The 57,477-nt window shown below is 53.4% G+C and carries 55 protein-coding genes, 1 tRNA gene, 1 pseudogene and 1 other annotated feature (2 of these 58 cut by a window edge); of the genes and pseudogenes, 31 read left to right on the top strand and 26 right to left on the bottom strand.

Going from position 1 to position 57,477, the window contains the following annotated elements:
* From ACO6S1_RS14915 to ACO6S1_RS14895, 5 genes are all read left to right on the top strand, one after another.
* A protein-coding gene (locus ACO6S1_RS14915) for a hypothetical protein (protein ID WP_066740566.1) crosses the window boundary here: on the top strand, positions 1-591 show its 3' portion. It extends 312 nt beyond the left edge of the window; the window shows 591 of its 903 coding nt (coding positions 313-903); the start codon falls outside the window, past its left edge; it ends in the stop codon at positions 589-591.
* 54 nt (positions 592-645) lie between these two features.
* Positions 646-3,702: a hypothetical protein gene (locus ACO6S1_RS14910; protein WP_422343413.1), complete on the top strand. Its 3,057-nt coding sequence runs from the start codon at positions 646-648 to the stop codon at positions 3,700-3,702.
* A gap of 422 nt (positions 3,703-4,124) precedes the next feature.
* Entirely contained in the window at positions 4,125-4,265 is a 141-nt protein-coding gene (locus ACO6S1_RS14905) for a hypothetical protein (protein WP_161486501.1), read from the top strand.
* Positions 4,266-4,268: 3 nt separating this feature from the next.
* Positions 4,269-5,804: a hypothetical protein gene (locus tag ACO6S1_RS14900; protein WP_066740562.1), complete on the top strand. Its 1,536-nt coding sequence runs from the start codon at positions 4,269-4,271 to the stop codon at positions 5,802-5,804.
* Entirely contained in the window at positions 5,797-7,167 is a 1,371-nt protein-coding gene (locus tag ACO6S1_RS14895; protein WP_422343412.1) for a hypothetical protein, read from the top strand. The genes ACO6S1_RS14900 and ACO6S1_RS14895 overlap by 8 nt, the downstream gene beginning before the upstream one ends.
* 329 nt (positions 7,168-7,496) lie before the next feature.
* Here ACO6S1_RS14895 and ACO6S1_RS14890 read toward each other — a convergent pair.
* The 3 genes from ACO6S1_RS14890 to ACO6S1_RS14880 form a co-directional block, all read right to left on the bottom strand.
* Positions 7,497-7,581 (bottom strand) — tRNA-Leu (locus tag ACO6S1_RS14890).
* A gap of 61 nt (positions 7,582-7,642) precedes the next feature.
* A complete protein-coding gene (locus tag ACO6S1_RS14885) occupies positions 7,643-8,929 on the bottom strand; it encodes a tyrosine-type recombinase/integrase (RefSeq protein ID WP_066740558.1) in 1,287 nt (428 codons plus the stop codon).
* A 243-nt stretch (positions 8,930-9,172) separates the two neighbouring features.
* Positions 9,173-9,931 (bottom strand): prepilin peptidase, encoded by a 759-nt coding sequence (locus tag ACO6S1_RS14880; RefSeq protein ID WP_422343411.1) that lies wholly within the window; start codon positions 9,929-9,931, stop codon positions 9,173-9,175.
* A 162-nt stretch (positions 9,932-10,093) separates the two neighbouring features.
* Here ACO6S1_RS14880 and ACO6S1_RS14875 point away from each other — a divergent pair, with 162 nt between their 5' ends.
* Positions 10,094-11,284: an acetyl-CoA C-acyltransferase gene (locus ACO6S1_RS14875; RefSeq protein WP_422343410.1), complete on the top strand. Its 1,191-nt coding sequence runs from the start codon at positions 10,094-10,096 to the stop codon at positions 11,282-11,284.
* 72 nt (positions 11,285-11,356) lie between these two features.
* Here ACO6S1_RS14875 and ACO6S1_RS14870 read toward each other — a convergent pair whose 3' ends face one another.
* Together ACO6S1_RS14870 and ACO6S1_RS14865 are read right to left on the bottom strand one after the other, a co-directional pair.
* Entirely contained in the window at positions 11,357-12,049 is a 693-nt protein-coding gene (locus ACO6S1_RS14870; RefSeq protein ID WP_422343409.1) for a PEPxxWA-CTERM sorting domain-containing protein, read from the bottom strand.
* A gap of 358 nt (positions 12,050-12,407) precedes the next feature.
* Positions 12,408-12,899 carry an SH3 domain-containing protein gene (locus ACO6S1_RS14865; RefSeq protein WP_422343408.1) on the bottom strand — a complete coding sequence of 164 codons (492 nt, stop codon included), beginning with the start codon at positions 12,897-12,899 and terminating at the stop codon, positions 12,408-12,410.
* 113 nt (positions 12,900-13,012) lie between these two features.
* Here ACO6S1_RS14865 and ACO6S1_RS14860 point away from each other — a divergent pair, with 113 nt between their 5' ends.
* Both ACO6S1_RS14860 and ACO6S1_RS14855 read left to right on the top strand, forming a co-directional pair.
* Positions 13,013-14,041: a 2-hydroxyacid dehydrogenase gene (locus ACO6S1_RS14860; RefSeq protein WP_422343407.1), complete on the top strand. Its 1,029-nt coding sequence runs from the start codon at positions 13,013-13,015 to the stop codon at positions 14,039-14,041.
* 125 nt (positions 14,042-14,166) lie between these two features.
* A complete protein-coding gene (locus ACO6S1_RS14855) occupies positions 14,167-15,480 on the top strand; it encodes an ammonium transporter (protein ID WP_422343406.1) in 1,314 nt (437 codons plus the stop codon).
* An 18-nt stretch (positions 15,481-15,498) separates the two neighbouring features.
* On the opposite strand, the gene ACO6S1_RS14850 is transcribed toward ACO6S1_RS14855, so the two are convergent.
* From ACO6S1_RS14850 to ACO6S1_RS14825, 6 genes are all read right to left on the bottom strand, one after another.
* Entirely contained in the window at positions 15,499-16,161 is a 663-nt protein-coding gene (locus ACO6S1_RS14850) for an FkbM family methyltransferase (RefSeq protein ID WP_422343405.1), read from the bottom strand.
* 194 nt (positions 16,162-16,355) lie between these two features.
* Positions 16,356-16,817, bottom strand: coding sequence for a GNAT family N-acetyltransferase (locus tag ACO6S1_RS14845; RefSeq protein ID WP_422343404.1), 462 nt, complete (start codon positions 16,815-16,817; stop codon positions 16,356-16,358).
* Positions 16,818-17,131: 314 nt separating this feature from the next.
* Complete coding sequence (locus ACO6S1_RS14840; protein ID WP_422343403.1) at positions 17,132-17,461, bottom strand: PilZ domain-containing protein; 330 nt, start codon at positions 17,459-17,461, stop codon at positions 17,132-17,134.
* 85 nt (positions 17,462-17,546) lie between these two features.
* Entirely contained in the window at positions 17,547-18,950 is a 1,404-nt protein-coding gene (locus tag ACO6S1_RS14835) for an NAD(P)H-dependent flavin oxidoreductase (RefSeq protein ID WP_422343402.1), read from the bottom strand.
* Positions 18,951-19,048: 98 nt separating this feature from the next.
* The gene (locus tag ACO6S1_RS14830; RefSeq protein WP_422346206.1) at positions 19,049-20,188 is read right to left on the bottom strand and encodes a glycosyltransferase family 4 protein; all 1,140 of its coding nucleotides are present in this window, start codon (positions 20,186-20,188) and stop codon (positions 19,049-19,051) included.
* Positions 20,189-20,219: 31 nt separating this feature from the next.
* Positions 20,220-21,083 (bottom strand): alpha/beta fold hydrolase, encoded by an 864-nt coding sequence (locus ACO6S1_RS14825; RefSeq protein ID WP_422343401.1) that lies wholly within the window; start codon positions 21,081-21,083, stop codon positions 20,220-20,222.
* A 60-nt stretch (positions 21,084-21,143) separates the two neighbouring features.
* Between ACO6S1_RS14825 and ACO6S1_RS14820 the strand changes: the two genes are divergently transcribed.
* The 8 genes from ACO6S1_RS14820 to ACO6S1_RS14785 all read left to right on the top strand — a co-directional run bounded on the left by ACO6S1_RS14820 (position 21,144) and on the right by ACO6S1_RS14785 (position 29,620).
* On the top strand, positions 21,144-22,544 hold the full coding sequence (locus ACO6S1_RS14820) for a protein adenylyltransferase SelO family protein (protein WP_422343400.1): 1,401 nt from the start codon (positions 21,144-21,146) through the stop codon (positions 22,542-22,544).
* Positions 22,545-22,680: 136 nt separating this feature from the next.
* Positions 22,681-24,093 (top strand): succinylglutamate-semialdehyde dehydrogenase, encoded by a 1,413-nt coding sequence (gene astD / locus ACO6S1_RS14815; RefSeq protein ID WP_422346205.1) that lies wholly within the window; start codon positions 22,681-22,683, stop codon positions 24,091-24,093.
* Positions 24,094-24,189: 96 nt separating this feature from the next.
* On the top strand, positions 24,190-24,993 hold the full coding sequence (gene cobA / locus ACO6S1_RS14810; RefSeq protein ID WP_422343399.1) for a uroporphyrinogen-III C-methyltransferase: 804 nt from the start codon (positions 24,190-24,192) through the stop codon (positions 24,991-24,993).
* Positions 24,990-25,286: a DUF2849 domain-containing protein gene (locus tag ACO6S1_RS14805; RefSeq protein ID WP_422343398.1), complete on the top strand. Its 297-nt coding sequence runs from the start codon at positions 24,990-24,992 to the stop codon at positions 25,284-25,286. Before cobA ends, ACO6S1_RS14805 begins: the two co-directional genes overlap by 4 nt.
* Positions 25,287-25,288: 2 nt before the next feature.
* On the top strand, positions 25,289-26,920 hold the full coding sequence (locus ACO6S1_RS14800) for a nitrite/sulfite reductase (protein WP_422343397.1): 1,632 nt from the start codon (positions 25,289-25,291) through the stop codon (positions 26,918-26,920).
* Positions 26,913-27,338: a DUF934 domain-containing protein gene (locus ACO6S1_RS14795; protein WP_422343396.1), complete on the top strand. Its 426-nt coding sequence runs from the start codon at positions 26,913-26,915 to the stop codon at positions 27,336-27,338. Before ACO6S1_RS14800 ends, ACO6S1_RS14795 begins: the two co-directional genes overlap by 8 nt.
* Positions 27,331-28,119, top strand: coding sequence for a phosphoadenylyl-sulfate reductase (locus ACO6S1_RS14790; protein ID WP_422343395.1), 789 nt, complete (start codon positions 27,331-27,333; stop codon positions 28,117-28,119). The genes ACO6S1_RS14795 and ACO6S1_RS14790 overlap by 8 nt, the downstream gene beginning before the upstream one ends.
* 133 nt (positions 28,120-28,252) lie before the next feature.
* Entirely contained in the window at positions 28,253-29,620 is a 1,368-nt protein-coding gene (locus ACO6S1_RS14785) for a flavin monoamine oxidase family protein (RefSeq protein WP_422343394.1), read from the top strand.
* Between the two features lie 40 nt (positions 29,621-29,660).
* Here ACO6S1_RS14785 and ACO6S1_RS14780 read toward each other — a convergent pair whose 3' ends face one another.
* Positions 29,661-31,160: a replicative DNA helicase gene (locus ACO6S1_RS14780; protein WP_422343393.1), complete on the bottom strand. Its 1,500-nt coding sequence runs from the start codon at positions 31,158-31,160 to the stop codon at positions 29,661-29,663.
* Between the two features lie 153 nt (positions 31,161-31,313).
* Between ACO6S1_RS14780 and ACO6S1_RS14775 the strand changes: the two genes are divergently transcribed.
* From ACO6S1_RS14775 to ACO6S1_RS14755, 5 genes are all read left to right on the top strand, one after another.
* On the top strand, positions 31,314-31,796 hold the full coding sequence (locus ACO6S1_RS14775) for a UPF0262 family protein (RefSeq protein ID WP_422343392.1): 483 nt from the start codon (positions 31,314-31,316) through the stop codon (positions 31,794-31,796).
* Between the two features lie 48 nt (positions 31,797-31,844).
* The gene (locus ACO6S1_RS14770; RefSeq protein WP_422343391.1) at positions 31,845-32,537 is read left to right on the top strand and encodes a glycoside hydrolase family 25 protein; all 693 of its coding nucleotides are present in this window, start codon (positions 31,845-31,847) and stop codon (positions 32,535-32,537) included.
* A gap of 70 nt (positions 32,538-32,607) precedes the next feature.
* Positions 32,608-33,162, top strand: coding sequence for a dCTP deaminase (dcd, locus tag ACO6S1_RS14765; protein ID WP_422343390.1), 555 nt, complete (start codon positions 32,608-32,610; stop codon positions 33,160-33,162).
* A 50-nt stretch (positions 33,163-33,212) separates the two neighbouring features.
* Positions 33,213-34,394 carry a saccharopine dehydrogenase family protein gene (locus tag ACO6S1_RS14760; RefSeq protein ID WP_422343389.1) on the top strand — a complete coding sequence of 394 codons (1,182 nt, stop codon included), beginning with the start codon at positions 33,213-33,215 and terminating at the stop codon, positions 34,392-34,394.
* A 109-nt stretch (positions 34,395-34,503) separates the two neighbouring features.
* A complete protein-coding gene (locus tag ACO6S1_RS14755; protein WP_422343388.1) occupies positions 34,504-35,277 on the top strand; it encodes a metallophosphoesterase family protein in 774 nt (257 codons plus the stop codon).
* A gap of 63 nt (positions 35,278-35,340) precedes the next feature.
* Here the strand turns inward: ACO6S1_RS14755 and ctrA are convergent, their stop codons facing one another.
* Positions 35,341-35,997: a response regulator transcription factor CtrA gene (gene ctrA / locus ACO6S1_RS14750; RefSeq protein ID WP_422343387.1), complete on the bottom strand. Its 657-nt coding sequence runs from the start codon at positions 35,995-35,997 to the stop codon at positions 35,341-35,343.
* Between ctrA and ACO6S1_RS14745 the strand changes: the two genes are divergently transcribed.
* A protein-coding gene (locus ACO6S1_RS14745; protein WP_422343068.1) for an IS3 family transposase occupies positions 35,984-37,212 on the top strand; the annotation gives its coding sequence in 2 pieces (ribosomal slippage) (positions 35,984-36,272 and positions 36,272-37,212; 1,230 coding nt in all). The genes ctrA and ACO6S1_RS14745 overlap by 14 nt on opposite strands.
* Positions 36,265-36,381: a sequence feature (AL1L pseudoknot), on the top strand. It overlaps the preceding gene by 117 nt.
* Positions 37,213-37,252: 40 nt before the next feature.
* Here the strand turns inward: ACO6S1_RS14745 and ACO6S1_RS14740 are convergent.
* Positions 37,253-37,372, bottom strand: a pseudogene (locus ACO6S1_RS14740) (DNA-binding response regulator); the annotation flags it as partial.
* A 364-nt stretch (positions 37,373-37,736) separates the two neighbouring features.
* On the opposite strand from ACO6S1_RS14740, the gene arfB reads away from it, so the two are divergent.
* From arfB to ACO6S1_RS14710, 6 genes are all read left to right on the top strand, one after another.
* A complete protein-coding gene (arfB, locus tag ACO6S1_RS14735; protein ID WP_422343386.1) occupies positions 37,737-38,138 on the top strand; it encodes an alternative ribosome rescue aminoacyl-tRNA hydrolase ArfB in 402 nt (133 codons plus the stop codon).
* A 152-nt stretch (positions 38,139-38,290) separates the two neighbouring features.
* Complete coding sequence (locus ACO6S1_RS14730; RefSeq protein WP_422343385.1) at positions 38,291-39,562, top strand: DUF1996 domain-containing protein; 1,272 nt, start codon at positions 38,291-38,293, stop codon at positions 39,560-39,562.
* Between the two features lie 120 nt (positions 39,563-39,682).
* Positions 39,683-40,396 (top strand): alpha/beta fold hydrolase, encoded by a 714-nt coding sequence (locus ACO6S1_RS14725; RefSeq protein WP_422343384.1) that lies wholly within the window; start codon positions 39,683-39,685, stop codon positions 40,394-40,396.
* Positions 40,393-41,166 (top strand): alpha/beta fold hydrolase, encoded by a 774-nt coding sequence (locus tag ACO6S1_RS14720; RefSeq protein WP_422343383.1) that lies wholly within the window; start codon positions 40,393-40,395, stop codon positions 41,164-41,166. The genes ACO6S1_RS14725 and ACO6S1_RS14720 overlap by 4 nt, the downstream gene beginning before the upstream one ends.
* Before the next feature lie 280 nt (positions 41,167-41,446).
* On the top strand, positions 41,447-41,932 hold the full coding sequence (locus ACO6S1_RS14715) for a GAF domain-containing protein (protein WP_422343382.1): 486 nt from the start codon (positions 41,447-41,449) through the stop codon (positions 41,930-41,932).
* Between the two features lie 161 nt (positions 41,933-42,093).
* A complete protein-coding gene (locus tag ACO6S1_RS14710; RefSeq protein WP_422343381.1) occupies positions 42,094-43,542 on the top strand; it encodes an RcnB family protein in 1,449 nt (482 codons plus the stop codon).
* 108 nt (positions 43,543-43,650) lie between these two features.
* Here the strand turns inward: ACO6S1_RS14710 and ACO6S1_RS14705 are convergent, their stop codons facing one another.
* From ACO6S1_RS14705 to ACO6S1_RS14690, 4 genes are all read right to left on the bottom strand, one after another.
* Positions 43,651-44,403 (bottom strand): arginyltransferase, encoded by a 753-nt coding sequence (locus ACO6S1_RS14705; RefSeq protein WP_422343380.1) that lies wholly within the window; start codon positions 44,401-44,403, stop codon positions 43,651-43,653.
* 182 nt (positions 44,404-44,585) lie between these two features.
* Positions 44,586-44,825 (bottom strand): hypothetical protein, encoded by a 240-nt coding sequence (locus tag ACO6S1_RS14700; protein WP_422343379.1) that lies wholly within the window; start codon positions 44,823-44,825, stop codon positions 44,586-44,588.
* Between the two features lie 201 nt (positions 44,826-45,026).
* Positions 45,027-46,697, bottom strand: a complete 1,671-nt coding sequence (locus tag ACO6S1_RS14695; protein ID WP_422343378.1) for an amidohydrolase — start codon at positions 46,695-46,697, stop codon at positions 45,027-45,029.
* A gap of 39 nt (positions 46,698-46,736) precedes the next feature.
* Positions 46,737-47,612, bottom strand: coding sequence for an NAD(P)-dependent oxidoreductase (locus ACO6S1_RS14690; protein WP_422343377.1), 876 nt, complete (start codon positions 47,610-47,612; stop codon positions 46,737-46,739).
* A gap of 72 nt (positions 47,613-47,684) precedes the next feature.
* On the opposite strand from ACO6S1_RS14690, the gene ACO6S1_RS14685 reads away from it, so the two are divergent.
* The gene (locus tag ACO6S1_RS14685) at positions 47,685-48,926 is read left to right on the top strand and encodes a threonine ammonia-lyase (RefSeq protein ID WP_422343376.1); all 1,242 of its coding nucleotides are present in this window, start codon (positions 47,685-47,687) and stop codon (positions 48,924-48,926) included.
* A 37-nt stretch (positions 48,927-48,963) separates the two neighbouring features.
* On the opposite strand, the gene ACO6S1_RS14680 is transcribed toward ACO6S1_RS14685, so the two are convergent.
* The 3 genes from ACO6S1_RS14680 to ACO6S1_RS14670 all read right to left on the bottom strand — a co-directional run bounded on the left by ACO6S1_RS14680 (position 48,964) and on the right by ACO6S1_RS14670 (position 52,255).
* Positions 48,964-49,911, bottom strand: a complete 948-nt coding sequence (locus ACO6S1_RS14680) for a hypothetical protein (RefSeq protein ID WP_422343375.1) — start codon at positions 49,909-49,911, stop codon at positions 48,964-48,966.
* A 69-nt stretch (positions 49,912-49,980) separates the two neighbouring features.
* Positions 49,981-51,096 (bottom strand): dihydropteroate synthase, encoded by a 1,116-nt coding sequence (gene folP, locus ACO6S1_RS14675; RefSeq protein ID WP_422343374.1) that lies wholly within the window; start codon positions 51,094-51,096, stop codon positions 49,981-49,983.
* Positions 51,097-51,106: 10 nt separating this feature from the next.
* Positions 51,107-52,255, bottom strand: coding sequence for a site-specific DNA-methyltransferase (locus ACO6S1_RS14670; protein ID WP_422343373.1), 1,149 nt, complete (start codon positions 52,253-52,255; stop codon positions 51,107-51,109).
* 364 nt (positions 52,256-52,619) lie between these two features.
* On the opposite strand from ACO6S1_RS14670, the gene ACO6S1_RS14665 reads away from it, so the two are divergent.
* On the top strand, positions 52,620-53,699 hold the full coding sequence (locus ACO6S1_RS14665; protein WP_422343372.1) for an acyl-CoA desaturase: 1,080 nt from the start codon (positions 52,620-52,622) through the stop codon (positions 53,697-53,699).
* 11 nt (positions 53,700-53,710) lie between these two features.
* Here the strand turns inward: ACO6S1_RS14665 and ACO6S1_RS14660 are convergent, their stop codons facing one another.
* The 5 genes from ACO6S1_RS14660 to glmM are packed head-to-tail and all read right to left on the bottom strand — an operon-like array spanning position 53,711 to position 56,785.
* Positions 53,711-54,280: a ribonuclease HII gene (locus tag ACO6S1_RS14660; protein WP_422343371.1), complete on the bottom strand. Its 570-nt coding sequence runs from the start codon at positions 54,278-54,280 to the stop codon at positions 53,711-53,713.
* Entirely contained in the window at positions 54,277-55,026 is a 750-nt protein-coding gene (thiD, locus tag ACO6S1_RS14655; protein WP_422343370.1) for a bifunctional hydroxymethylpyrimidine kinase/phosphomethylpyrimidine kinase, read from the bottom strand. The genes ACO6S1_RS14660 and thiD overlap by 4 nt, the downstream gene beginning before the upstream one ends.
* Entirely contained in the window at positions 55,026-55,214 is a 189-nt protein-coding gene (locus ACO6S1_RS14650) for a hypothetical protein (RefSeq protein ID WP_422343369.1), read from the bottom strand. The genes thiD and ACO6S1_RS14650 overlap by 1 nt, the downstream gene beginning before the upstream one ends.
* Before the next feature lie 3 nt (positions 55,215-55,217).
* Entirely contained in the window at positions 55,218-55,445 is a 228-nt protein-coding gene (locus tag ACO6S1_RS14645) for a DUF1272 domain-containing protein (RefSeq protein ID WP_422343368.1), read from the bottom strand.
* Positions 55,445-56,785 carry a phosphoglucosamine mutase gene (glmM, locus tag ACO6S1_RS14640; RefSeq protein ID WP_422343367.1) on the bottom strand — a complete coding sequence of 447 codons (1,341 nt, stop codon included), beginning with the start codon at positions 56,783-56,785 and terminating at the stop codon, positions 55,445-55,447. The genes ACO6S1_RS14645 and glmM overlap by 1 nt, the downstream gene beginning before the upstream one ends.
* 104 nt (positions 56,786-56,889) lie before the next feature.
* Here glmM and ACO6S1_RS14635 point away from each other — a divergent pair, with 104 nt between their 5' ends.
* Positions 56,890-57,477 carry the beginning of an alanine/glycine:cation symporter family protein gene (locus ACO6S1_RS14635; RefSeq protein WP_422343366.1) on the top strand. The gene runs 840 nt beyond the window's last position, so only the first 588 of its 1,428 coding nucleotides appear in the window; the start codon lies at positions 56,890-56,892; the stop codon falls past the right edge of the window.

Below are 57,477 nucleotides of genomic sequence, written 5' to 3'. Positions count from 1 at the left end.
ATCATCGCCAGCCGATCAAGTGAGTGGGATTCCGCTCGCTACGATCGGATGCTCGCCGAGCTGTTGGGATCGGAACCGATCACTGTGCGGCTAAGAGCTTTCGAGGACGACGAACAGCAGCAACTCTTTGAAAACCTCTATCCCGTCGAAGACTTCGAAACGTTCAAGCGTGCGGCGACCGAATTCGGTGTCCATGTGTTGTTTGGCAATCCGCAGATGCTCCAAATCGTTGGACTAGCCTACATTGCCAATGATCGGGTGTTCCGAAGCAGGGCGCAGATTTTTAGCGACGCAGTCGAGCAAATGTGCCGTGAGCACAATCTCGACATTCCTGCCAAAGAACGGCTAAGCAGCAAGCGTATCGCCGCCATCGGCGGCGAGATTTTCGCTAAGCTTCTTTTGTCTGGCGCGACGGGCATTGCAGCTTCGGAGCATGCCGCCGATCGTGATTTTCCATTTCAGGGTGGTTTGACCGACCATGCTTCTGCAACTTTGCGCCAAGTCGTCGATACAAAACTATTCAAACCATCCGACGAGACCGGAACCCATGAGCCGGTCCACCGCATAATCGCCGAATTTGGCGCCGCCTAACATCTCGCCGAGCGCATCAACGACCGAACAGATCAGGTCACGCTATCGAGGATTTTGGCAATTATCGCGCCAAGCGGAGCACTAAGAGATGATCTGCGGGGTTTGCTTGCCTGGCTAACGACCGAGCTGGATCGAGATGCTCAACGCGCTTGCATCGATATAAACCCATATGCGGTCCTATCCAACGGCGATCCATCGCAGCTGGCTGGCGAATCCAAGATTCACCTTATCGGCCAGTTGGCTGACCTTTCGGCATCCGATCCCTACTTCCGGCGAGCAGACCGCTGGCGCAAATTCAACACGAAAGGCTTTTTCACGACGGAAGTTGTTGAGGCTGTGCGCCAGCTTCTTCGCACCGCTGACGGAAAGACCGACCTGCGCGATCTTCTGCTCGAAATTGTCGCACATTCTGGCGAGGAGCCCGCTCTCGAAGCTGAACTACGTGACATTCTATTTTCCAACGAAGCAGACTTCAACACGCGCTTGCTTGCGATGAAGGCATTGGCCGGGGTCGAAGGGCGAAATCGCTCCGATGACGTTTCAGCTTTAATCGATGAAGGCTCTCATAACGCGCTTCGTTTGGCAGCAGAACTCGTGATGGACGAGGCAGTTTCCCTCCCAGATGAGCGCCTGTTGCAACTAATGAGAGCCTTCATCCCTCTGTTCAAGGATGATGACCTAGCGCTGGAGGAACCCGCAGGGTCGACCTACTTTATTTCACTATTGGTGTCCGGTTTGCCGGCAGTGCAGGCCACATACCTTCTGAGCGAACTGAGTAGCGGGCTCAAATGTACCTGTGGCAAAGAGCGCAGCTATGAATGCCATTGCAGGGTCGGCATTAGCAAACTCATCGGCACGCTGCTCGATCGGTATTTTGAAGTTGCACACGGTCCATATTGTCCGGCGCAACTTTGGAGCTGGATGAAGGCGCTGAACTTCAGAAACGACAAATCAACCCGTGACAGTTTGTCTGTCAAAGCGCTGCAAGCCGATCACCTATTACGACGTGCGATACAACTACTCGCTTTTGAGAGCCTGAGCGACGAGCAGGAAATTTGGGATGCATTTATCAAATTTAGGCACGGAGCGATGCATTCCAGCCTCTTTCTGACCTCTGATGATGACACATGGATGCTGCAACACGCAGCGAAAACCAAGCGGATCGGGATGTTTTCGGCGTTCTATCGCACGCATAACTGGTACTCGGAATCCAAAGGACCTAGCGAGCATCGCGCTTTGCAACGAACATATGCCCAGTCAGACTCGGATTTTCTTCGGATCGCGGCTTCGAAGGAACGCGCGTCTCGGGCTGCAAAACTCGATGTAAGGCAGCGGCGCTTCAGGTTCCAGTCGAGGCGGCGCAAGCGTCAGGAACAGATCGAACGATCCAACGCAAAAAATTTCACCCAGCACCAAAGTGTGATCGCCAAAGGTGAGCATTGGAGTTGGTTAAGAGACTTCGCACGGGAATACCTCCAGGAAGACTTCCACGAGGATGGAGTGTTAAAGTACGTCCGCGATCCTGATTTCATAGAGAACGCCTTGCGATCAAGCGTAGGATTTTTATCAAAAAATGTACCAACGCTTGAGGAGATCGGGAAATCTAGAGCAGAAGGCAGATACTATGTCATTCCGGAAGTGGCCTATGCGGCCGTTCTTGCCGTATTTCGTGACCAAGGTTCGCTCGATGACATTGACCGATCCGTTGTCATAGCAGCAAAGACCGACATAAACGTTCACCATTCGGGCCTGAGCGACGAGGAGCGCGCAGCATTCCATGCGGAAATCGATCGGTGTCTTTTTACTACTGAGAATGACCTGCTCGACTTCCTAGGCGCCTATGTGGAGCCTCAGCTCGCATCGAGCTCAATAATACACTCATCTGCGTCACTGCTCTCATACGATAAGGCATTCGCTGACGTCGCCAAAGAAACGGCATTGCGTTGGCTTCGTGAGTTCCCACAAATGCCGCTATCGAGTGCTGAAACGCTCTTTGACATCGGCTCGAAATACGAGCGATATGACGAACTCCGCGAGATTCTCTCACAGCGCTGTCAGGAGATTCGTGAGAGTTGGCCATATGGCCCGCCCGAGAAAAAGCTTAAGGAAGCTCAAGACTTTTGGTTCCTGAGGTCATTTGCATTTGGAAGCGCTAAGTTTGAGTGGGAGGTCCTAAGCCACTTCCCTGAGAATATCTTCGCTTTGTCCCACCGCTATGACAGTTTGAGGGGGTCCAGAGACGGCGAATGGCCTACACTCAATGCCAGCCAAATTTATCTAATCTTGGACGCCTTCGTTGATAAATGGCCTGTCGTGCCTCTTCCCTCGTCGTGGGGAACTGGTTCTCCAAAAGGCGAGACAGCTTATCGCTTCCTCAACGGCCTCATTTGGAGAATTCCAGACGATGAGCCTTCGATGCAAGTCGAGGTTCTAAAGAAATTGCTTTCTAACGACCGCTTCGAAAAATGGCACGATGGATGCCGTCATTTAATCGCAGAAGGCAGACGGAAAAACCTGCTGCGGCAATTTGCTGCACCTAATTCGGACGTGGTTTGCCAGCTCCTGGATTCGAACCGAGTGGCAACGGTCGAAGATTTAAGGGCATTGGTCGTTGAAGAGCTACGGGCTGCAGAGAGATGGTTTCGGGACGGCGAGACCGACCCGATTGATGCATTTTACGTCGACGGTGAACATGTCGATGAGAACACAGCACGGAACCGGATTGTTGACCGCCTTGACCTGCGACTGCGACCGCTAGACGTGGTTCTCTCGATTGAGAGCGCGATGGCTCGCAGCAATCGCTGTGATTTCACTGCCGTGTCATCAATCGGTGGGCGGCGGACCTGCTTGGTGGTTGAAGTTAAGGGCCAATGGCATCGTGAACTGTTTGAGGCTGCCGCTACTCAACTGCACAAGCGATATTCTCATCATCCAGATGCAGCTGAACAAGGAATTTATCTGGTCCTTTGGTTTGGTCCGGAAGTTCATGTGGCTGGTAGAACGACCTCAGGCATCCAGACCGCCTCGGAACTCGAAGACGCTATTAGTCGTCGCCTTCCAGACTCGCTTGCCGGAGCCGTTGACGTAATTGTTCTCGACGTTTCGCGTTAAGCGAATGACCGCTTTTGGTTGGCCCCGCTAATGCTCTAAATATCCGAGATTGGGGCGCATTCCGGACCGGCTACAATTGGGCCGATTGCCGAATGGCGGCTTTCAGCTTCGCAGTTGCAAATAGCTGCCATTCGCGGCATCAGCGCCGAGATACCCTTCCGCCGACATCGCCGTCATTCACGATGTATTCTAAGGCTGTCAAAATTGCCCTACGTACATGGCGGCAAACTGGCTTTGAGGGGACCAGCAGGTTCTTAAAGTCCGTCGAACAAAGCAGTGTTCGCCATCCCCACCACGGTGCTCAGACTGTACTACCTGTTTGTCTTTCCGTCTGCTAAGTATGCGCACCAACCTAGCGCACTAATGCTGAGAGAATATATGACTGTTTTGTTTTGTGCGGCCGAGAAAAATAAGATGGTCTCATGAAACTGACCGGACTTCTTCAGCGGGTCGAACGCTATTTTCGGCGTGACCGCCGCTTGAAGAATCTCGCCGCAAGCTCGAGGGAGTGGCCGGGCATGATCGAGATCTATCTCTCCAACCGCCGCGCCGCCTCAGCCTGAGCGATGGCAAGGCTCGGGCGAGACATCTATCGTAAGAAGCTTGAGCGATACCTTTCGCACAGCGACGACGAGCAGATCATTTCGCTGGTCTCCGCCGTCGTTGCCGCCCAGTCAGGTAACCAGAAGGCTTTGACGGTGATGCGGGATCTTCCGCCAGAGGCCGTAGGTGCGGAACTAGGATCGCCCTACCACATTCCGCTGTGGTCGCTGGAAACGCTGATAAATGAGCTTTTGGCCACCCCGAAGGCCAAACGCTTTGGAATCGGGCGCACGCGCGTCCTCAATGCCGAGATGTTTCAAACCCTGCGCGCCCTGCATGGCATCCTTATCAAGCTGGAGAACGCCGAGGACGGAATCTTCCTTGAAAAGCATGATGTCTTCAACGAAATGGCGCGGATCGTTCAGCGCCAGTTCCCATGGCAGCGCGGCTTCATGAACGCGCCGCACCTCTACCGCTCCATGCTCCTCTATGGCACCGGTTCGGCGCGCGAGTATTTCGAGGCGAGCGCCGGCATCTCCCTTTCCGACTTCGTGAAGACCGGCGCATGCATGTCGGGTGCTCTGAAGAATAACGACTGGGTCCACCGCCAGCGGAATCTGAGCGAGATCGGCATATCGCCTGAGGTCCGGGAGGCAACTCTTCTCAAGCTCGCGATACCCCATGCCGAGGCACGACACCTTGCGGCGCGGATGCGGAAAGCCCATCGGCACACCGCCTATCGTCCCAGCATTCTGCGCGACTTCCCGATCATGGCGTTCGGCGAGCGGGGCGAGCGCCTTCGCGCCCCGATCCCAGAACTGATAATGTATCGATACACATCGGGCCTCTACCTCGACGTCGTGCAGGGCGGCTCTGCTGTCTGGACCGGCATCGGCACGCGGTTCGAGGGCTACGTGCTGGAGTATCTCCAAGCCATGATGTCCCCCTACGAGGTCATCGGCGAGCAAGTCTCCGGGCCGAAGAAAGCGCGGCACCGCACACCCGACGTGCTCGTCTCTGGAACGGATGGCATCGTCGCGGCGATCGAGTGCAAGGCGAAGAGGATGAGCTTCGACGCCAGATACGCTGACGATCCTATCGCCTCCGCATCTATCGGCTTCGACGAACTCGCCAAAGGCATGTTCCAGATCTGGCGCTTCTTCTCGCATGCCCGGCGCGGCCTGACGGGCGACGTCACGGTCGCTCCGTCCTGCCGGGGTGTGATCGTGACGGCCGACAGCTGGCTGACCATGGCGAGCAGGCAGGCAGAACAGGTGATCGCCATCGCCATGGCGATGGCAGACGCCGAGGGGGACATCGACGAAGGCGATCGCCGCGAGATCGCATTCTGCCCGATCAATGACGTCGAGTACGCCCTACAGCATGGTACGGCAGACAGCTTCCTCGATGCCTGCTGTGAAGTCTCCTCCGGCGAGAAGAAGGGCTTCATGCTTTCGGTCGCTCACGCTGCAACCCGCGACCAGCAACGCGACTATCCGTTCAAGGATCGGATAGCTGACGTTCTTCCTTGGATGAGGAGCGCATTCGAACATGACTAACAAGGCTTCACTTATCTCCGAGATTTTGGCGGAGCTGCGGAAGGCGCAGACCGAGAAATGGAAGCGGCCCCCAGCCGCTCCGGTGAAGAAGATCAGCTTTCCGCCCGCATTGTGGCTGGGCGATGGTCGCTCCATTCGGGTAACCGAAGCACTATTGGACGCAGTCTATGCCTACACACGGATATGCTGGAATAACGACCCGGCCTTGAAGCCCCGATTCAAGATCGATGAATTGAACAAGCTTACGGCGCAGTCCTTCGGCCTAGCGCTTGCCGAGATAGATCTTGATGACAGCGATGCGCAGTTGCACCCCGTCGTCAGCGAACACGTCGAAGAATTGCTCGACAAACAGATCGCCGGGCATAACCGACCTATAGACCTGACATTGGGATGCCACCTTATCGAAGGCGATGAGCCTTATCCGCTCCAAGTTGGACCGGTGGTATTTGAGACCCGCGAAGCATGGCGGCTACGCATGCTCGCCGCAGGCAAGTTATCGCCGACGACGGCACGCCGCCTTTATGCGCGCTGGAGCGGCACGTCACCACGGAAGCGCAAGCGCTCGTTCGATTCCTTTGTAGAAGAATCCATTGTTGACGCGATCGGTGAATGCCCAGTGGTGTGCAGCGTCGCGACGGATGGGCTCTCCGGCAAATACATCCAGGAGAAAGGCCTACTGGCAGCACGTCTCGCCATGACCGCCATTTCACTCACTTGGTATCGACCCTCGGAAGGCTTGCGGTGGATGAACCTGCTCTATGACCGGCGGCGTAGCCATCGTCATACCGTGCTGTTCGGCAGCGGCACCAATGTCGGCTCGAACTCTGCATCCGCGGAACTGCCTCTCGGTCGCTATTCGGAACCCGAGCTGCTCGAAAGCCTACGTTCTTATCGATGGCTGTTCGAGCAGATCGGGGAAGCGATTTATGGCTACATTCAGCCCAATCGGTCCATGAAGCGCCCGAAGGTTTTGAACGCGTTGTTCCTAAGCCTGTGTTGGTATCACGAGGCCTGTCGTGAATCGCTGGATCAGATAGCTACCACGAAGTTCGCTGCCAGCATGGACGCGTTGACAGGCGGAAAGGGCGTGCCCGGAATCCTTTCGCTTATCAGCGCGCGTCTTGGCCCCAAGCCCGATGACCCACTGATGAAGGACGGCCGCAAAACCAAGAAGGTGATTGCGCAAATTTACAACGATGGGCGTAGCAAGCTTATTCACGGGGCAAGTGCTGATTTCGCTCACGACTGGACGCAAGTCCGGGTAAGCGCAGAGGTGATTGGTAGATGGTTGCTTGTTTCGTCGTGTGATTGGTTGTCAAAAAACTCCGCCGTAGATGATCTGAACAAACTTAGTGAGAAGTAATCAACCTCCATCAGATATAGAAGACTAGCTGATCAATGGTAAATAGCACGCTCAATCAACGTCCGCTTGCAGGCAATCGGTGGCAGGCCTTAAAGGACCGAAATTCGGGCGCTTTACAGAAATAGATTCGCAGGCGTTGATAGCCGAAATTGAGTCTAGCAGATAGCAGCGATGGCTAAATCCCGTCCGGGATTTCTGAGGCCAGCATGACAATACCCTTCGATTGTCATTTCGCGAAAGCGGAGCGCGGGACGTGCGTCCCCAAGCGATCCGCTAATGCAGGCTCCTACCCACCGTCCGGTGGGCTTATCGGAGCCTGCTAATTTAGATGGTGCGGGCGGTGGGAATCGAACCCACACTCCTTGCGGAACGGGATTTTGAATCCCGCGCGTCTACCAATTCCACCACGCCCGCGTTGTGAGAGGCATATAACGCCGCCGTCGTGAGACGCAACGAAAAATATTAAGAACGCAAATTATGCCTTTGGCTTCATAGACTTCTTTGAGGCAGCAACTGCCTTAGGCCGGGCTTTGCGAACATTGACTGCCGAAGCATCTATGTTGTTCTTCAAATGCCGTCCATAATATTTCTCAATCATTTCGACGCTGGTGCGGCAGTTTTTGGCGACCTGATAAATATCTGCTCCTTCGAGCAATCGAAGGCAGATATAGGTATGCCGCAAACTGTAACAGGTGCGGACATGCCCATCACGGTCAAATTTCATATTGAGCTCGTCAAGCACCGTATTCATCATTTCGCGCGGCGTTTTCCCAAATATCGGGTCGGTGGGTTTAAGTTCCTTGCGATCACGGACGCGTTCGAAGGGCAGAATTGCACCGGGCATCGATTTGCAAAAACCGACACCCCGTTTACCGCGTACCTCGATCTCCAATATGCGCTCGCCGGTCGATTCATCATCGACGATCTTGACGTCGCGTAGCTGAATCCGCGCCGACTCATCGGGACGAAGCCCGGTGTTTCCCATGAACAAAACATAGTCGTGAAAAGTCTCGCAAACTTCACGCCAGCGCGGCTTGGGAGGATTCTTGGCCCGCTCGCGTGTGGCTTCGTAAAGCAATTTATATTCCTCGGGCGAAAACCAAGCGCGATGTTCCAACTTGCCCGATGTCTTATATGGCGCTGACATATCGGGGATTGCGGAAATCCAGCCCTTACGATTGGCGGTTTTCAATACCTGACGGAGCGTGACTATCTCGCCGTGCAAGGTCGCGCGGGCCGGTTTCTTCGGCTTGCCGGTTTTAGCGTCGAGGCGGGATGTCTGGCGGTGAACGCGATAGTCCTGCACCTTGCCCGCGTTAATGTCTTCAAGCGCTGTGTCGCCAAAGAATGGCAAAAGGTGAACGCGAACATGGATAGACTTTGATTCTACATACCCCTCATTGCGTTCGCCCTGGGTAATTACCTCGAACTCATCGAGAAAAGCTTTGGTGGCATCCTCGAAAGTAGGACCCTTTGACTTTTGGCGTAATCGACCATCGGCCACTGGTATAGGTTCGGCGATGTGTGGCTGGACAGGATTGGCCAGCAAGGTAAGCCCGCCGCGTCTGCGCTGGCGATCCTCTACGCATTTTTCCATATACCAGTCGCGCGCGAAATCCTTGGCCGCAGCGAGGCTCATCTCTTTAGTTGTCTGCCGGTGATTGCGACTGCCCAGATAGGTTGAGCATTGCCAGAAGCGACTATTCTCACGTCGATAAACGTGAAGCGCGCCATCCATCAGAGCGTAGCTTTCAGCTGTCATAACGAAACTCCAAAATGTGTAAGACATGTGTAAGTCTTTTTGGAAGTCTCGTCCTTGCTCAAGTTGCTGGTATTAAAGGGTTTTTGGCTAATTTTTTAAGGTAGAATGCAATTTTGAGTGCAGCGCGTCTACCAATTCCACCACAGGGGCTGATATGCGTTGCCGCAGACTGGCATTTGCAAAATCGACGCCCTGTTAGCGGAGTGGATTTGTGCTGGCAACCCTCTGTGTGTGCCTTTCCAGCTAAAGAATATATCCGCCGGTCATGGTCTGTATAATCCACAGCGGAAAGGCAGTGATCGCCATAAAGCTTCCCAAGGGCAAAGAGGTGTCTGATGCTATTGCGCCGCCCCGAAGCCGCGTCACCCCTGCGGACGTCAGGCCGACGAGAGCGGCCAGCAAAATCACCAGAGGAATTGCCGGCCATCCGAGCCAAAGACCGATTGCGCCCAATAGCTTTGGATCACCACCGCCCAGCCCCTCACGTCCACGCAGGCGCCGGTAACTCCAACCGACCAGAAAAAGGGACAGGAAGCCGACACCGCCGCCGATCAAGCGATCCATAATATTGGGTTCGAGACCAAAATAGGAAGCAGCCAGCCCCGTTGCTGCCAATAGAAAAGTCAAACGGTCTGGCAACCAGTGATGCTGGGCATCAAGCGCCGCCAGTGTCAGAAGCAGCCAACCGAATATGGCGCCGAGCAAACCGCCTGCGCCAGGCTCAGCGAACAAGGCCACGCCGCCGATCAGGCCAGCACATAATTCAATCTTCAGATGATCGGAATCAATCGCTTTGCCGCAATGAGCACATTTGCCTCTGCGCAGAAAATAGCTGATCACCGGAACAAGATCCAGGGCGCCCAGGGTCTGTTTGCAATGATCGCATCGTGACCGGCCTTTCAGCACCGATTCTCCAACCGGCCAACGGACGACAATGGTCGCCAGAAAACTGCCGATAATCAGTCCAAGCACGACGCCGGCGATGGGATAATATGCGTCCACGTGCCGCACCCTGAACGGATTTCAGTTTCTACTCAAGCGTTCGATCACTAGCTGACATAAACCCGACGCGATGATTGAAAAACCGGTTTTCCACGCTTATGTGCAACAGCAACAGTGCGCGCGGCTTTGCAGTCGTCCATATCCTTACGAAAGGCTTTCTCTATGTCTCAATCCGATCCTGTCGTCATTCTCTCTTATGCCCGCACACCCATGGGCGGCATGCAAGGCGCATTGGGAGATGTCAGTGCACCCGATCTTGGTGCGGTCGCTGTTCGCGCTGCAGTTGAAAGGGCCGGCATTAACGGCGCCGATGTAGAGCGTATTTATATGGGCAACGTCCTGTCCGCTGGTCAAGGCCAGGCCCCTGCCCGACAGGCAGCGATATTGGGCGGCCTGCCGGAATCGGTTGAAGCCACCACCGTGAACAAAATGTGCGGCTCCGGCATGCAGACCGCAATCATGGGCGCTGAAGCTCTGGCCGCCGGGTCGGTGGACATGATTGTCACTGGCGGTATGGAAAGCATGACCAACGCGCCCTATTTGCTACCCAAAATGCGTGGCGGCGCCCGCCTGGGACATGCCCAGGCAATGGATCACATGTTCCTCGACGGGCTGGAAGATGCCTATGACAAAGGCCGCGCAATGGGCAGCTTTGCGGAAGAAACCGCTGGTGAATATCAGCTTACCCGCGAAGCGCAGGACGAATATGCCATAGAATCGCTGGCCCGTGCAAAAGCCGCCGTCGAAGGTGATGCCTTTGATGACGAAGTTGTGGCCGTCGAAGTCAAGACACGCAAAGGCAGTGTCACCGTCGACAAGGACGAACAACCGCTAAAGGGTAATCCTGATAAAATTCCGCAACTGCGTCCGGCATTCGCAAAGGACGGCACGATTACCGCAGCGAACGCCTCTTCGATATCGGACGGTGCTGCGGCTATGGTACTAACCCGCGCGAGTGTGGCCGAAGCAAAAGGATTGAAGCCAGTTGCACATGTCGTGGCACATGCGGCCCATGCCCACGCGCCGGCGAAATTCACCACAGCACCGGTAGCCGCGATCCAGAAGGTTCTCGACAAAGCGGGATGGTCTGTTGCTGACGTCGATCTCTGGGAAGTGAACGAGGCTTTTGCCTGCGTCGCGATGTTTGCGATGCAGGATATCGGGATCGCGCGTGAAAAGCTGAACGTGAATGGCGGCGCAACCGCCCTGGGTCACCCGATTGGTGCCAGCGGTGCCCGTATAATGGTGACGCTGATCGCCGCTTTGAAAAAGCATGGCCTCAAAAAAGGCGTAGCTGCATTATGTATTGGCGGCGGCGAAGCGACTGCGGTGGCCATTGAGCTGGCCGACTAACATTTTTCAAGACCAATTAAAAAGGGGCGGAAAAGCAATGCTCCCCGCCTCTTTTTTAATTCAATCAGGTTATCAGGCGAAGCTGACCGTCTGACGGCTTTTCTTGCGGCGCAATGCTCCGCCAACAGCACCAAAGCCAAAGATCATGAATGCCCAGGTTGCAGGCTCTGGCACGGCGGTCAGATTGAAATTCAAATCCCAATGCGCTGGCCGCTCGCCGTTCGCGCCTTCAACCAGCAACCATGAAGACCCGCCGAAAGCGCCATTTTTCGCATTGGCACCCAAACCATATTGGAAAGCGTGACCACCCGCGAAAGGATTGGCGCGCAGCATATATTCATAGCTGTCAATCGTGATCGAACCGGTTGCTGTGGTGAAGAAATCCACGTCCTGCGTGTCCGTCACCGGATCATAAGCAAGGCCGCCTTCCTGTTTATAGGTAAAGGCTGAACCGAAGGTGGTTTCGAGGAACCCACCAAAACTCAAATTGATCTCGGCGACATTGTTCGAACCGTTAATCGCTGTCCCTGTCAACGTGCCTGTCCCGGCGACAGTATCGACCGTAAAAATCGTTCCGGATTGAAAAGCATAGAAACGGTCTGAACCAATATTGGTGTTATTTGTCCAAAGTCCGTGCTTGTTGCTGCCCGCTGTATAGTTGCTGGCGTTAAAAATCAGCACTTCTGCCGAAGCGGCGGTCGCGGAAAGCGTCGTTGCTGCCAAAGCGGTAGCGGCCAACGCCAAAGTCTTCTTTGTCTTCATCATATTATCTGCCCCAAATCATCCAAATCACACAGCTCGAAACAGCCCCCACTGCATCTCGCCATTAAACATTCAAAAGCGATAAGTTCAGACCGGTCCAAGGCCGACTTGCGTTCTGTTGTTTCACCAACCGAATCTCGCTTTCCGTCTATAGATTAGAATAAATTCAGTCAGTTGGGCAAATCCGTTACCTTTTTTTAAGGAACTATTTACCAGAATTGACACGAATTCAGTGTGATAATGGCTGGCCTGACGGCGAAACGCGATACCATGTCCCAATATGTGACAATGACGGTTAACCATCCTGCTGCAAAACCGCCGGCATTCTGTTTCATTTTGGGTCACTTATGACGGGGCACCGCTATTTTAGCGGCTCATCTCCCCAGATCGCGTCCTGCGCGATATAGCCACGACGACCGGTCACATCGAGAAGGCACCAGCCATTTTCACATTGGGTGATTTTGCCCACAACACCTGGTTGCGCGCGCCAGATAACCTTCGCATCCGCTGCCGGCTTTGATCGCAATACCTGCACCTGCCCCTTGTCTCCGACTACAACAGCGGTTTGGGTTGCGCTCAAAAGGCGGGCATGCATCCAGCCTTGCGCGCCATCGGGATCCTCGACTTTGCGCCAGGCTTTGTAACGCGCGAGTATTTTTACCGGCAACCGTTCCCTTTTATATATCCACATCGTCGGATATTCTGTGCTGGGTCCGGTTCGCATTCGTGCTTCGGGTTCATCAATCGACGCCCAATATGGCGGCTCTTGCTGCGCCATCGCAGGCGTCGCCGTAGCCGCCATCAATATGGGCAGTCCCAATGACAAAAGATGTTTCGAATTAGATTTACCCATCGTCCAAATACTAATCATGCCCCCGGATGCCCATAGCCATAAACTGAAAGACGAGGCCACGACAAGCGCCACCTGCTTGACCTGATGTAAAATTCAGGCATAGCAACGCCGTTATGGCTGAAACAAGATCATCAGATAATATGGAACCCGAAAAATCCAGACCGGCCAAACCGCGCGTCATCGTTACACGCGAACTGGCCGACAGCATTCATGACCGGATGGCGGAGTTGTTTGATGTCGTGCCCAATCTCACTGATCGGGCCTTTACCCGCGATGATCTGATCGCGGCGATGGCCGATTGCGATGTTCTGGTGCCCACTGTGACAGACCATATCGATGCCGAAATGATCGCAGCCGCGCCTGAACGCCTTAAGCTCATTGCCAGCTTCGGTGCCGGTGTTGACCATATTGATCTTGCTGCCGCCCGTGCGCGCAAAATATTGGTTACGAACACGCCCGGCGTGTTCACCGAAGACACGGCCGACATGACGATGGCGCTGATCCTGTCCGTTCCGCGGCGTTTGGCCGAGGGTGAGAAACTGATGCGGTCCGGCCAATGGGAAGGCTGGAAACCCTCTGGCATGCTCGGCCATTGTATCGGCGGCAAGAAACTGGGCATAATCGGCATGGGCCGCATTGGTCAGGCGGTCGCACGCCGTGCATCCGGCTTTGGACTATCGATTGTCTATCACAACCGCCGACAGTTGCCGCCAGCAGTCGAAGAGTCGCTAAACGCCAGCTATGTCGAAGAGTTGGACGACCTCATTCGGACCTGCGACATTATCACCATCCACTGCCCCCACACTCCGGAAACGCACGAGCTGATCGATGCGAACCGGATCGCGATAATGAAACCCTCTACCTATCTGATCAACACGGCGCGCGGCGATCTTATCGACGAGAACGCCCTGATCGAAGCCCTGCAGGACGAAAAAATCAGCGGCGCCGGCCTCGACGTCTATACCCGCGAACCAGCCGTCGACGAGCGACTGCTCAAATTGAAAAACGTCGTACTGTTGCCTCACATGGGCAGCGCTACTTTTGAAGGACGCGAGGCTTCCGGTGAGCGCGTTATCGCCAATATCCGTGTCTGGGCCGACGGTCATCGTCCGCCGGATCAGGTCCTGGAGGGTTGGGTCTGAAGCTGGTTTGAGACAAATGCAGTTTGTTGCCGGTTGTGCAGCAAGCGGCTCTCGACTAGTAAATCGCCAAAATATGATTCGCCAGAGCGAACATGCGTAATAAAATTATGTCCTTGGGGGATCCAATGAAATATCTGAGTAAGTTTCTTGCCACGATCAGCGTTGCGATATTGGCGTCGGCACCCGTTTTTGCGCAAGATGTCATTGATCCCAACACCGATGTTGCCAATACCGGTGACACCGCCTGGATCTTGACTTCCACCGCCTTGGTGCTGTTGATGACCCTGCCAGGACTGGCGCTATTCTATGGCGGTCTTGTCCGCTCCAAGAATTTCCTTTCGGTATTGGTGCAATGCATGGCCATTGCGGGCATCGTCTCTGTTTTGTGGGTTGTCGTGGGATATACGCTCGCTTTCGGAACCGTAACCAACGGCATATTGGGCAATGGTATCAACTGGATGTTTGGCAATCTTGGCAATGTCCGTGAAGGCACTACCATTCCGGAATCGGCATTTGCGATGTTCCAGATGACCTTTGCGGTGATCACCCCTGCCCTGATGGTCGGCGCCTGGGTCGATCGCGCCCGCTTCGGCTGGGTCGTGGCTTTTTGTTCGCTCTGGTTGCTCGTTGTTTATGCTCCTGTAACCCATTGGGTCTGGGGCGGCGGCTGGCTCGCAGGCCTGGGTGTTCTCGATTTTGCTGGCGGCATTGTTGTTCACACCACTGCGGGAGTTTCTGCGCTGGTCGTCGCGATCATGATGGGCAAGCGCATTGGCTGGCCCAAAACGCTTATGCTGCCTCATAGCCCTGCCCTGACCGTTGCCGGTGCTGGCTTGCTTTGGGTTGGTTGGTTCGGCTTTAACGGCGGCTCAGCATTGACGGCGACCGATGACGCCTCCTCTGCAATCATCAACACCCATGTTGCCGCCTCTATGGCCGCATTGGTCTGGATTTTGATTGAACGTATCAAGGTCGGGAAATCGACCGCGGTCGGCGTTGCAACCGGCGCCATTGCCGGTCTTGCAACGATCACACCAGCGGCAGGTTTTGTCGGCCCGGGTGCGGCCATCATCATCGGCGCGGCCGCCGGTCTGGTCTGCTTCTTCGCAGTCGGGCTGGTGAAGAATGGCTTCCAGATTGACGATAGCCTCGATGTTTTTGCAGTTCACGGTGTCGGCGGCATGCTCGGTTCGCTTCTGCTCGCGCTGTTCATCAGCGAAGGTCTGGGCGGCACAGGCTATGGCGAAGACATGGCCTTTGGCAGCCAGTTTGTTGCACAGCTAATCGGTGTCGGCGCGGTAGCCATCTGGTCCGCTGTAGCGACCGCGATTCTGGGCTTTGGTATCAGCTTCATCCTGCCGATGCGGGTCAATGAAGACGACGAACGCGATGGGCTGGACATTGCCAGCCATGGCGAGCGGGCGTGGGATCTGGACTAAGCGATCTGAATCGAACGTTTAAAAGTTGAAGAATTCCGGCCGGAGCACAGATCCGGCGCGGGCAAATAGCAGGTCAATCTGCACCAGATGATTGCGCGGGCGGCTGAATCCAGACACTTCCGTCGGATAAAATCCGCGCTCGGCCATGAACGATACGACCTCGGGCAGAAGCGGCGCGCCTTCATTATATTGCAGCATCGCGGTTTCCAGCTGCACCAGACCAGCGCGTTCGAGCGTTTTATCGGCTCCCTGCAACACCTGAAGCTCGGCGCCCTGAACGTCTATTTTCAGGAAGATATCATCCACGGGATCAAGATGCTCGTCGACCACATCATCCAGCGTCCGGGTTTGCAGTTTCAGTTCCTTGCGCGGCGCATCGCTGGCCTCGGGCATGAAGGATGATCCGGTTCCCATTTCGTAGAAGGTGACCTCCTGCCCCGCTGTTGCGCCGAGAACCGCCGTTTCACATTTCACATGCGGCAATTCTTGAGTCAGCGCATCGAGGCCCGCGCGCAGCGATGGCTGCGCTTCCACCATGAGCATCGGCATCGGGCCGAAAATCCTGCCTGCCAGCCGCGTCCAGTCGCCCTTGAAAGCGCCCACATCGATAATGGCCTTGGGCTTGAAGCCATTTTCAACCAGGCGGTGATAGACAATTTCTTCCGAGGACCGCGCAACCATATCGGCCACATGTCTTTGAAGGGACGGCGTTCCTGTCCGAAACAGACGGCCGATTATGCGCTGGGATAGTGATGGCGATGACATATTCGGCCTATTGCGAGAAATGCAGCGGCTGTCAAACAAACCGGAATCCCGTAACCATCTTCGTTAGTAGTCAGGCACATATGACACGAACCAAACGGCTTTATCTTGCTCTACAGGTCCAGATGCAGAAACTGGTTAAAGTCGCTCGCTTCATAACCACCGAATGCCGCACCGTTCTCAAAGCCATATTTACGGTAGAGGTTGAGGGCCGCATCAAACTCGGCGCCGGAACCGGTCTCCAGACTGAGCCGGTTATAGCCGCGGAGTTTCGCGACGGAAATGATATGGTCCAGAATCCGGGCCCCGACACCTTTGCGCAAATAGGCCGCGTCAGTGCGCATGGATTTGATCTCACCCGCCGTATCAGACAGTTCCTTCAGGGCGCCAACACCCATCAGACGCTCGCCATCCCAGCCCGTCCAGACGGAGACATCGGGTGCTTTCAACCCGGTGAGATCCAGCGCGTATACGCTGCCCGGCGGGGAGTTTTCCTGCATGCCAGAAAGATGCGCGGCCAATAGCGCCTGGACCGGCTTTCCGGTGAGGTCATCCAATCGAATATCCATCGGCATTGCTCTTTCCTACAACCCTTTCGAAATGCTATATGTAGCCTTGGCTTTTTGACAATTTAAATCTTTTCTTTCTGGCTGTTATGCCGGGCTCACCAAGCTCACAACTTTTGTGTCACAAGTTACGAAAAGTACGTGTGAATTGTGTGAACTTTGAAAACCGGGGTGAGAGCAGGCCTCTTCTTTTGATCAACAAAAGACGGGTGTGATTTGTGTGAACTTTGAGCGCGCAGCGCTATCGTCTTCATGGTCACATGACTAGCAGAGACCATGTGTGAATCGTGTGAACTTTGAAAGCCGGACAATGCCCGTCGATCTTAGGAAGCCAGTGTCAGATTCCGTAAAATCTCGGTATCAAGTGCGTCGGCAAAACGGCATCCGGCTTGCTTTGTTTTCTGCCAGACCAATGTGGCTTTCATTGGAGCCTGCTGGTTTACGGTGACGGTTACATTTTCGCCTTCTTGGAAGACGGCGTCTGCTTCAATCCGGCATCCGTAGATCGAAATGTCCAGCAATGTCGCGACAATGGATTTACTGCCTTTGCGTTTTAACGATGCACTGGAAACGGTGACTTCATGACGCGGAACGGCCCGCCGATTCAATGCTGCTGGCTCCACTTTACGGTATCTTGTTGACTTCAACGCCACGTCTACCTCCTGCCTAATCTCAACCCACCTGTAACGACAGGTAAATGGGAAAAGGTATCAAAAGGTTAACGGCACGAAAGCATGTCTATTCGCCGGTCAGGATGCGATCGACCAATTGTTTGACCGTTGGGACGAACCCGTTGGAATAAAAAGGATCCTTGCCAAAATTATAGGCCCCGTGTCCGGCGAACATTAAATGTTCCTCGATCGGAGAACCATGGACAATTTCCTGCAATGACTTTTGGATACAAAAGCTGCGAGGGTCCGCGAGTCGCCCGGTGCTGAAATTATCATGGTCTTTCCAGGCAGAGAATCCGCAATGTGACAGACAGCCCATGCAGTCCGCCTGATCCTTGCGGATCATCTTGGCTTCGTCCGGTGTGGTGAAAACAATCGTGTTGTCTGGAGTCTTGAGCGCCATGGTAAAACCGAGGCCGTCCCATTCGCGCGCACGCAACAGATCGTTCCGCGTCACCCAGAAATTCTTGCCCTTTACGCCGACATCCAGTTGATGCGTATGCTCACCTGCCTTTTCGGTCGAATAGGGTATCTGACGTTCGGAACGCGCTTCAAGGCTACGCAGGAATGCGTTGCGGACGGCAGATGAATAGAAGCCGGTCGGCGAGAATTTGTGTAGCAGCACATCGCCTTCCTTGATCTTGGTCAGTTCATTTTTCCAGCTATCCGGGATCGGGCTTTCTTTCGTCAGCAACGGCCGCGTACCAAACTGAAAGGCGATCTGGCCAAGTTCGTCATTGTCGATCCAGTTGTCCCAGTCCTTCAGGGCCCAGACACCGCCAGCCATGATGATTGGCACGCTGTCGTCTATGCCTTCGCCGCGCATGGTTTCCCGCAAGGTTTTGACGCGGGGATAGGGATCTTCCGGCTTGCGCGGATCTTCCGCGTTACTGAGACCGTTATGGCCGCCGGCCAGCCAGGGGTCTTCATAAACAACCGCTGCCATAAGGTCGGAAACCTTGTGATAGGCGCGCTTCCACAAGGCGCGAAAGGCGCGGGCCGAGCTGATGATCGGCAGATAGTTCACGCCATATTGTTGGGCTATTTCAGAGAGCTTGTAAGGCATGCCGGCGCCGCATGTGACGCCCGCTACCATACCCTTGGTCTGTTCAAGCACGCCGTGCAGGACCTGCTGGGCACCGCCCATTTCCCAAAGGACGTTGATATTGATCGCGCCCTTGCCATTGGACATTTCGAACGCGCGGGTGACCTGCGCTACGGCGCCATCTATCGCATATTTGACAAGCTCTTCATGCCGGGCACCACGGGTTTTGCCATGATAGATTTGCGGGATCACATTGCCATCGGCATCATAGCTGTCTGCATTAACCGCCGAGACAGTTCCGATTCCGCCAGCCGCCGCCCATGCTCCGGAACTGGCATGATTGGTCGCAGCAACACCTTTGCCACCCTCGATCAACGGCCAGACTTCTCGACCGTTATACTGGATTGGCTTGACCCCTTTAAACACTATACTCTCCTCATATGCCCCATAACTGCCTTATAGACAGCGCATGGCAAAATTGTGCGAAAAAATCTGCAAATGCCCAAACTAATTGTAATCTCTAACTATGAACCAAATTTTGGCCGTCCCAGCGCGTGCCCATATAATAACGCATAGCGCGCCAACATCTTGCTTTCATTATATTCTGCCTGCGCTTTCATCCGGTTTTGCGCGCCAATATCGCCGCGCAACTGTTCATGCTGGACGAGTGTTGTGAGCGCTTCAACAAACTGGGCTTCATCATCAGCAGGTTTTATGAATCCCTGATTGGCCTGACATACCATGGATTTGATGTCACCAACATCGGTTGCTGCCACAGGAAGGCCGGCTGCCATCGCTTCGATCAACGATATCGGAAACTGCTCGCTGTCAGATGAGAGGGCAAATATATCGAAAAGCCCAACATATCGGGAAGGATCAGGCAAAAAGCCGGGCATGAGCAGGCGATCTTCCATCCCGCACCGCTGTGCTTCTGCCAATATCGTTTCTTTTTCCGGGCCTTCACCAACGATGACCAGTTTGACGTTGTCCCCTGCCGCCGCGCAAGCACGGACGAGCCGCGGCAAATTCTTGATCGCGCGGAGACCCGCAAGTGTTCCGACGACCACTTCTTGCTTCGTTCTTTTAAAGCCCGGCAGCGCCCCGCGCTGCGGCTTTTTGTCAAAACGCTTCACGTCTATGCCGTTCGGAATGCGGTGAACCTTTTCTTCGGGCTGTTTCCAGACCGACTGTGCGATGGTTTGCAACCGTTCAGATGGCACCACCAGTGCCTGACTGCCGCCCAGGGCGAACGTCCGGAACATGTTGCGTTTCCAATTGAGCTTCTTGCGCTCATCCTCGTTGAAGCCGTCTTCATGATGGATCAATGGCGGCAGGCCCTGGACGCGCGAGAATAATGTCCTTGCCATCACCCCGTCCATCGATCCCCAGTTATAGGACAGGATCAAATCAAAGTTCAGAAAATAGGCGACCAGTTCGCGGTAACGCTTTAATGACGGCTTCCCGGCCAGTGAAGGCGCATCTTTCGGAAAATTTACCTTTATCTTCGCGTCAATCGCGTCCCGGGCAGAAAGGCTGTCAGGCTCTGCTGACAATATCGTATGCTCTGCCTGCCCGCCAAAATGGTTCATCAGTCGCACCGCACGCGCTTCCTTGCCGCCAAGATTGAACGTGCTGTGCATATGCAAGATTTTGGAAGACTTCATCGGCTGTGCTGGTTTTTCAAATGTTGGAAAATTATTCGATGCGTTGAAGCAATGCGGCAATCGCGTCAAGCGATGTTGGCTCCTCCAAGCTGGGCGCATGCCCGACCCGCGGGATCGTCACCAGCTCGCCTTGCTCTAATATTCCCAGCATTTTTCGGGCTGTTGCATCGCTGAACAAATCTGATAGCTCGCCGCGCAAAATTAGCGTTGGCACTGCTTTGAGAGCTTCGAGCATTTGCCACATGGCGTCGCTGCCGCCGCCCTTGCTTTCAAACGGTTCCGATATTTTCATATCATAGTCCAGCTTGATCCGACCCGAACTGTTCATGCGATATACCTTCTTGGCGAACGCGATCCATTCTTTGAGGGTGTAATCTGGATATATATCACCCCCGGATTCTGCCAAATCACGGGCCGCATGAGCCCATGTATCAAAACTGCGCCCCTGCCCGACATATTCCCCGATCCGATCCAATCCCCGTTGATCTATCTCTGGGCCAATATCGTTTAACAAAGTGCCTGCAACACGCCCCTGATGCTTAGAGGCCATGACCATGGTGACAATACCACCAAGTGATGTTCCGAAGAATATCGCTTTGGGTACATGGATTTCGTCCATCAGCCGGATTATATCGTTCACGTAGGTTTTCGGATTATAGGTCCCACTGTCATTTGCATATTCACTGGCACCGCGACCACGCAGGTTCACCATGATAACGCGGCGCTCGGCCATCAAATGCGTTCCCAGATGTTCGAAATCCCGAACATTCCGCGTCAACCCGGGGATGCATATGATCGGTATCTTCTTACTATCCGACGGATAGTCACGATAATGCAGTTTCAAACCGTCTCCGGATTGCCAATATTGATCCTGATAGAATTTCTCTTTGGTCATATTTGTAGTTCCCCCCGGTTCTGACTTGCCGCAACCCCGATTAGTCCCCACTATCAGGAAATGCCATATAAACCACAAGCAGAACCCTCCCCTTCACCCTATCGCGCGGATGTCAAGATTACCGGTCTGGGTGAAAAAATCGGCGACCCGGTAAAACCGGCGCAATTTCCCAAGCACATTCTGCGCTTTCGTAATGATCGATGGGGTCAGACAATCGGCCTGGCAGATCTTGGCGAAGAAGACTGGCTCGATCATTTCGGTGGATTTGCGCCCTTGCCCGGCAATTTGAATCCGCCGCTTGCGTTGCGCTATCACGGCCATCAATTTCGCAACTATAATCCCGAGATAGGCGATGGTCGCGGATTTCTGTTTGCGCAGATGCGTGACCATGAAAACCGGCTAATGGATTTGGCCACCAAAGGGTCCGGAACTACGCCGTGGAGCCGATCGGGCGATGGACGCTTGACCCTGAAAGGCGGTGTGCGCGAAATCCTTGCCACTGAAATGCTCGAAGCGCTTGGCGTTGATACATCAAAAACCTTTGCACTCGTCGAAACGGGTGAGGCACTGGAACGAAATGACGAGCCCTCGCCTACCCGTTCCGCTGTCATGACGCGGCTCAGTCACAGCCATATCCGTTTTGGCACTTTTCAACGCATCGCCGCGGAACAGAATGAAGATTTGATGCACGCGCTGATCGATTATTGTCTCACCCATTTCTTTGGTGGCGCGAAAACCGATAATCCCGCCACGGAAATGTTCCAACATGTTGCCAACAAAGCAGCGCAATTGGCCGCCAGCTATATGACCGCCGGGTTTGTTCATGGCGTGCTCAACACAGATAACATCAACATCACTGGCGAAAGTTTCGATTATGGCCCGTGGCGCTTCACACCCTATTGGGAACCCGGTTTTACCGCAGCCTATTTTGATCATGAGGGATTATATTGTTTTGCGAGGCAACCAGAAGCCTTGCATTGGAATCTCGCACAATTGGCCAGCGCGCTGAGACTGGTTTGCGACAGTGATCCTTTGGTTGCCACGTTAGAGGGCTTTCCGCGATCCTATGGCGAAGCGTTTACGGAGCATTTCTGCTGGCGGCTTGGTCTGGAAAGCGAAGGTTTCGATAAAGACAAACCGCTGGTGGTTGCGGCTGAACAGGCGTTGAGTCAAAAAACGGTAACGATTGACCAGTTCTTTTTTGACTGGGGCCATGGCACCATCGCCGACCGAAAAGGTTACGAAACCGAAGAATTCAAATCCTTCACCATGGAAATGAGTCAACGAAAACGTGCAAGAAAATCAAAACACGTCTATTGGCAAGCAGATACTCCCTGCTCTCTGCATATCGAAGAGGTTGAATCAATCTGGGATGCCATCGCGCAAGATGATAACTGGCAACCGTTAACCAGCAAAATTGAGGCAATTAGAACCATGGGCCAGGCACTTAGAGATTTGTAACGAAAAGTAACTCTTTGTATGAACGCATGCGAAAGAAATTAGCGTTTTAGTTGCTGGATTTTTATGCTGTATCAGCTAGTTAGAGTTCGACATAAACGTAATGATTGTTTGATTTGAATATCACTGTAACGGATTGATTTTGACACAACTTATTTCAACAGAACCGGCTACTGGCGCAATCCTATGGAAGGGCGAAGCAGGCGATGCCGACAGCGCCGTTGCGATGGCCCGGAAATCTTGGCCGGCTTGGGCCGCGCTTCCGCTAACCAAGCGGATTGAAGCGGTACGCCGCTATGCCAATCGCATTAGAAACCAGTCGGAAGAACTGGCCGAGTTGATCGCTCGTGAAACCGGGAAACCAATCTGGGAATCGCGGACGGAAGCAGAAGCGGTTGTCAAAAAAATAGATATTTCCGTGAAGGCCTATGCCGACCGTACACCGCAACGACAATTACCAAGCCAGCCCAATATGCGCGCGGCTTTAAGGCACAAGCCGCATGGTGTTCTCGCGGTTTTAGGCCCATATAATTTCCCTGCCCACCTGCCAAATGGGCACATCGTTCCAGCACTGATTGCCGGCAATACTGTCGTTTTCAAGCCATCTGAAAAAACACCGGCTGTCGGCCAATTCCTGGTTGACGCCTTCACCAAATCCGGTTTGCCCGATGGTGTCGTAAACATTCTGCATGGCGGTCCAGACGTGGGCAAGCAGCTAACGGCAAATCAAGATATTGATGGTGTGCTGTTTACCGGGTCGGCGCAAACGGGGATTGCCCTTAATCGCCAATTTGCGACGCGACCTGATAAAATTCTGGCTTTGGAAATGGGTGGCAATAACCCGATAATCGTCTGGGATACTGACGATATCTATAGTGCCGCTGTACTGGTCATCCAATCTGCATTTTTGTCGGCTGGACAACGCTGTTCTGCAGCAAGCCGGATGATCGTGAAAGATGAGCTCTATGATCGCATCGTAAAGGAAGTAAAGCGGATCGCGGATCGCCTTATTATCGATGAACCTTTCAGTAAGCCTGCACCCTTTATGGGCCCGGTTATTGACAATGAGGTTGCAGACGGTCTGACCGAGAGTTTTCTGGCACTGATGAGCCACGGTGGTCGCCCGATCAAACATATGGCGCGGCCAATTGACGATCGCCCTTTTCTTACGCCGGGCATTATTGATGTCACTGACATGGAAGAGCGACCCGATATTGAATTGTTTGGCCCGATATTACAGATCATTCGCGTGGCTGACTTTGAAACCGCCATCGCAGAAGCCAATAACACCCGATACGGCTTGTCCGCAGCCTTGATCGGCGGCACAGCCAAGCAATATGATCAGTTTTGGTCCCACAGCCGGGCGGGTATCGTCAACTGGAACAAGATGACAGTCGGAGCTTCTTCTGAAGCACCTTTTGGCGGAATAGGGCTCTCCGGAAACCATCGCCCAAGCGCTTATTATGCCGCTGACTACTGCGCTTATCCGGTTGTTTCGATGGAAGCAGAGCAAACCCGGGCATCAATAGGTGTCGGCCTTAAAGACGAATGACAGTTTTTGACGTCCAAAAACGGCGAATAGTATATCTTAGGTCGCTGAAAAAACTTCTGCTTTGATCGCGGCGGCTTAACGGCGCATATCGGCTCAATGGAAAAAGCTAATCTCTCCACCGCTCGTCAATTGCAAAAAAGCGGCATTGTCTATCTGGTCGGTGCCGGCCCCGGTGATCCGGAGCTTTTGACACTTCGCGCGGCTCGCTTGCTTTCAGAGGCTGACATTATCGTACATGATGGTCTGGTAAGCGCAGATATCCTGGCTATGGCGCCTGATACAACGACGCGAATTTCAGTGGCCAAACAACGATCACGCCATAGCATGCCGCAAGACGCGATTAACGCCTTGCTGATTGCTGAAGCCCAAAAAGGTCATAAGGTTGTGCGCCTGAAAGGCGGTGACCCTTTTATTTTTGGTCGCGGCGGCGAAGAGGCGAGTGACTGCATTAAAGCGGGCGTGCAGGTGGAAGTGGTACCGGGCATCAGCGCTGCTCTCGGCTGTGCCGCTCAGGCAAAAATGCCCCTGACCCATCGTGATGCATCGAGCGCCGTCTCATTTGTTGCGGGCCAATGCAAAGGGCTTTCTGACCAGAATTGGTCTGGACTCGCGGGCAAAGGTCGTACGCTGGTCATCTATATGGGCGTCGCAAACGCCGAAGCGATTGTTGAAAAACTCATCGCTGACGGTGCCTCACCCGACTTGCCAGTTGCGGTGCTTGAAAACGGAACACGGGATAATTTTCGGGCGCTCCAGACACTGCTGACCGATCTCGGCGATCTTGTGCGGCGTGAAAAAGTAAAAAGCCCGGCGCTTTTGGTCGTCGGTGAAGTCGCTCGCTATGGTGACGCAACCGATAAATTTCTTGAATATGCCCAAATGGCGGGAGTGGAATTTTGAAAATACTAACCGGAAATGATCTCAAAACAGGCGATGTGACCTGGTGGACCGGAAGCGACTGGTCGCGCCATGTCGAAGATGCTGTAGATGTCGGCGAGAATTTCGAAGCCATCTTGCGCGAAGAAGAAGCCGCGCGCCGGGTCAATGTTCCCTACGCGATTGAAGCAGAGATGACCGACGACGGCCCTCGCCCTGCGCATATCAAAGACCGCGTGCGGGCGCTGGGACCAACAGTAAGACCGGATTTAACATTAAAGCCAGCCGACCCTGAGGCTGGAAACTGGGTGATTTAGCCATGTATCAATATGACAAATATGACCAGCAGATGGTCGACACACGGGTTGCGGAATTTCGTGACCAGGTCGAACGCCGCCTTGCGGGTGAGCTGACAGAAGACCAGTTTAAACCGCTGCGCTTAATGAACGGACTCTATTTGCAGCTGCACGCCTATATGCTGCGTGTCGCCATCCCCTATGGCACGCTTAACAGCAAACAGATGCGGATGCTCGGTCACATTGCGCGCAAATATGACCGCGATTACGGGCATTTTACCACGCGTCAGAATATTCAGTATAACTGGATCAAGCTGGAAGATGCGCCAGATATCCTCGCCGATCTCGCATCAGTCGAAATGCACGCGATCCAGACGAGCGGCAACTGCATTCGCAATATCTCATCCGACCAATATGCCGGGGCAGCAGCCGACGAGATCGCTGATCCGCGGCCTTGGGCAGAAATCCTGCGCCAATGGTCGAGCTTTCACCCTGAATTCTCATATCTGCCACGCAAGTTCAAAATTGCCGTGATTGCGAGTGATGAAGATCGTGCAGCAATGCGCCTTCACGACATTGGGATTCAGCTCGTTCACAAGGACGGCGAACTGGGCGCGAAATTCTTCGTTGGCGGCGGCATGGGCCGGACACCGATGATCGGCCCCGAAATCCGGGATTTTGTGCCTGCAGACGAGCTGATCAGCTATGCCGAGGCCTGCCTGCGCGTCTACAACCGCTACGGGCGGCGCGACAATAAATATAAAGCGCGGATCAAAATCCTCGTCCATGAATTGGGTAAGGAAGAATATACCCGCCAGGTCGAAGAAGAATTCGCCCATATGAGAACGCTGGGCCTTAATCCTCCAGTGGAAGAGCTAGCGCGCATTTCAGAATATTTTGTCGATCCGCCTTTTGATCCCGATGCGCGTGATGACCTTGATCTGTCAGATCCGGATTTCAACCTTTGGGTGGATCAGAATACTGTCGAGCACAAGCAATCGGGCTATGCGATTGCAGTCATCAGCCTGAAACCGCAAGGCGGCATTCCCGGTGATGCCTCATCAGCGCAGATTGATCTCATGGCCGACCTCGCTGAGCAATATAGCTTTGACGAACTGCGCGTGACCCACAGCCAGAACATCGTCCTACCCCATGTCAAAAAGAGCGATCTCTATGCGCTCTGGCAGAAACTGGATGAAGCGGGTCTCGCACCGGCCAATCTTGACCTGATCACCGACAGCATCGCCTGCCCTGGCCTGGACTATTGCAGCCTCGCCAATGCACGCTCTATTCCGCTGGCACAGAAGATCAGCGAACGTTTCGCTGATCTCGGCCGTCAGCGCGAATTGGGCGAGTTAAAGCTGAAAATTTCCGGCTGCATCAATGCCTGTGGGCACCATCATGCCGGCCATATCGGTATATTGGGTGTCGATCGGAAAGGCACCGAAAATTACCAGTTGCTGCTTGGCGGTTCTGCTGCCGAAGACACCAGTCTCGCCAAAATCACCGGCCCCGGCTTTAGCGAAGATGGGGTGATCGATGCGATTGAAACCGTGACCAATGTCTATCTCGAAGAACGGCAGGAGGACGAGCGTTTCATCGACACCTATCGCCGCGTTGGCATGGAACGGTTCAAGGAGGCTATTTATGGTTGAGGCAATCCGTTTTCGCGATGACGACGTCCATGAAGAGCCAGCCGTGTCGCTGGATGCCTTTCTGGATCAGTCCAATGCCACTGCCGTGCGGATCGAGGCGGGTGAAGATGCTCGGCTGCTAATTCCGTTACTGGAGCGCCTGGCCTTGATTGAGATTGATTTCCCTGTCTTCGGCGATGGCCGTGGCTATTCCGCTGCACAAATCCTGCGCGAGGCCGGCTATAAGGGGGAATTGCGTGCCAGCGGTGACGTGCTAGTCGATCAGATCGCCTATATGCGCCGCTGCGGTTTCGATGCCTTCGCACCTGATGCGCCCATTGATCCGAAAGTCATGGACAAAGCGCTGGAACTTTATGACGCTGTTTATCAGGGAACTACAGATAACCGCGCGCCCATTTGGAAATTACGTCATGGGTGAGCCAGCTCGCAAAATCGATATAATCGATGCACGCCCTAACTTCACGCAGGCGGATGCCGACGCGCTGAACGCGCGTTTTGAAGGCGTCCATGCGTCAGCGATGCTTAAAGCCCTGTTCGAGGAAGGCAATCTTGGTGAGGTGGCAGTTGTTTCCTCATTCGGAACCGAAAGCGCAGTGCTGCTACATCTGGTCGCTGAAGCTGATCCCTCGATTCCCGTGACCTTCGTCGACACACTGAAAATGTTCCCCGAGACGCTGGAATATCGCGAAACGCTGATTGAAACACTGGGCATTCAAAATGCCAATATTGTGCGTCCTGACCCGGTCGTCCTTGCCGCAAAGGACGGGAACGAGCTGCGCTGGTCCTTTGATCCCGATGGTTGCTGTGAAATCCGCAAGGTCGAACCTTTGGCGCGTGCCAAATCCGGTCTCAACAGCTGGATTTCCGGTCGCAAGGCCTTTCAGTCGGTCACCCGCCAGAACCTGCCACGCTTTGAGGTTGAAGACGGCCGCCTGAAAATCAATCCGCTCGGCGATTGGGTCAAGGATGATCTAGAAGCCTATTTCGCAGAACATGACTTGCCCCGCCATCCGCTGGAAGCACAAGGCTATCTCTCGGTTGGCTGCGCGCCTTGCACGTCCAAAGTCAAACCAGGCGAAGACCCAAGAGCTGGTCGCTGGCGCGGATGGGACAAGACCGAATGCGGTATCCATGAGGACGTCACGCCGTTGCCGACTGCAGATGATGATGAAAATGGTGCAAACGACCCGATTTTTTAACCATATCTACCATCGGATTATCCGTTACCAAGAACATTGTAACGCAATGTAACAATAACTCGCAGTGGACCATTGTTGCGAATGGACGAGATACCTATTTTGGAAGCTCCCCCTGTCCAAAATAGGTAGAATAATGCACCGAACTCTTCCTGACAAAGTTGATGTTGTAATCATTGGAGCTGGCATGTCGGGGCTTTCGGCCGCGGCTCAGTTGGATCAAGCGAACATCGACTTTTGCCTGATCGAAGCACAAAACCGCGTCGGAGGTCGTATCGAAACCGAATATACCGCCGATGGTGAAATTATCGAACATGGCGCACAAGCGCTGAACACCGATATGCAAAAGCTGTTTTCAGCAGTAACCCGGTCTGGGCTCCATCCCGTTCCCCTGCCAAATATTGGCCGCTATATATGCGATGGAGCGGACGGCGAAACTGCAATTGCGGCCTTTCGTAAAATGGAAACGCTTTTCGAAAAACCAACCCGCAGCCAAACCAAACTGGTCGAGCTATACAATAATCCCGAAAAAACAGCTGCGGATGCGATTTCTCAACTGTCTATAGCTACTGAATTCCAGAGCCTGATTGCATCCCAGGTTGAGGAACTGTTCGGCATGCCATTGCACCAGCTCCAGTTTTCGCATGCCGTTGACGTCTTTGAGCGATATGACTCACATCGTGAGGATTGGGAGTTTCATATCCAAGAGGGACTTGGCGCGTTGGTGGCTTCCCTTGCGGAGCAAATGGGTAATCGATTGCTGTTGCAAACACCTGTGGAATCTGTCGATATCGGCAGCGATAGCGTTTTAGTCGAAACCGAATTTGGAACCATCGAAACCGAGGTTGTTATCGTCGCGGTTCCCCCCACAATTGCCAGACATTTCATGCCCTCAACTCACTGGTCACAACCGGCATTGCAGGCCTATCAAGCAGGCGACATGATTAAAATGACCCTATGTTATGGCCGCCCGTTTTGGCGCGATGCTGGCAATTCGGGTATGAGCAGCAGTATAAACCTTTCCGGCTTAGCGACCGCTGATACAAGCTTGAAAGAGCACGGCAAGCCTCGCTTGACTGTGTTTATCGGCGGACCAAATGCAAGGCATCTCGCTGGTTTTTCACCCGAGCAGCGATGGGAACAAGTCCAGCAACCACTGGTCCGCTTATTCGGTGCGCCCGCAGCGGACCCGATCGCACAATTCGAACGCATATGGGTAGATGACCCATGGGTGGGCGGTGGCTACAATGCTCATGTGACGGCCGGTCAAATGCTTGCTCCGGATGCTGTACTGCGGAAGATAGAAGATCGCGTGACATTCGCGTGCTCAGAAATTGCCGCGCAATTTCCCGGCTATATAGAAGGCGCGATAGACGAAGGGCAGCAAGCCGCAGGTCGCGTAGCACATGTTTTAGGCGTTGTTGAAACAGCTTTTACAGCCACCAAAAGATTAGAATCCTCAGAGCGAAAAAGCCTCTGGTCGCTGTTTAAGAAAAATCGCTGAACCGTGATCTAACCCGCGACATTCAACGCCCGCTATCGGATCAATAATCATCCGGCGCATCGCCATAAGCCAGATCACCAAATTTGGTGAACTCGCTCAGGAAGCTCAGCTGGATGTTACCGGTCGAACCCTGGCGGTTTTTTGCCACAATAACCGTCGCTTTGCCGACCTTGCTTTGATGGTCGGTTTCCCAAGCGAGATATTTGGCTTTCTGTTCCTCGGTTGAATTTTCATCCGGATCATCGGGCTTCACGGCGAGATGATAATATTCGTCACGATAGATGAACATTACGATATCGGCATCCTGCTCGATCGAGCCAGATTCACGCAAATCTGAAAGCTGTGGGCGTTTGTCTTCGCGGCTTTCCACCTGACGGCTGAGCTGGGATAGCGCGATCACTGGACAATTCAGCTCTTTCGCCAGAGTTTTGAGCCCACGGCTAATCTCCGAAATCTCGTTGACGCGGTTATCGTTTGCACGACCAGACCCTTGCAAAAGCTGAAGATAATCGACGACTATCAGGTTGATACCGCTACGCCGTTGCAATCGCCGCGCACGGGTCCGCAGCGCCGCAATGGTTAGCGCAGGCGTGTCATCGATGAATAGCGGCAAATCCTGCAACTCGCGCGACGCCAAAGCAAGCCGATGCATTTCATCCCGGCTGATTGCACCCATGCGGAGTTTTTCGGAGCTGATTTCAGCCTGTTCCGACAATATTCTGGTGGCCAGCTGATCGGCGGACATTTCGAGGCTGAAAAACGCGGTTTTGGCGCCCAGTGAATCTTCCGGTTCAATCCCGTCAGCAATATCCCGCCGAAATCGATTGGCCGCGTTGAACGCAATATTCGTCGCCAACGAAGTTTTACCCATGCCGGGACGTCCAGCCAATATGAGCAAATCCGAATTGTGCAGGCCACCCATTTTTGCATTGAGATCGGTCAAGCCAGTGGTGATGCCCGATACCTTGCCACCGCTATTAAACGCCCGCTCAACATTGTTAAGCGCCTCGGTAGAAGCCGCGAGGAAAGACTTCACGCCACCTTCTTGCGCTTCGCCTTCCGAAACCCGGTAAAGGGCCGATTCAGCCTCTTCAATCTGAATTTTGGGATCAACCGTTTCGCTCGTATCCAGCGCGCTATCGACCAAAGTCCGGCCAACGGTAACCAATTCGCGCAATAGCGCGAGATCATATATCTGGTCTGCAAAATCGCGCGCGCCAATCAGCCCAGCACCATCGCCGGTCAATTTGGCGAGATAGGACGGGCCACCGAGCACCTTCATGGCTTCATCGGCTTCAAAATAGGGTTTGAGCGTTACTGGCGTGACCACCATATTCCGGTCGAGCAGTTTCAAAGCTTGTTCGTAGATCCGGCCGTGGAGCGGTTCGTAGAAATGTTCCGGGCGCAGCTTGATCTGCACATCTTCGGCCACGCGATTGTCAATCAACAACGCGCCCAGAAACGTAGCTTCTGCCTCGACATTGCGTGGCAGGCGCTGGGAATCTTCTTCAACTGCATCGAAACGAACTAACTCGGCCATGGGCTTATCATTCACGCTCTGGCGATTCAGGGCAAGAGCGTTCGGGTAAATTTTCAAATCAAGCGGGGACAGTCTTGTGGATAAATGCTTTTGTTTTGTGCCGCACTGCAAAAAAACTTGTCCTGAACCCAAGGCTGCGGCAACAGAGCCGGAATGTCCGATCCGCGCATCATAAATGTTGAACTCGATGAGGCGACCATCTTGTGGCGCAATGCCGATATCGAGCAGGAGCGACGCATTGCAATCTTTGATCTGATCGAAGAAAACCACTTTAAGCCGCTCCGCGAACACGAAGATGGCTATGCCGGCCCCTATAAGCTTCATCTAAGCGTACAGGAAGGCAGACTCGTTATCTCCATCGCGCGAGAAAATGGCGAGCCGCTAGAAACCCTGATTCTTGCGCTGGGCCGTTTCCGTCGCCCGATCCGCGATTATTTCGCGATCTGCGATAGCTATTACCAGGCTATTCGCAAAGCGAGCGCGCAAGAAATCGAGACGATTGATATGGCCCGGCGTGGCGTCCATGACCATGGCGCGGAACTGCTTACCGAGCGGCTGGATGGGAAAATCGAGGTCGATTTTAAAACCGCCCGTCGCCTATTCACTTTGATCTGTGTATTGCATATCAAGAATTGATTGATTCTCTGCCGATGGAGCAGTTGAGTAGCGCGTCAGGGAAATAGGGTGTCCAAGCAGAACAGAAAAAATCGCATGCTGCGTGTCGGCCTGATTACCATTGCGGTGTTGGTCATTGCGTTCGTTTTGCGCAATATTGCCGTTGGCTGGGCGCCGCCGCGCAGTCAATATCCGGTGCAAGGTGTGTCAGTGGATGCCAGCCATGGCGATATTGCCTGGAATGTAGCGGGCGCGACTGGTGTGGATTTCGCCTATATCCGCGCAACCAATGGCGCGGAAGAACGCGACACTCGCTTTGCTGGCAATATGCAAGGTGCCCGCGATTCCGGAATTCGCTATGGTGCTGTCCATGAATATGATCTGTGCCGCCTGGCTACTGATCAAGCGACCATGTTTGTAACGACTGTTCCCCGGGAAGAAAATATCCTGCCGCCTGCCGTCAGGTTGGCTTATGAAAATGATTGTAAAGACCGACCGGGGCGCGCGCTGGTGCTAAGCGAGCTCAACACATTTCTCAATCAGATTGAAGGTCACAGCGGCAAACCAGCTATCATTATCGTATCACCAGATTTCGAAGAAGAATACCGGATCAGTAGCGGCATCAGCCGTACATTCTGGCTCGAAGGTAATTTCTTTCCCCCCGATTATGCAACCAAGCCTTGGGTGATGTGGAGAGCATCGGACATGCGCCGCGTGAGCGGGATTGACGGGCCAGTGAACTGGAATGTTGTGCGTCCCTGAGCTTGCTGGCATGAAGTGAAAATCTCAAGCCGAATCCCCAGACAAGCTGATACCCAAAAGAAAGAGAGACATGAGTATACTTTCCGACAGATGGATCCGCCAGGAAGCCAACCATAGCAGAATGATCGAACCCTTCGTTGAAGGACAAAAACGGGATGGATGTATCAGCTATGGTCTGTCTTCTTATGGTTATGACGCCCGGGTAGCCGATGAATTCAAGATTTTCACCAACGTGAACAGTGCGGTGGTTGATCCGAAAAATTTTGATGCGGACAGCCTTGTAGATCGAAAGACAGACTGTTGTATCATCCCGCCCAACAGCTTCGCGCTCGCCCGAACGGTCGAATATTTTCGCATTCCGCGTGATGTGCTGGTCATCTGCCTCGGCAAATCCACATATGCACGCTGCGGGATTATCGTGAACGTCACGCCACTGGAACCGGGCTGGGAAGGCCATGTGACACTGGAATTTTCCAACACCACTCCCCTCCCCGCGAAAATCTATGCCAATGAAGGCGCCTGCCAGTTTCTGTTTCTAAAGGGCAATGAGCCTTGCGAGACCAGCTATGCCGAGCGCTCGGGCAAATATATGGGGCAAAGAGGCGTGACTCTGCCAAAACTCTAAGTCATAAGATCGTTTCGAAACAAAACTGAAAATCAGGAGGGACGCTTTCTATGTCCGATGCACGCGAATTTGATGTCATAATCTATGGTTCAACCGGCTATACAGGCCGTCTGGTCGCCGAATATATGGCCCAGCAATATGGCATCGGCGGCGACGCTCCGAAATGGGCTATGGCGGGCCGTTCGTTAGAAAAGCTGGAAGAGGTCCGTGACTTGATCGGCGCACCCAAGGAAACACCTTTGGTTGTGGCTGATTCCGATGACGCCGCCTCTATCGACATGATGGCTAGCCGTGCCAGAGTGATCCTGACCACCGTTGGCCCTTACCAGCTTTATGGCGACGAACTGGTCTCCGCCTGTGTCAAGAATGGCACCCACTATGTCGATCTTTGCGGTGAACCTGGCTGGATGCGCCAGAAAATTGACGAACATAAGGAAGCGGCCGAGAAATCCGGCGCGCAGATTTGTTTTTCCTGTGGTTTCGACTCCATCCCGTTCGATCTTGGCGTGTTGATGCTGCAAAAAGAAATGAAAAAGCGCTTCGGCAAGCCAGCGACACGTGTGAAAGGTCGTGTTCGCGCCATGGAGGGAACTTTTTCTGGTGGCACCGCAGCAAGCCTGAAAGAAACGATGAAGGCTATTGCCAAAAATCCTGGCCTCGTCAAAATTCTAGCGAGCAGCTTCGGTCTAACCCCTGGATTTGAAGGGCCGGATCAACCCAATATGATGATCCCTAAAAAGGACAAGACGCTGGATAGCTGGGTTGCGCCATTCATCATGGCTCCGATCAACACCAAGAATGTCCATCGCACCAATTTCCTGCTCGATTTTCCCTATGGCGAGGATTTCAAATATGATGAAATGGTCGTCACCAGCCCGGGAGACATGGGCAAGCAGGCAGCAGAAATGCTAGCCAAAGCCAACCCGCTAAGCGGCGACGACGCACCGAAACCGGGTGAAGGCCCAACCAAGGAAGAACGCGAAAACGGATTTTACGATGTTCTATTCCTCGGCGAAACGACTGATGGCGAAACCGCTGCGCTATGCGTGAAGGGCGACAAGGATCCAGGCTATGGCTCAACATCCAAGATGATTGCAGAAGCGGCGTTATGCATAGCTCTGGATGGCAACAAACATGGTGGTGGCATTTGGACGCCGGGCGCCTTGATGGGCAAGAAGCTAACCAAAAGGCTCGAAGCAAATGCCGGTCTAAGCTTCACAGTTGAAAGCTAGTTTTCTACATTACCCATTCATCTATAATGACTATAAAGCATAAGCGACGGGCGTAAAAATAACGTCCGCCTCTTGAATTTTTAGCAAATGAAACGAAGTTTGCGGCACTATGTTAAAGCGCCTGTTCAATAAAAAACCACAACCGCGCCCGTTGGACAGTGCTGCTGTGCCCGAAGGTCGGCGCATCTATGCCATTGGTGATATCCATGGTCGCAACGATCTGCTGCAGCAATTAATCGAGAAAATCATCGATGATGATGCCAAACGCGGAGATATCAGCAGCGAAATTATCTTCCTCGGCGACTTGGTAGATCGGGGACCGGACAGTGCCGGAGTGCTAGAAACTGCGATGCAGCTCAAACAGGAACTTGGTGATGTCCGGTTTCTGATGGGCAATCATGAAGAAGTTTATCTGAAAGCAGCCACTGGCGATGAAAAAGCGACCCGTTTTTTCAACCGCATCGGCGGCAAGGAAACCATCCTGAGTTATGAGATTAGTATGCGGGAATATATGGATCTCGACAACACGGGACTGGCTGAGCGATTGCCGGACCTAATCCCGTCCGAGCATATCGATTTTGTCAAAGCTTTTGAGAACCAGATTGTGGTTGGCGACTATGCTTTTGTTCATGCTGGCATCCGTCCCGGCGTGTCTCTCGAAGAACAGAAGCCTAAAGATTTGCGCTGGATTCGAGAAGAATTTCTGTCAATCGACGAACCCCATGAGAAAGTGATCGTATATGGTCACACCATTAACGATGACGTCGTCGAAAAAGGAAACCGGATCGGAATCGATACCGGCGCTTATTATACGGAAAAGCTTACGGCCCTGGCTCTGGAGGGAGACCAGCGCTGGTATCTCGACACAGCGCTGCCGCAATAAACAAAAAAAGGCGGGATCCATGGGATCCCGCCGATTATTATTTGGGTAGTGATCTGATAAGTCTTAGGCGACCTGAACCTCGGGTCCGACTTCTTCTTCCATATCGCGAAGAACATAGCCGCGGCCCCAAACGGTCTCGATGTAATTTTCGCCGCCGCAAGCCAGAGCCAGCTTTTTACGCAACTTACAAATAAACACGTCGATAATTTTGAGTTCCGGCTCGTCCATGCCGCCATAAAGATGGTTGAGGAACATTTCTTTGGTGAGCGTCGTGCCCTTACGCAGGGAGAGCAGCTCAAGCATCGCATATTCTTTACCGGTCAGGTGAACACGGTTGCCATCAACTTCAACAGTTTTGGCGTCCAGATTCACTGCAAGCTTGCCGGTACGGATAACCGATTGTGAGTGGCCTTTGGAACGGCGCACAACAGCGTGAATACGGGCAACCAGCTCTTCGCGATGGAAAGGCTTGGTCACATAATCATCGGCACCAAAACCAAAGGACCGCACTTTGCTGTCCATTTCGCTGATACCGGAAAGAATGAGAACGGGCGTCTGCACCTTGGCGACGCGGAGTTTTTTCAGCACATCATAACCATGCATGTCAGGCAGGTTCAGATCGAGACATATAATATCATAGTCATAAAGCTTACTGAACCGCCCCGGGATTGCCGGAGGCTCCAACTCTTGAGTAGAAGGAGCTATTATGAGCAAGACCACAAACAAGTTTTCACCGGAGGTTCGCGAACGGGCGACCCGCATGGTGCTGGAGCACAGACAGGATTATCCATCGCGCTGGGCAGCGGTGGTGTCCATTTCTCAGAAGATCGGCTGCTCACCGCCGACACTGCATGAATGGGTGAAGCGAGCGGAAGTGGATAGCGGCACGCGCGCCGGGGTTCCCAGCGATGTTGCTGACAAGCTAAAAGCACTGGAACGCGAGAACCGCGAACTGCGCCAGGCCAACGAGATTTTACGTAAGGCATCGGCTTATTTTGCTCAGGCGGAGCTCGACCGCCCGTTCAAGCGATGATCACGTTTATCGACGATAACCGTGGATCTTATGGGGTCGAGCCGATCTGCAAGTTGCTGCCGATCGCCCCGTCAACCTATTATAGTCATGTGGCCAAGCGGCAAGATCCATCACGCATGTCAGCCCGCGCGCAGCGCGATATACTGCTGAAGCCGGAGGTGGCCCGAGTGTTTGCCGAGAACTTCGGGGTATATGGCGTGCGCAAGGTCTGGCGGCAGATGAAGCGTGAAGGCTATGATATTGCACGCTGCACGGTCGAACGGCTGATGCACGACATGGGCTTGGCAGGCGTGATACGAGGCAAGCCAGTGCGCACCACGGTCAGCGATAAAGCAGCGCCTTGTCCGCTTGACCATGTGAACCGGCAGTTCCACTCGCCAGCGCCCAATATGCTGTGGGTGTCAGATTTTACCTATGTCGCAACCTGGGCGGGCTTTGTCTATGTCGCCTTCGTGATCGATGTTTACGCCCGCTACATTGTTGGCTGGCGGGTGAGCCGAACCGCCCATGCCAGCTTTGTTCTCGATGCTTTGGAGCAGGCTTTACATGATCGCAGGCCCACGCATCGCGGCGGTCTGATCCATCACAGCGATCGCGGAAGTCAATATGTATCGATCAAATATACTGAACGCTTGGCCGAGGCAGGCATCGAACCATCGGTCGGCAGCGTCGGCGACAGCTATGACAACGCTTTGGCTGAAACAATCAATGGCCTTTACAAGGCAGAGGTAATCCACCGGCGCGGACCATGGCGGTCGTTAGAGGCCGTCGAATATGCCACACTGGAATGGGTAGACTGGTTCAACAATAAAAGGCTGCTGGAACCCATCGGCAATATCCCGCCCGTGGAAGCTGAGAAAAACTACTACGCCATGCTGGACGAAACCAACATGGCCGCTTAACTTAAACCAAATGGCCTCCGGCAATCCCGGGGCGGTTCATACCCAGATCGAGGCCTTCTTCACCCAAATCCGTTGTGTATACGTTAAAGCCTTCGGTCGTCAGCATCAGCTCAATTGCTTTTGCGGTCGTTGGCTCATCTTCAATCAGCAGCACACGCATTGGGCAGCCCCTTTTCTTAATTTACGCACCGGCGACAGGTACACTCCCGAAGCCCCTGGATCATTTATTAACCATAAGACAGATGAACGTAAAAGGTTAATTTTAGATTAATGTAGGATTGAGCACGAGTCGCAAGGGGTGGTTTGACTCTGTAACCCGCAGAAATGAGTCGTTTCAGGACTCTCGCGTTCGACGAAAAAAAATTGAAATTTCTTTAGAGAAACACCCCGAAAAGCATGCTTTGATCAATTTTGGCACTATTTTTCACTGCAAATTTGTTGTCTGGCGCCCCTCAACGTTCAGCCCAAAATGAGATCGCCAACTATCTCTATGCTGTTTTATCGCTATCGATTAGAGACACGATATGGCCTTCGAAATTCCCGAGAGCGCGATAAGCGAAACATTTCTGGCGGCGTCTGGACCGGGCGGACAGAATGTCAACAAGGTCGAGACAACCGTTCAGATGCGCCTAAATGTTTATGCACTGCGCTTACCGCCATTTGCCTTTCGAAAACTCCGCATACTGGCTGGTCGCAAAATGACCAGCAGCGGCGAACTCATTATCACGGTCCGTGAGCATCGGACACGCGAAGCCAATCGCGCCGAAGCTCGCAAGCGGATTGAGGATATGCTGGTTGAAGCGCACAAGCAGGATGCCCGCAGAATAAAGACCCGTCCGAGCCGCGCGGCCAAAGCCCGCCGCGTTGATTCCAAGAAGAAAAAGTCGGGCATAAAAAAAATGCGCAGCAAACCTACCTTAGACTAGTTTGCGGCTGCACCGTTCAACGCAGGTTACAACCGTTCGATCCAAAAGCCCGCAAAGTCACCTTAATTACAGGCCGTTACACCTTATGCCTAATATTGGTTAACCATAGGGCAACAGCGCTGATTAAATGATTGTGCCTAATGCGCATCTTCATGAAAAATTTTAAAAATACATCGTCCGCGCGGCGTTCAAAGCCGATGTTTCTGGCACTTGCAATTGCGCTCGCCAGTGTTTCCGGTTGCAAATCACAATCAGGTGGCGGTGACAGCAATGTAACCTTGCCCGGTTCGCCTGCAACCCCTGCGGCGGCGCCTTCGACGCCTACACCGACACCTGCGCCCAGTCCTTCGCCATCGCCAACCCCGACTCCCGCGCCGGTACCCGCGGGATCACTGGAAGGCCTGCCGTCCATCCCTAGCAATTTCAACGTGGACGACTATCTTGTTCCATCCTGGGGTCATGGTGACATTCCTGTCAGTGCCGCTCCTGACGTGGTAGGTGCATTTCGTTTCCAATGTACGCCAAGCCACAATGCTTATGATGATCCGATCGTCTATCCCGGACAGCCTGGCAAATCACATCTGCATACGTTCTTTGGCAATACCGGGGCGGATGCGAATTCGACATACGAGTCGCTGCGCACCACCGGCGAAAGCACGTGCAACAATATATTGAACCGCTCGGCTTATTGGATACCATCCATGATGAACGGCGAAGGTCAGGTCGTAATGCCCAACCGTGTCACGATATATTACAAGCGTCGTCCGGATACTGACCCGGAATGTCAACGTATGGGCAAAGCCTGCGTCGCCCTGCCCCGCGGCCTGCGCTATGTTTTCGGCTATAATATGCAAGATCCGGCTAATGGATCGCCCTTTTACCTCAATTGCCAAGGTGAGGGCAGCACGCCCGGCAAATATGCCAATATCCCGGAAGTAGCGCCCAATTGTCCATCAGGTGCAGAGCTTGGCGCCATTATATCAGCGCCACCATGTTGGGACGGAGTTAACTTGGATAGTCCCGATCATCGCTCGCATATGGCGCAAGCGTCCTATGGAGACTGGGGCTATCTGAAATGCCCGGATACGCATCCCTATGTCATCCCAACCTTTACGCTTGGCGCTTGGTACACGACCGATGACACATTGGATCGCACCGGAAATTTGGACCCGATGACGAAAACCTGGCACTTCTCGTCCGATCGTATGGAAGGCATGATGCCGCATACGCCCGGTTCGACTTTCCATTCCGACTGGTTTGGTGCGTGGGACGACAGCGTGATGGAAAAATGGACGACCAATTGCATTAACAAGCTGTTGAACTGTTCTGGCGGCGATCTCGGAAATGGTGAACAGTTGAAGCTGTTTGACGGATATACTACCGTTGCCGATCCTCGCTTGGTCGCTCCGCCCATCCGGACCTAGTCACGAAAACGGGACAGACCGAACAATCCGCGCTTGGTGTCACGGTTCGTAAAGCCTATATCAATCGCTAACGTCTTAAGAACAGCTAGCAGGGTTCATATTGACGAAAGCGGATCATCAATGGTGTACCCGGGCGAAGGCAATGTAAGCCGTCCAAATAAAGATAATATTGTCTGGCTACATGGCGCCGGCTTATCCAGCAGAACATGGCGCGCCGATATTGACGGCATAAAACCTGATCTTCCGGGTCATGGTGCCGCTGCTCCTATTTCTCATCCTACGGTAGAAGGTTTTGCGGATTATATAGAACCACTGTTACCCGATCGTTTCGCGCTGGTTGGTCATTCGCTTGGCGGCATGGTTGCACTGGAACTGGCCGCCCGCCACCCACATCGTGTGAGAGCATTGGTACTCGCCGAAGCCGTGCCGACGGTACTGCAATCACCCGCGACGCATTTTATCGCCAGAATTGCCAAGTCGATCATGGGACGACTAAGCCCCCGCCGCCTGGCATGGTTGTCTGGCCTGTCAGAACCGGAGCCTGTAAAACAGCATCTTTACGAGCAAATCGGATCCATGACATCGCAAGGCATACAAGAAAGTCTCGATGCCGCCCTTCGATATGATGGCCGACCGCATTTGTCCAAACTGATCATGCCAACGCTGATCCTCATCGGTAAGCGCAATAAATCCACCCATGCCGGTGCGAAAATATTCCATCACGGCATCGCCGGATCGCAGCTGATCGCGCTGCCCGGCGGGCATATGATCCATGTCGAAAATGCCGATCAATTTTACTCCGCCATTTTTGACTTTTTGGGAGACAAGGATTGAAGCTGCAACCCGTATTGCGCGGCAACCCTGATGGCCCTCCAGTGGTTTTTCTCCACGGCGGCAGCTTTACCGGAAGAATGTGGTGGCAAATCGCAGACCTACTTCCGGACTTTTACAGCGTCATTCCCGATCTTCCCGGCCATGGCAACAACCGTGCACAGCCTTTGATATCGCTAAGCCAGGCAGCAGATGACGTAGCTGACCTGATAAAGGAGCTATTTGGTGATCAACCTGTGAATTTGGTTGGCTTGTCCTTGGGGGGATATGTCGGTCTTCACCTCCTCCTCCAGCATCCCCAGTTGATCAAGCGGGCCATGATCAGCGGAGTACATGCCGGAAACATGCCCCATCCCAAACTCATGATTCTAGCCACAACGCTTTCGTCACCGTTGATGCGATTTCGGTGGTTCAGAAAACAAATGGTCAAAATGATGGGTCTGGATGACTATAGCTTGGCATCAGACGAAGAAAGCCGTGCCAATGCCAGCCCGAAAACGATGCGCAAAGTCGGGCGTCTGGCGATTGAATTTGATGTGAGAGAAAAAATGGAACTGATCGCTACGCCCACTTTGGTCCTGGCAGGAGAGAAAGAACATGACGCCATACGCGGTGATCTGTCGCTATTTCAAAACAAGTTGAAACAATGCCGTGCCATGACAGTTCGGGACGTGGGCCACGGATGGAGCAGCGAAGATCCCGTGCTTTTTGCCGAAACCGCAAGGGCTTGGTTCAATAAGCAGGCGTTACCCCAAAAGTTGCAGCCCCTTTAATACAAAAGCGGTATATTCGTACCCATTGGGACTTTCCTACAGCTCGTATATTCTGGTAGAAATGTCGGTCTGTGCTTTATCGCTGGACGAAAATTTCCTTTGTCTGTTCTTGAGCAAGGATCATAGCAAAATTTTGTAAGCGATTCTGTTTATATTCTGTATAAACTCGGCAGTCTCGATAGCATGAAAAACACAACATTCTCGATTGCTACATAATAATATCAATATGTTAGAAAGATAAGATTAAAAATGCTCAATCCCCAAACGGATCGCCGCAGCCATGTATGATTTTTCCATCTCTCAGAATCAAACACCGGCCGAACTATATGGTGACCTGACCTCTGCTGCCGCTGCTCTAACCGATGGCGAACCGGATGCCATTGCCAATATGGCCAATATTTCGGCGCTTATCTGGCAATATATTCCTGATCTCAATTGGGCGGGCTTTTATCGGGTGATCGATGATGAACTTGTGCTCGGTCCGTTTCAGGGGAAAACAGCCTGCATCCGAATAGCGATGGGCAAAGGCGTTTGCGGAACCGCGGCATCGACCAACCAGGTACAAAGAGTGGCTGATGTCCATTCTTTTCCTGGCCACATTACCTGCGATGCCGATAGCCGCAGCGAACTGGTGGTTCCGGTATGCAAGGACGGACAAGTCATAGCCGTACTCGACCTCGACAGCCCCCTGCCCGATCGCTTCTCGGACGATGATGAAACCGGCATCACGGAATTGATCGGATCCATAGCTAACAGCCTTGGTTAAAAGGCTGATAACCATATTGCCCCATTTCGAGACAGTCCTGGAAAACTGCCCTATTTTACAAGCTGCTAATGGTCAATCGCGCCAGAAAATGGTAACTATCGGTTAACCATTGGAAGACGAACCGTGCCTATTGCATGGGTCAGAACAGGGAGTTGTTTACCATGAAGACCCTTTTATTTGCTGGCTTGGCTGGCGCTATGGCAATGATGCCATCCGCAGTGTCTGCAGCCATCGACTCAGTGCCTGACGGCATTGCAGCCAATATCCCGGCGGACATGTCTTTTGCCTCCGCTTCTGCGCTTGCCTCTAGCGCCCATGGTACGAAAAAGATGATGAAACAAGCTGGCGGTCAAACAATGCATCACAGGGGCGGCGGGCATATGCGCCATGCTTTTCGTGGTGGACGCCATTTTCGTGACGGTACAAAAGTCCGGATGGGACGCATTGGTGATCGGCGCGGATATCAACGTCCGTATCGTGGATTTCGACTGCCGCACACGTTCATCCGACCCAGTTTCTTCATCGCCAATTACGGCTATTATGGCCTGAATCGTCCCGCTGCAGGCTATGGCTGGTCACGCTATTACAATGATGCCGTCCTCACCGATCGGCGCGGCATAGTATATGACAGCGTCAATAATCTCGATTGGGATCGCTACAACCAGGGTTATAATGATGGCTATCAGGCCGGCCAGGCCACCTATGACAACAGCATATTGATGAGTGATGACCGGGTAATTGCAACCCCCTCCGGCGCGCATGGCGGTTCATCAACCTATCAAGGCGACTGGAACGGGGCTTACCAGGAAGATGGAAGCTATCAGGGCGACTGGCAGGGCACCTATCGCGATGCCGAGGGCAGAGTTTATGAAGGCCAGTATTCCGGCACATTCATTGGTGACGGCGATGCGTCTCCGGCCGCGGCAAACCATGCAGATGGTGGCCCGCATTGGAGTAGTGAAGGCCCTGTTACAGAAGCACCACGCTATGATGAGGGTGACGAAGAGCTTGCTTATCTGGAACGCTGCAAGAAGAGCAGCGGAATCGGTGGCGCCGCGGTTGGCGGTGCAATTGGCGCTCTCGCTGGCAACCGGATTGCCGGACGTGGCAATCGCCTGGGTGGCTCACTGATCGGCGGCGGGGTTGGCGCCTTGGCCGGAGCAGCGATTGACCAGGGCACCGATCGTTGTCGCAAGCTCCTTAAGAAATATGGTCGCGATTATGAGGCGCACGACAAATATACTCGGGCACCGGGCGTCGATTACCGAGCACCTGACAATCACACACCACGATATCACGGTCCTGATCGACAACCGGAATATCGTACGCGGCAAGTTTATCCAAGCGGCTGGCAGGGCGGATATTATTATCCGGCATATTACTACCAGCATGTCCAGCCAACGGTCACCACAATTGTGATCCAGTCGGCTCCGGTAACGACGACCACCACGACAACTTACATTGACGAAGAGGTCATCTATACCAAGGCAAAACCAGCGAAAAAGCGTTGGAAGGCCGCTCCGAAGAAAGTCTGGAAGCCAAAGCCAAAAAGTCATGCGCCGGCGCCGGTAAAAGGGTGCCAACAGGAATGCTGCCTCTACTGCGATTGAGTGATAGCGAAAAACAAGAAAGTCCGCTGATCAGAGATGATTGGCGGACTTTCTTGTTTTGAATGTTTCGGATTTCTGTCAGGCGAGAGCCAACAAGAAGAAATCGTCCTAGCTTTTTAGAACAGATTTAGGATCAAATCGCCGCCATCCTTCTGGCCCGAGTTGCTCAAGTGGCTGAAAACGGATTTTATATTCCATCCGCCGCGAACCATTTACCCAGTAACCCAAATAAACATAGGGCAAGCCCGCTTTGCGGGAACGCAATATGTGATCCATGATAATGAAGTTGCCAAGGCCAGCCCGATCAGGATGCTCGGCATCGAAAAAACTGTAAATCATCGACAGGCCATCGCCCTGTTGATCGGTCAAACAAGCACCAACCAATCGGCCCTTAACGCCATCGACCGTCGGTTCGCGATATTCGATGACATAACTTTTGACCGGCGACTGCTCAATCATGTCAGAATAATCCATTTCGTCCATCTCGGTCATGCCGCCGCCCGGATGTCGTTTGGAAAGATATTTCTGGAGCAAAGAAAACTGCTCTTCTGTTGCCCAGGGTTCGCAGGCCTCCACCACCAGATCCTGATTGCGACGAAGCAGTTTGCGCTGCGTGCTATTCGGTTGGAATTCGTCGACCATGACCCGCACGGAAACACAGGCTTTGCAATCCAGACAACTCGGCCGATAGGCAACATTCTGACTGCGCCTAAACCCGATACGGCCCAACGCATCGTTTAGCTCGTCTGTGTGAGGACCACTTAACTCTGTAAATACTTTCCGTTCGCTCTTGCCGGGCAAATAGGGGCACGGGCTTGGGTTTGTAACAAAAAACCGTGGAAAGCGGACGGGTGCAGTCACAGATGAGCGCCTCATTTTGCGAAATTAAGAATCAGTAAACCCAATATGCCTCGTAGCGGTGCTTATGAAAAGGCAATTTACCAAGATGTGAAGCATGCCGCTAAAGACTAGTAAAATGCTGGGCCTTCAGACAAAAAAAACGGGACGAAAACGCCCCGTTCTTTAAAATATCGTTTCAGGCCTCAAGGGCTTGTTGGCTCATCATCGTCATCAGCGATGATGATGATACCGGCGATTACTGCTGCAGCAGCCAAAACACCGATGATAATTCCGGTGCTACCTTCAAGCTTTTGCGCTTCGGTATCAGCGGTAGCGCCAATGCGTTCTGCAACTGGAGCTGTACTCTGAACAGCCTGAGCCATCGCAGGTGCGGTCATGAGGGATACGGCGGCTACGGAAGCTGCCAATTTGTTGAACTTCATTATATACTCCAATCAGAATATTTTGGTTTATCAAAAGGTAAAACCGAACGCCGGCTCTGATCCCCCTGATAGAATGATACCGTTACAAAATCTTTAGCATCGTAATCGCTATCAGTTACTTTCTACGATCAGATACCGATGATGGCAAGTATTAAACTGGAAAAACAGTTGAGCTAAATAAATAGTGCGACGACTGGATGTCTATTGCTTTTTCTTGACGTAAACTGGCCGCCCGCCAATCCACGTCTGCTCCACAACAATATTCCTTATCGATTGCGGTGCTGCAAGCATGATATCTTTATCGATGATCAGGAAATCCGCCCGTTTCCCCTTGGTAAGGTTGCCGATCCTGTCCTCTGCAAAAGAAGCGTAAGCAGCATCGACAGTATAGGCGCGCCAAGCCTGTTCCCGGGTCAATTTCTCCTTTGGCAACCAGCCGCCAAATGGCTGTCCACTGGAATCTTCCCGGCTAATTGCAACAGCCATTCCGGGAAAAGGGTTTGATGATTCAACCGGAACATCGGTTCCGAAAGCCAATTTTGCCCCCGATTCGAGGATAGATCGCCATGCATATGCACCATCCAGCCGATCAACACCGAGCCGGGATTCCGCCATCAACCGATCAGATGTTTGATGGACAGGCTGCATCGAAGCGATCGTCCCTGTTTGGGCTATGCGCGGCAAATCAATGGGATCCACAATCTGCGCATGCTCTATCCGCCAGCGTCGATCCCCCTTGAATGTATATTGTAATTCTTCAATCGCAGACAAAATCTCGTCATTGGCCTGATCGCCAATTGCGTGGACCGCCGTCTGAAAACCATCCATCGCGGCGCGACTCATCTTGTTTTTGAGTTGTGCGGAAGAAAGCAGCGCCAACCCCTTCTCGGCCGGTTTGTCAGCATAAGGCTCTTTCAAAAGCGCACCGCGTGACCCCAGTGCACCATCAATGTAGAGCTTTACGCCGGCAAGCTTGAGACGATCATCATAGAGCCAAGGTGACGGGCCCGGCCCGCCAATGGCAATCATATTATCGATTTCTGCTGCATAGGAGATGATCCGAACCGCCAATTCACCCTTGTCACCGGCTCTTCGAAAACTCTGCCAATGCTGCAACGTCGTTCCCATATCAGCGATGGTCGTCACGCCTTGGGACAATAATATTTCCTGCGCCTTCATCAGTGCGAGATCATTTTCCACCGGCCGTGGTGCGGGAATAGCTTTCCCAAAGAGACTTTGTGCTTTGTCGACGAAGATACCCGTCGGTTTTCCGCCTGCCCGTTCAATCGCACCGCCTGATGGTGCTTTGGTAGTTGCAGTAATTCCAGCAGCTTTCATACCAGCGCTATTTACCCAGGCGGCATGACCATCGACGCGTTCCAAATAGACCGGACGATCAGGAACGGCAGTATCCAGTTCGGCAGCTGTAGGAAAGCGCCCTAGCCCCCAGGTTTCCTGATTCCAGCCGCCCCCAATGATCCAAGGGCGACTGGGATATTTGGCAGCGTAGTCCTGAATCGCTTGCTGGGCTTCAGCAAGCGATTTGGTGCCGGAAAGATCCAGTGTCAATGCTGCAAAACCCAGTCCCATTACATGACCGTGCGCATCAACAAAACCGGGAATCAAAGTCTTGCCCTTGCCATCAAATTGGAAATCAATGTCTTTGGGTCTTTTGTCATTGCGGTCCAGCAATTCCTTTACCCGGCCATCATCATCGATGACCATGGCTGCGAAGCGGATAACCTTGCCATCTTCGTCCAGAGTCATGCCGTTGACATTTTCAATCAGGCTATCGGCTTGCGCCGATGTTCCGGCAATAAGGATTCCGGCACAAAATGCCGCCCCTAGTTTCACTTTTGATAAAATACGCATCACTATCCCCTAGTTTCCGGTCCCAAATCGCAGTTGTTATTATGCTCTGGTCTTGGGCAATCGAGATACCAGCGAACTGGTATCATTTCGTCCGCCACCGGCCAATTGTACTTCGGAATAAAATTGATCGACCAGGGCGGCAACGGGCAATGTTGCTCCGTTGGTTCTTGCTTCGTCGAGCGCTAGCCCGAGATCCTTGCGCATCCAATCCACGGCAAATCCAAAGTCAAATTCATCTTTCGCCATCGTGGCCCAGCGATTGTCCATCTGCCAGCTTTGAGCTGCGCCGCCCGATATCGCATCATAGACCTTGTCGCGATCAAGTTTGCTTGCCTGGGCAAAACGCAGGGCTTCGGACACACCCTCCAATACGCCTGCAATGGCTATCTGGTTACACATCTTGGTGGTTTGCCCGGCGCCGGGCCCGCCAACATGCACGATCCGGGCGGCATAAACCGCCATGATGATCTCTGCGGCAGCAAATGCTTCTTTGCTGCCACCACACATGATCGACAATTTTCCATTTTCAGCACCTGCCTGCCCACCTGACACCGGCGCATCGACAACCTGAATGCCGCGCCCTTGTGCCTCAACAGATAATTGTCGGGCAATCTGGGCGGACACGGTTGTATGATCGATAAAGAGGCCCCCTCTTGGCATCGCTCCAAAGGCACCATCGCGGCCCATGGTCACTGCACTGAGGTCGTCGTCATTGCCAACACAACTGATTACAATCTGCGCATCTTTAGCCGCTTCTGCGGGACTGCTCGCAAATGCGCCGCCATTTTCCGCAACCCAGTTTTCCGCTTTTGATTGCGTGCGATTATATACCGTCAGCTCATGTCCTGCCCGGGCCAGATGGGCTGCCATTGGGCCGCCCATCACGCCAATTCCGATAAATGTGATTTTTGCCATATTTTATTATCCCTATGGCCCGCATAATCATTGTTTCCCTGAAAGACCAGATGGGTTAGGGCCTCTGGCACTATGACAGATCAAGACACCAGTTCGCTCGCCTCCTTCACTTATGCAGATGTCCAGGCGGCCCACGCCCGCATTCGCGACCGCATTGTGCAAACACCCACATTGAAAAGCATTACCTTGTCGGAAATGGCGGGCGCGGAAGTCTATCTGAAATTCGAAAACCTTCAGTTTACCGCAGCCTATAAAGAGCGCGGCGCTTTAAACGCCCTGCTCTTGATGGATGAAGACAAGAGAGCAGCCGGCGTAATCGCCGCCTCCGCAGGCAACCATGCGCAAGGTTTGGCCTATAACGCCAGAAATCTGAACATCCCTGCAACAATCGTGATGCCAACCACAACACCGATGGTGAAAGTGGAGCAAACACGCGGACATGGCGCGGAAATTGTTATGGCCGGGGGCAATTATGACGAGGCCTATTCTCATGCCCTTGAACTCGCCGAGCAGCGCGGGCTCACTTATATTCATGCCTTTGATGATCCGCATGTCGCTGCTGGACAAGGAACAGTCGCGATCGAAATGCTCGAGGCGGTACCCGACCTTGATCGCCTGATCATCCCGATTGGCGGCGGTGGATTATTCTCCGGCATGGCAACGGCGGCGCATGCGATGAAACCTGATATCAGGATGACCGGTGTACAGGCGGCCCTCTATCCGAGCATGTACGGCAAGCTTAACGGCAAGGAAGTAACACCTGGCGGCGACACGCTGGCCGAAGGTATTGCCGTGCGCAACCCTTCGGAATTTACCGCGGCGATTATCCAGAAACATGTCGATGAAATCCTGCTGGTCGGCGAGGCACAATTGGAAGGCGCGGTCAGCCTGTTGCTCCAGATAGAAAAAACGGTCGTTGAAGGTGCCGGTGCGGCCGGTTTGGCAGCGCTGCTCGGCAACAAGGAAAAATTTGCTGGCGAAAAAGTCGGATTGGTGCTTTGCGGCGGCAATATCGACACGCGGCTATTGGCGAACGTGTTGCTGCGCGATCTCGCCCGCTCGGGTCGCCTTGCCCGCCTCCGCCTGCATCTGCGCGACCAGCCCGGCGCGTTATATAATGTCGTGAAGCAATTTGCCGAACATGAAGTCAATATCATCGAAGTCTATCATCAGCGCGTTTTCACCAACCTCCCCGCCAAGGGACTGATCACTGACATTGAATGCGAGGCGAAGGACAAGGCGCAGCTCGATGGCTTGATCTCTGATCTCAACAAAGCAGGCTATGATGTACGGCAGGTGGAACTGGCGGATTAAAAAAACGACCAGTCGTCGCTTGCAGTCAATAGGCCAGTCAGTCTTCCTGATTGGCGATCAATTCCTTTTCGAACCGGTTGATCATGGCGGAGCTTTGCATTGATGCCGAGACATCGGCTGGCGAATGATAAAGCGCGCTTAGCAGCACGAGATCCAGCTCGCTAACGGACTTCGGCGCTGGCCGTTCATCATCTGTTGCGTCAAATAGCGACAAAATCGAGTAAGCTGGCGCCTTGGTGGCCTTGTCATCTCGCGTATCCATATAGGATCTCATGGCTGCGTAGTCGGCGATTTGCACTGTTGTCAGATCGACCAAAGCATCTTTTTCAATCAATAGAAAAGCATGTGTCATCGATTGCTTTACTGATCTTTTGATCCGCGACTTGACGTTCGAGTGCATCGTCGCAACTTCTGTTTTTGCCATCTCATCTGTTGGCAATATGTCGGTTTCGTCGGAATTCTGCAGCGCACCTGTCTCGGCAGATCCCGTCTGGATACGTTTCCAAGCATAGGCAGGACCACCGCTTTTGGCGATCCGGGATCGCTCGTAATGCGACATGCCGCCAAATAGCCGAGATCTTTTTTTACGCAACATTTCTATGGCTTCGTTGCCGTCCGCGACAACAATGACAAAAACATTGGGCGAACACTGCTCTCCTGCGACGCTCATATCGGCTGCCAAGGCGACGCCGCGCATCCGTTGCTCCACTTGCTGGTTATTCTGCTCCGACAAACCGGTTACTTTGGGACAGACAGCTCCAGGAAACCGGGCATATTGCCCTTCATGTCTGCCGCCCTTGGGCGTTGCTATGGTCGTCTTTATGAGTTCCGCAATTTCTTCTTTGGTTGTTTTATTGCCTGTAACAACAATTTCTGCATCTATTGCGCGAGGAGCAGTAAGCGCTGCATTCGAAGAAGATGGCAGAAGCCCAAATATCCCGGCCGTCATTCCGAGACTTGCCAAAATTCCGTATGTGGTTCGCATCGCTAACTCCCTTATTTGCAAGGAAGCTTGCATATTATCCTGTTAGCGTAAAGCCTTGATTATAAATTCCTAAACCCGCGCCGTGACCCCGGCATCGCGCATCCCGCGCCAAATCTGCACGGCTTGTACCGTTTCCGGCACATCATGTACTCGCACGACCTGCGCCCCTTGCTGGACGGCGTGATGAGCAAACGCAATCGAGCCGCCAAGTCGCCGATCAACCGGCGCTTCTTTCGACAGCGCGCCTATCATACGCTTACGGCTGGCACCGATCAGCAGCGGCTGGCCAAGCGCATGGAATAATGCGATATTGTTCATTAGCGCCAGATTGTCGGACAGCGACTTGCCAAAGCCAAGGCCAGGATCGACAATGATTTTTTCACGTTCAAAACCGGCTTCGACAACATCGGATATGCGCTGTTCCAACCAGTTGAACGTGTCAGTGACAACATTGCCATAGCCATCGCCCTTATGGGGATCTTTACCGCTGGAGGGCGCGTGCATCAGAACGACCGGCCTGCCGGACACACCGGCAACTTCCAGTGACCTTTTGTCATGCAGCAAAGCCGACACATCATTGATAATATGCGCACCCGCCGCAATCGCAGCCTCCATTACCGCCGCCTTGCGCGTATCGATCGACAGCGCAGCGCCGCATCGGGAGAGCTTTTCGATTACCGGTACGACGCGTTTAATCTCGTCGCCTTCCCAGACGGTGTCCGCACCGGGCCGGGTAGACTCTCCGCCTATGTCGAGGATCGATGCCCCTGCAGTTGCCATATCAAATCCGGCATCCGCCGCGATTTGCGGGTCACCATCATGTTTGCCGCCATCGGAAAAACTGTCCGGCGTCATATTGAGAATGCCCATGACATGCGGCTGGTCAAAACGCAGAACCCGCTCTCCGCATTGCAGCGGAGCGTGAGACTTGGTCAAATTGGCAAACAGGGTGGCAGCGCGCCCTTGCACGGGTTCTGGCAATTGCGATGCAATCTTGTCCCACAATTCCACCGGAACCAGACTTCTGATCGCCGGCTTACCATCTTCAAATATCGAATATTCAATTTGAGAAAACCAAAGCAAGCTATTGTTTAATCGCTTGTTTTGTTCATCAAAAAATTGCGGACTGTCGAGAAACCCGACAGGCTTTAGGTAGATTTTCGCATTGGAACCAATATCCACCATGAAATGCGTCCTAGGGCTCTGTCGCAAGCAAATAGGTCTGCCGCAAAGCGTCCACCGGCTTCAGCTCTTTACCGTCATCATAATACCAGTAGGTCCAGCCGTTACAGCTGGGAGCGTCCTGCACTGTCGCGCCAATTTTATGGATGGAGCCCTCATGCCCGTTCCACAGCAGCGAGCCATCCGCCCGCACTTTCGCGCGAAACTTGCGGTTCTTGCTGCATAGTTCGGTGCCCGGCTTGATATAGCCGGTTTCGACCAAGGTCCCGAAAGCCACACGCGGCTTGGACTTGGGTGACTGCATGGTTTTCAGATCGCTCTCGTCAAGCGGCAGCGCCGCCTCGATGCGATCTTCGGCCACTTCGCAATAATTATCTTCTTTCTCGCAACCGATCCAGTTGCGGCCAAGGCGTTTGGCCACGGCGCCGGTGGTTCCCGTCCCAAAGAACGGATCAAGGACAACGTCACCCTTATTGGTGGTCGCCAGCATCACGCGGTACAGTAAAGCCTCCGGCTTTTGGGTGGGATGCGCCTTGACGCCGTTGCGTTTCAGCCGTTCCTGCCCGCCGCAGATCGGCATGACCCAGTCGCTGCGCATTTGCAGCTCGTCGTTAAGGTTTTTCATCGCGCGATAGTTGAACGTATATTTCGCCTTCTCGCTTTTTGATGCCCAGATCAGTGTTTCGTGGGCATTAGTAAAGCGCGTCCCCTTGAAGTTCGGCATCGGGTTAGCTTTGCGCCAGATAATATCATTGAGGATCCAGTATCCGAGATCCTGAAGCGAAGCACCGACGCGGAAGATATTGTGATAGCTGCCGATGACCCATAGCGAGCCATTGGGCTTCAATATGCGCCGCGCTTCTTTCAACCACGCCTTTGTAAAAGCATCATAAACGGCAAAGCTGTCAAACTGGTCCCAGGCATCGTCCACGGCGTCGACCTGCCCGCCTTCGGGCCGATAGAGATCGCCGCCAAGCTGAAGATTATAGGGAGGATCCGCGAACACCATATCAACGGATTCATCGGGCAAGGATTTCATCGCCTCGACACAATCCATCTTTAATATCTGGTTCAATGGCAGATCGACCGCGGGCTTTTTCGCGCCCTTGGCTTTCACCTTTGCTCTTGTTTTGGGCGTGTCGATACGCTCAATGATACCCATGATTTTTCGCCTTTTTGACTGAAGTTGCGCTCAGGGTGAGTCCTCAGCGGTCAACGGTCAAGGCCGTTAACCTAGGTTAAAGCGGTATCTTTATGGTTAACAGAAAATTCAAAAGGAGAACGAAACGAGTCCCCCACCAGATATGGAGTCGTTGCGCTACCGAGGGACTCAATCCCTAGTGGTGTGTCCCAAAGGACTCGCTCGCGTGTACAAATCGGAAAAAATAAAAATTGTCGTATTTCACAACGACTAATCGCAAAACATGGCTTCCCGTTGGTTAACTTGTTTGCCGGATTTCGCAGAATATGGTTATATCTTCGAAATATTTCAGCTGATGCTGGCATTTGATTGTACGGGGCTCCTGATGACAGTGGATATCAATGTAAAAAACACCGGCGATACTGTGAAGACAACGCCGGAAAATGATATTTTTACAGCAAAAACCAGCGACACGGAAAAGACTCTTCTACAGCCCGATAAAGACGCGATAACCGTCCCTTTTGGCGCCAAATATGGCGGCAAGGCGGCGCGGGCAAAACTGCGTGAGCATGCGATCCTTTCGACCACGAAAATTGGCGGTTCTATCGCCGCCATCTATTGGATGTTCGCTTATGGCTCCGGCTGGGTGGAATGGTCGGCTTTTCTGGTTGGCTATTTCCTCTCGATGGTCGGCTGTATCGTCGGTTATCACCGCTATTTCTCCCACCGTGCGTTTGAAACATCCAAGCCGATGGGTATCTTCATCGCGATATTGACCCAATCGGCGGCACAGGGCTCCGCCCTGCACTGGGCGGCCAATCACCGCCGCCATCACGCGATGACCGACAAGGTTGGCGATGCGCACAGCCCGCATTTTGACGGCTATGGCAAGCCGCTCAAAGGCTTTATGAAATTCCATCACAGCCATGTTGGCTGGCTGTTCGACCGGACGACCACCGATCTCGGTATCTATGGCAAGGGTCTGGTCGATGACGAAATCGTGATGTTCGCCCATCGCACCCGCTGGTTCTGGTATTTTGTTTCCGCGATTGTTTTCCCGACCCTCTGGGCCTTGGCTTTTGCCGGTCCGGAAGCGATTATCGGGACGATCCTGATCGCGGGATTGTTACGGATTTTTGCGGTGCTGACGGTATTGCAGAGCGTCAACAGCATCTGCCATCTATTTGGATCACAACGCTTTCATGGTCATGGAACGGCCAAGAATAACCTGTTGATCAACATTCTGACCATGGGTGACGGCTGGCATAACAACCACCATCAGCATCCCCGTTCGGCGACATCCGGCGTGGTCTGGTGGGAATTTGACCTATGCGCCAATATCATCCGCCTGTGGGAAAAAATGGGCCTCGTCTGGAACGTCAAATGGGCTCCGCGCTATATTAAGGATGAAAATGGCGAATGGGTGCAGGAAAAGGCCAAAGCCGCAGTGAAACAAACCGCCTGATCTGAAACGGCCTACAGCAATTCCAGCTGGGCTACCGGGGCAAAGCTTTTGCGGTGCAGCGGCGTAGGGCCGTATTTTTTCAGCGCCGCCATATGCTCTGCCGTGCCATAGCCCTTGTTGCGCTCCCAGCCATATTCAGGATATTTTTCAGCCGCCGCAATCATCATGCGATCGCGATACTCCTTGGCCAGGATGGAAGCAGCTGAAATACAGGGGTGGATGGCATCGCCACCAATGACTGCTTCAGCCTGATAGCCCCATTTCGGCAGCCGATTGCCGTCGACCAATATGTGCTCCGGCCTTTGCGATAACCCATCTGCGGCCCGCGTCATCGCGAGCATGGTGGCTTGCAATATATTGATAGAATCAATCTCTAATTCATCGCATAGTGCAATATAATATATCGTTTTTTCCAGAATTTCGATTTCCAGAGCAGCGCGTTTTCTTGCAGTCAGTTTCTTGCTGTCATCCAGCCCTTTGATGCCATGACCTTCTGGCAATATCACCGCCGCTGCGACCACCGGACCTGCCAATGGCCCCCTGCCCGCTTCATCAATGCCAGCGATAATCTTGATGGTCATAGCTTCGGCACACCCATCGGACCATGTCCAGCCCCAAAACCGGGCGCCGCCTCGAGACTTGCTCTGACATAGTCCCGCGCTTTGCCAATTGCGTCGCTTAAGCTGTCGCCGCCAGCCAGATAGGTCGCGATCGCGGCTGACAAGGTGCAACCTGTTCCGTGGCTATGCCGCGTATCGATGCGACTGCCCTCCCAGCGCTCCAGCTCGCCATCAGGGCCGAAAAGCCGGTCCACCAACATCGCGTCCTCGCCATGACCGCCCTTGATTAGAAACGGCACCGGCAAGTCAGCGATTATCTCCTCCCCGCCCAAGCGCTCCATTTCGTCCAGATTGGGCGTCACCAGACTGCTGAGCGGGATGATCTTCTGGAATGCCGCAATCGTATTATCATCCGCCAATGTCGCGCCGCTGGTTGCCACCATGACCGGGTCAAAGATAACCGGCTTGTTGCGCACTGATTTGAGGAAGCCTGCAACCGCGAGAGCAATTTCCGGCGAACCCAGCATCCCGATCTTGATCGCATCTGCATCGAAATCGTCCATCACCGCCCAGATTTGCGCAAGCACCATGTCTGGCGTCATCAACTCGACAGCCGTCACGCCGGCACTATTTTGTGCGGTAACCGCTGTAATCGCAGTCATCGCATGGCCGCCGAGATTGGTGATGGTGCGGATATCCGCCTGTATCCCTGCCCCGCCACCGCTGTCGGAGCCCGCAATAGAAAGGACGCGGGGGCATCTAGCCATTAAGCGACGCCAAAGAACAGCACAACAATTGCTGCAAACATCAGAAAATCAGCAATCCCGATACCGATAATCACTGCGTTGCGATTGGCCCGAAACCAGTCCGGGACAATGATGAACAGCGCCAATCCAACCGCAATGGGGATGAAAAGGACCATGATTATAATGGCAAGAAATATCACGCTAACCATCCTTTATCCGTTATATTTGCGTTCGGTCGATGCCGGAAATTTCTTGAGCAGTTCCGCCGATCGCGTCGGCCGTGCTACCAACGCGCCGCCACAATTGGGACAGGTGCCCTTGTGGGCCGTGGCATTGCAGGCATCGCAAAAAGTGCATTCAAAGGAACAGATATGCGCGCCGCCTTCATCTGCAGGCAAATCCTTGCCACAGCTTTCGCAATCAGGGCGCATGGCTAGCATCAGGCCGCGACCTCCTGCACCACGTTGCAGATGCGATCGACCACAGCGTTGACCTGATCGCTATTATCACCCTCCGCCATCACCCGGATCAGGGGCTCCGTACCGGACGCACGGATCACGAGCCGCCCTGTCCCGTTCAGCTCTTTCTCTGCCTCGGCAATAACCGCCTTGACGCCATCATCATCCAGCGGCGCTCCGCTGGAATAGCGGACATTTTTGAGCAATTGCGGAACCGGCTCGAACAAATGCAACAATTCGCTGGCCGGCTTACCGCTCTCCACCAGTTCCCGCAAAACCTGTAGTGCCGCAATCGTGCCGTCACCGGTGGTGCCATGGTCGAGCAGGATCATATGTCCCGATTGCTCGCCGCCCACATTATATCCGCCCTTTTTCATCTCTTCGAGCACATAGCGGTCACCCACTTTGGAACGGACCAAATCAAGCTTTTGAGATGTCAGAAAGCGCTCCAGCCCCAGATTGGACATGACCGTCGCAACAATACCGTTCCCGCGCAGCAAACCATTGCGGTTCCAGCTGGATCCGATCAGGGCCATGAGTTGGTCGCCATCAACAATCTTGCCCTTCTCATCCACCACTATCAACCGATCGGCGTCGCCGTCCAACGCGATACCGATATGTGCACCGCTGGCCACCACGCTTTCCTGCAAAGCCGCAACATCCGTCGAACCGCATTTGTGGTTGATATTCTTGCCATCGGGATTGACGCCGATGGTGACAACTTCCGCGCCCAATTCCCAGAAAGCCGACGGGGCGACCTGATAGGCGGCTCCATTGGCACAATCGACGACCATTTTCAGCCCGTCGAGACGAATATGATCCGGCAGCGACATTTTGATCGCGTGAATATAGCGGCCACGCGCATCTTCAAAGCGCTTTGCCCGGCCAATATCTTCCGCTGGTGCCAGCTTGGCATCTTCCGAAAGAAAACCCTCGATTTTCAGTTCGTCTTCATCCGACAGCTTGAAACCATCGGGACCGAATAATTTGATGCCATTGTCATAGTAAGGATTATGACTGGCCGAGATCATCACACCAAGATCTGCCCGCATTGACCGCGTCAGCAGCGCTACGGCTGGCGTTGGCATTGGCCCAACCTGCACCACGTCCATACCCACACTGGTAAATCCAGCCACCAGCGCATTTTCCATCATATAGCCGGAAAGCCTTGTATCCTTGCCGATCACGACCCGGTGACGATGGTCTCCGCGCAAGAAATGCCGACCCGCCGCCTGCCCGACTTTCATTGCGATTTCTGCTGTCATTGGACTCTGGTTGGTTAGTCCCCGAATGCCGTCCGTCCCAAAAAATTTCTTCGTCATATCCTACCGATCAATAAATCCAATGAGCTCGCTATAGAAATAAAATTTGGCTCATATCGAACCTTACACTAGGCACTGTGAAGTCCAAGGGGGATTACGTACAGATGATAGATTTTTTGAGCGATTTGATCGGTAGCGTCTCAGCGCTTGTTTTTTCGAAAATACCATTTTTCGGTGCCGAAATCCCGTGGATCGTGCTCTGGCTCGCTATCCCCATGGTGCTCTTTACGCTGTGGATGGGATTCATAAATATCCGCGCCCTGCCGCTGGCGGTGCGGATTATCCGGGGCAAATATGATGACCCCGGCGCGCCGGGTACGATATCCCAGTTTTCCGCTCTTACCACGGCTCTTTCCGGCACGGTCGGGTTGGGCAATATTGCCGGCGTTGCCATTGCCATCGCTACAGGCGGACCGGGCGCAGCCTTCTGGATGTTCATTATCGGCTTTTTTGCGATGACGCTGAAATGTGTCGAAGTGACCTTGGCACTGATGTTCCGCGAAGTGGATCCCTCGGGCGAAGTGCGCGGCGGACCGATGTACAGTTTGAAAAACGGGTTTAAACAAAAGGGTTGGCCAAAGCTGGGCCTTCTGCTGGGCGGCGCCTATGCCGTGATGACCATCTTCATCGCCATACCGATGGTGCAGGTCAATCAGAGCCTAGCGACCGTTAGTGAAGTTTCGGGCATGCGA

The sequence above is a fragment of the Parasphingorhabdus sp. genome (assembly GCF_965233695.1).
GTDB lineage: Bacteria > Pseudomonadota > Alphaproteobacteria > Sphingomonadales > Sphingomonadaceae > Parasphingorhabdus.
The sequence above is the reverse complement of the archived record's forward strand: the minus strand, read 5'-3'. Positions and strand labels throughout refer to the sequence as shown.

What these genes read in the sequence shown, in the direction of transcription:
- ACO6S1_RS14905 (WP_161486501.1), top strand. Translation starts at nt 4,125, where the DNA reads ATGAAACTGACCGGACTTCTTCAGCGGGTCGAACGCTATTTTCGGCGT.
- ACO6S1_RS14900 (WP_066740562.1), top strand. Translation starts at nt 4,269, where the DNA reads ATGGCAAGGCTCGGGCGAGACATCTATCGTAAGAAGCTTGAGCGATAC.
- ACO6S1_RS14895 (WP_422343412.1), top strand. Translation starts at nt 5,797, where the DNA reads ATGACTAACAAGGCTTCACTTATCTCCGAGATTTTGGCGGAGCTGCGG.
- ACO6S1_RS14885 (WP_066740558.1), bottom strand. Translation starts at nt 8,929, where the DNA reads ATGACAGCTGAAAGCTACGCTCTGATGGATGGCGCGCTTCACGTTTAT.
- ACO6S1_RS14875 (WP_422343410.1), top strand. Translation starts at nt 10,094, where the DNA reads ATGTCTCAATCCGATCCTGTCGTCATTCTCTCTTATGCCCGCACACCC.
- ACO6S1_RS14870 (WP_422343409.1), bottom strand. Translation starts at nt 12,049, where the DNA reads ATGATGAAGACAAAGAAGACTTTGGCGTTGGCCGCTACCGCTTTGGCA.
- ACO6S1_RS14865 (WP_422343408.1), bottom strand. Translation starts at nt 12,899, where the DNA reads ATGGGTAAATCTAATTCGAAACATCTTTTGTCATTGGGACTGCCCATA.
- ACO6S1_RS14860 (WP_422343407.1), top strand. Translation starts at nt 13,013, where the DNA reads ATGGCTGAAACAAGATCATCAGATAATATGGAACCCGAAAAATCCAGA.
- ACO6S1_RS14855 (WP_422343406.1), top strand. Translation starts at nt 14,167, where the DNA reads ATGAAATATCTGAGTAAGTTTCTTGCCACGATCAGCGTTGCGATATTG.
- ACO6S1_RS14850 (WP_422343405.1), bottom strand. Translation starts at nt 16,161, where the DNA reads ATGGTTGCGCGGTCCTCGGAAGAAATTGTCTATCACCGCCTGGTTGAA.
- ACO6S1_RS14845 (WP_422343404.1), bottom strand. Translation starts at nt 16,817, where the DNA reads ATGCCGATGGATATTCGATTGGATGACCTCACCGGAAAGCCGGTCCAG.
- ACO6S1_RS14830 (WP_422346206.1), bottom strand. Translation starts at nt 20,188, where the DNA reads ATGAAGTCTTCCAAAATCTTGCATATGCACAGCACGTTCAATCTTGGC.
- ACO6S1_RS14825 (WP_422343401.1), bottom strand. Translation starts at nt 21,083, where the DNA reads ATGACCAAAGAGAAATTCTATCAGGATCAATATTGGCAATCCGGAGAC.
- ACO6S1_RS14820 (WP_422343400.1), top strand. Translation starts at nt 21,144, where the DNA reads ATGCCATATAAACCACAAGCAGAACCCTCCCCTTCACCCTATCGCGCG.
- cobA (WP_422343399.1), top strand. Translation starts at nt 24,190, where the DNA reads ATGGAAAAAGCTAATCTCTCCACCGCTCGTCAATTGCAAAAAAGCGGC.
- ACO6S1_RS14800 (WP_422343397.1), top strand. Translation starts at nt 25,289, where the DNA reads ATGTATCAATATGACAAATATGACCAGCAGATGGTCGACACACGGGTT.
- ACO6S1_RS14795 (WP_422343396.1), top strand. Translation starts at nt 26,913, where the DNA reads ATGGTTGAGGCAATCCGTTTTCGCGATGACGACGTCCATGAAGAGCCA.
- ACO6S1_RS14790 (WP_422343395.1), top strand. Translation starts at nt 27,331, where the DNA reads ATGGGTGAGCCAGCTCGCAAAATCGATATAATCGATGCACGCCCTAAC.
- ACO6S1_RS14785 (WP_422343394.1), top strand. Translation starts at nt 28,253, where the DNA reads ATGCACCGAACTCTTCCTGACAAAGTTGATGTTGTAATCATTGGAGCT.
- ACO6S1_RS14780 (WP_422343393.1), bottom strand. Translation starts at nt 31,160, where the DNA reads ATGGCCGAGTTAGTTCGTTTCGATGCAGTTGAAGAAGATTCCCAGCGC.
- ACO6S1_RS14775 (WP_422343392.1), top strand. Translation starts at nt 31,314, where the DNA reads ATGTCCGATCCGCGCATCATAAATGTTGAACTCGATGAGGCGACCATC.
- dcd (WP_422343390.1), top strand. Translation starts at nt 32,608, where the DNA reads ATGAGTATACTTTCCGACAGATGGATCCGCCAGGAAGCCAACCATAGC.
- ACO6S1_RS14760 (WP_422343389.1), top strand. Translation starts at nt 33,213, where the DNA reads ATGTCCGATGCACGCGAATTTGATGTCATAATCTATGGTTCAACCGGC.
- ACO6S1_RS14755 (WP_422343388.1), top strand. Translation starts at nt 34,504, where the DNA reads ATGTTAAAGCGCCTGTTCAATAAAAAACCACAACCGCGCCCGTTGGAC.
- arfB (WP_422343386.1), top strand. Translation starts at nt 37,737, where the DNA reads ATGGCCTTCGAAATTCCCGAGAGCGCGATAAGCGAAACATTTCTGGCG.
- ACO6S1_RS14730 (WP_422343385.1), top strand. Translation starts at nt 38,291, where the DNA reads ATGAAAAATTTTAAAAATACATCGTCCGCGCGGCGTTCAAAGCCGATG.
- ACO6S1_RS14725 (WP_422343384.1), top strand. Translation starts at nt 39,683, where the DNA reads ATGGTGTACCCGGGCGAAGGCAATGTAAGCCGTCCAAATAAAGATAAT.
- ACO6S1_RS14715 (WP_422343382.1), top strand. Translation starts at nt 41,447, where the DNA reads ATGTATGATTTTTCCATCTCTCAGAATCAAACACCGGCCGAACTATAT.
- ACO6S1_RS14710 (WP_422343381.1), top strand. Translation starts at nt 42,094, where the DNA reads ATGAAGACCCTTTTATTTGCTGGCTTGGCTGGCGCTATGGCAATGATG.
- ACO6S1_RS14700 (WP_422343379.1), bottom strand. Translation starts at nt 44,825, where the DNA reads ATGAAGTTCAACAAATTGGCAGCTTCCGTAGCCGCCGTATCCCTCATG.
- ACO6S1_RS14695 (WP_422343378.1), bottom strand. Translation starts at nt 46,697, where the DNA reads ATGCGTATTTTATCAAAAGTGAAACTAGGGGCGGCATTTTGTGCCGGA.
- ACO6S1_RS14690 (WP_422343377.1), bottom strand. Translation starts at nt 47,612, where the DNA reads ATGGCAAAAATCACATTTATCGGAATTGGCGTGATGGGCGGCCCAATG.
- ACO6S1_RS14685 (WP_422343376.1), top strand. Translation starts at nt 47,685, where the DNA reads ATGACAGATCAAGACACCAGTTCGCTCGCCTCCTTCACTTATGCAGAT.
- ACO6S1_RS14680 (WP_422343375.1), bottom strand. Translation starts at nt 49,911, where the DNA reads ATGCGAACCACATACGGAATTTTGGCAAGTCTCGGAATGACGGCCGGG.
- folP (WP_422343374.1), bottom strand. Translation starts at nt 51,096, where the DNA reads ATGGTGGATATTGGTTCCAATGCGAAAATCTACCTAAAGCCTGTCGGG.
- ACO6S1_RS14670 (WP_422343373.1), bottom strand. Translation starts at nt 52,255, where the DNA reads ATGGGTATCATTGAGCGTATCGACACGCCCAAAACAAGAGCAAAGGTG.
- ACO6S1_RS14665 (WP_422343372.1), top strand. Translation starts at nt 52,620, where the DNA reads ATGACAGTGGATATCAATGTAAAAAACACCGGCGATACTGTGAAGACA.
- ACO6S1_RS14660 (WP_422343371.1), bottom strand. Translation starts at nt 54,280, where the DNA reads ATGACCATCAAGATTATCGCTGGCATTGATGAAGCGGGCAGGGGGCCA.
- thiD (WP_422343370.1), bottom strand. Translation starts at nt 55,026, where the DNA reads ATGGCTAGATGCCCCCGCGTCCTTTCTATTGCGGGCTCCGACAGCGGT.
- ACO6S1_RS14650 (WP_422343369.1), bottom strand. Translation starts at nt 55,214, where the DNA reads ATGGTTAGCGTGATATTTCTTGCCATTATAATCATGGTCCTTTTCATC.
- ACO6S1_RS14645 (WP_422343368.1), bottom strand. Translation starts at nt 55,445, where the DNA reads ATGCTAGCCATGCGCCCTGATTGCGAAAGCTGTGGCAAGGATTTGCCT.
- glmM (WP_422343367.1), bottom strand. Translation starts at nt 56,785, where the DNA reads ATGACGAAGAAATTTTTTGGGACGGACGGCATTCGGGGACTAACCAAC.